This is a genomic window from Lunatibacter salilacus, assembly GCF_009797935.1.
Classification (GTDB): Bacteria; Bacteroidota; Bacteroidia; order Cytophagales; family Cyclobacteriaceae; genus Lunatibacter; species Lunatibacter salilacus.
This window is the reverse complement of the sequence record NZ_VOLC01000007.1, coordinates 57,672-113,842: the sequence shown is the minus strand read 5'-3', so window position 1 is coordinate 113,842 and position 56,171 is coordinate 57,672. Positions and strand designations below refer to the sequence as shown.

Here is a 56,171-nt window from a genome sequence, read left to right as displayed (position 1 = left end):
AACTACAGAACTTATAAGCCTGAAATGGGCGGTTTGTTCTGTGAGCGGATTTTCGGTCCGGTGAAGGACTGGGAATGTCATTGTGGTAAATATAAGCGCATTAGGTATAAAGGAATCATTTGTGACCGATGTGGGGTGGAAGTTACCGAAAAGAAAGTGCGAAGGGAGCGAATGGGCCATATTGAATTGGTCGTTCCTGTGGCGCATATTTGGTACTTCAAATCCCTTCCTAACAAAATAGGGTACCTCCTAGGGTTGCCTACCAAAAAACTGGATCAGATCGTTTATTATGAGCGATATGTTGTCGTCCAGGCCGGAGTCAAAGGGGAAGACGGGTTACAGTACCTGGACTTTTTGACTGAGGATGAGTATTTGGATATCATGGACAAGCTGCCCAAAGAGAACCAAATGCTTGATGATAATGACCCTACCAAATTTATCGCAAAAATGGGTGCCGAGGCACTTGAAATGTTGCTTGCAAGACTTGATTTGGATGATCTGTCTTATAGCTTAAGGCACCAGGCAGCTACCGATACGTCACAACAGCGTAAAGCAGAAGCTTTAAAGCGATTGAAAGTGGTAGAAGCGTTCCGTGACGCCCGTACCCGTATTGAAAACCGTCCCGAATGGATGGTCGTACGTATGGTGCCGGTCATCCCACCGGAATTAAGGCCATTGGTACCTTTGGACGGCGGTCGTTTTGCGACTTCTGATTTGAATGACCTCTACAGAAGGGTTATCATCCGAAATAACCGTTTGAAGAGACTAATAGATATCAAGGCTCCTGAAGTAATCCTCCGAAATGAAAAGCGGATGTTGCAGGAGGCTGTTGATTCTCTTTTTGACAATTCCAGAAAGGTAAATGCCGTACGTTCCGATGGAAATAGGGCATTGAAATCCTTATCGGATATGTTGAAAGGTAAGCAGGGACGTTTCCGTCAAAACTTGCTTGGTAAGCGGGTCGATTATTCAGGACGTTCAGTGATCGTGGTGGGGCCGGAATTAAAGCTCCACGAATGCGGACTTCCAAAAAATATGGCGGCGGAGCTCTTCAAACCTTTCATAATCCGAAAGTTGATAGAGAGAGGAATTGTCAAGACAGTAAAATCAGCCAAAAAGATAGTAGACAGAAAAGATCCTGTGGTATGGGATATCTTGGAAAATGTCCTTAAAGGACACCCGGTATTACTTAACCGTGCTCCAACACTTCACAGGTTGGGTATCCAAGCCTTTCAGCCCAAACTGATAGAAGGTAAGGCGATTCAGCTTCATCCGTTGGTATGTACTGCTTTTAACGCTGACTTTGACGGTGATCAGATGGCGGTTCACGTTCCTTTGGGTCATGAGGCCATACTGGAAGCAGGTACACTGATGCTTTCCTCACACAACATCCTAAACCCTGCCAACGGGGCACCAATCACGGTGCCTTCTCAAGACATGGTATTGGGCTTGTACTACGTGACCAAAGGGAAGCGATCTACCGAAGGTGAGATAGTGGCCGGAGAAGGGATGACTTTCTATGGTGAGGAAGAAGTTATCATCGCCCTTAACGAGGAGACAATCTCCCAACATGCCTTCATTAATTGCAAGGTGAGTGTTAGGGATGAAAACGGTGAACTTTCCGATAAAATTATTGAAACGGTAGCTGGAAGATTGATATTCAACCAGTTTGTGCCGCATGAGGTAGGATTTGTCAACGAATTATTGACTAAGAAGAAACTGCAGCAGATTATTGCTGAGGTTGTTAAGATATGTGGTATAGCACGTTCAGCCCAATTCTTGGATGATATCAAGCATCTGGGATTCCAAATGGCCTACAAAGGAGGTCTTTCCATGGGACTGGATGACGTAATTATTCCATTGGAAAAAGAACCACTGATCGACAAGGCTAAAGCCGAAGTAGACCAGGTTTGGAACAACTATCTGATGGGATTGATCACAGATAACGAACGATACAACCAAGTCATTGACATCTGGACTCGTACCAACTCCAACCTGACCAACATCTTGATGAAACAGATGGAGGAAGATAATCAGGGATTCAACGCCATCTACATGATGATGCACTCTGGAGCCAGGGGTTCTAGAGAGCAAATCAGACAGTTGGGGGGAATGAGAGGATTGATGGCTAAGCCACAGAAAAACCTTCAAGGTTCTGTGGGTGAGATCATTGAAAACCCGATTTTATCTAACTTTAAAGAAGGTTTGGATGTGTTGGAATACTTTATTTCTACACACGGTGCAAGAAAGGGATTGGCAGATACAGCGCTTAAAACGGCTGATGCTGGTTATTTGACCCGTAGACTTGTGGATGTGGCGCAGGATATGATCATTTCAGAGGAGGATTGCGGAACCTTGCGGGGTCTCGTGGTTCAAGCACTGAAAGACAATGATGAAATCGTTGAGCCTTTATCTGAGCGGGTTCTCGGAAGGATTGCCGTCCATGATGTAGTTGACCCCATTTCAGATGAAATTATCATCGTGTCCGGTGAAGAAATTTCGGATGATGTGGCCAAGCGAATAGATGAATCAGCTGTTGAGGAAATTGAGATCAGGTCCGTGCTTACCTGTGAAACTCGAAGGGGAGTGTGTGCCAAATGTTATGGTAGGAACCTTTCTACGGGTAATATTGTCCAAGTAGGTGAGTCAGTGGGTGTCATTGCGGCACAGTCCATCGGTGAACCTGGTACGCAGTTGACCTTACGTACCTTCCACGTGGGAGGTACAGCTTCCAACATTTCCGTAGAAGCGAGTATCAATGCCAAGTTTGAAGGTATTGTTGAATTTGAAGAGGAATTACGTTGGATCAACACAACCAACAAAGATGGGGAAGATGTCTCTATCGTGATGGGACGATCCGGTGAGATTAAGATCAATGATACCAAGTCCGGTAAAGTCCTTGTCTCTAATCACGTTCCTTATGGTGCCGTGTTGAACGTCAAAGACGGACAAAAAATAGCGAAAGGCGATTCTTTATGTACTTGGGATCCATACAATGCCGTGATTCTTTCGGAATTTGACGGTGTTGTTGAATTCGACTCCATCCTTGAAGGCATTACTTACAAGGAAGTGGCGGATGATCAGACTGGTTACAGGGAAAAAGTAATTATCGAAACTAAGGATAAGACTAAGAACCCAGCCGTGATGATCAATTACGGAGATGAATCCAAGTCTTATAACATACCAGTAGGCGCTCACCTTTCTGTAGAAGAAGGTGATAAGGTGAAGTCAGGCCAAATCTTGGTTAAGATTCCTCGATCTGTAGGTAAGACAAGGGATATTACCGGCGGTTTGCCACGGGTAACGGAATTGTTTGAGGCCAGAAACCCATCCAACCCGGCTGTGGTATCTGAGATTGATGGGGTGGTAAGTTACGGTGGTATCAAGCGGGGGAACCGGGAGATATTTATCGAGTCCAAGGATGGTGTGAAGAAGCGATACATGGTGTCTCTTTCCAAGCATATCCTGGTACAGGAAAATGACTTTATCCGCGCGGGTGAGCCGTTGTCAGATGGTGCCATTACTCCAAATGACATCCTATCTATCAAAGGTCCTACAGCTGTGCAGGAATACCTTGTAAATGAAATACAGGAAGTTTACAGACTTCAGGGTGTGAAAATAAATGACAAGCATATCGAAGTGATTGTGAGTCAGATGATGCAAAAAGTGGAAATTCTGGATGCTGGTGATACCGGATTTCTTCAAAACCAGATTGTCAATAAGTGGGCTTTCCGTGAGGAAAACGACATCATCCTTGACAAGAAGGTAGTGATGGAAGCAGGGGATTCTTCTACGCTGAAGCCAGGGATGATCATAAGCTCGCGTAGGTTGAGAGATGAGAATTCCAGCCTTAAGCGAAAAGATCTGAAGATCGTACAGGTAAGGGATGCGCAAGCAGCGGTTTCTCAGCCGACATTGCAGGGAATTACTGCATCTTCCTTGGGTACGGAGAGCTTTATTTCCGCCGCTTCCTTCCAGGAGACTACCAAGGTCTTGAGTGAAGCAGCTATCCGGGGTAAGCGTGACGAATTGTTGGGACTGAAGGAAAATGTTATCGTGGGCCACTTGATACCAGCAGGTACCGGTCAGCGTAGATTTAAAAACATGATCATCGGCTCCAAGGAAGAGTACGAACGCCTTACAGGCGCGGAGAAAGAAAAATCTTCAAGAAAGACAAAGGAAACAGTAAAGTAATTTATCGGAATTGTTAGATAAAAAGGGTCTGTCGCGTGCAGACCCTTTTTTATAAAGCGTGAGAAATCATGGAAGAAGACAACAAAGAAAAGAATAAAGGGCAACAAATTAACGTGGAACTATCCGATGATGTAGCTGAGGGAGTTTACTCCAACTTGGCAATGATCGCACATTCCCAGTCGGAGTTTGTGGTTGATTTTATCCGGCTCATGCCGGGTGTTCCAAAGGCGAAAGTCAAGGCGCGGATCATCATTACTCCTGATCACGCCAAAAGGTTGTTGGCCGCCTTGAAGGATAATATTGAGAAATACGAACAAAGTTTCGGAAAAATTGAACACGGTCAGGGCACACCCCAATTTCCGCTGAATTTCGGGGGCACTTTGGGAGAGGCTTAACGAAAATATAACTCCTTAATTTTGTTTGTTTTATTGATTTGTTTACCTTTGCAGTCCAAAAAATAAAAGTTTAAAGCTGAAAATTAATTTTATCTATTAATGCCTACTATACAACAGTTAGTAAGAAAAGGTAGAAATACCCTCGAGACAAAGTCCAAATCACGGGCTTTGGACGCCTGTCCGCAGCGCAGAGGGGTGTGTACCAGAGTGTACACAACTACCCCTAAGAAGCCTAACTCAGCGATGAGGAAAGTAGCTCGAGTAAGGTTAACCAACGGAAAAGAGGTCAATGCCTATATTCCAGGTGAAGGACACAATCTTCAGGAGCACTCTATTGTGCTTATCCGAGGAGGAAGAGTAAAAGATCTTCCGGGTGTAAGGTACCACATCATCCGTGGTGCGTTGGATACCGCAGGGGTAAAAGACAGAAAACAAGGCAGGTCCAAATATGGCGCAAAGCGTCCTAAGGCAGGCAAAGGAGCAGCTGCTCCTGCAAAGAAGAAATAATATATTATAAAGTATAGTAACATGAGAAAAGCAAAACCTAAAAAGAGGTATATTCTTCCTGATCCAAAGTTCAATGATACGTTGGTAACCAGGTTTGTAAACTGCCTGATGGTAGATGGGAAGAAAAGTATTGCTTACAGAATTTTCTACGATGCGGTAGCAAAGGTAGAGGACAAAGTAGGTGAGAATGGTCTTGAGGTTTGGAAAAAAGCACTTAACAATATCACTCCAGCTGTAGAAGTAAAGAGTCGTAGAGTTGGTGGAGCCACTTTCCAGGTACCAATGGAAGTTAGACCGGAAAGAAAAGTTTCCTTGGGTATCAAGTGGATGATTACGTTTGCAAGAAAGAGGGGAGAGAAAACCATGATGGACAGACTTGCAGGAGAAATCATCGCAGGAGCCAAAGGCGAAGGTGCTGCGGTCAAGAAAAAAGACGACACCCATAGAATGGCAGAAGCCAATAAAGCATTCTCTCATTTTAGATTTTAATAGATAATGGCAAGAGACTTAAAATTTACCAGAAACATTGGTATTGCAGCGCATATTGATGCCGGAAAGACGACAACGACGGAAAGGATCCTTTTTTATTCAGGGGTAAGCCATAAAATCGGAGAAGTTCATGACGGCGCTGCGACTATGGACTGGATGGAGCAGGAGCAGGAGAGGGGTATTACCATTACTTCCGCTGCAACTACTGTTTTTTGGAATTACAGAGATAACAAATATCAGATCAACATCATTGATACCCCAGGCCACGTGGATTTTACAGTGGAAGTTAACCGATCACTCCGTGTACTTGACGGATTGGTTTTTCTTTTTAGTGCGGTTGACGGTGTGGAACCTCAGTCGGAGACGAACTGGAGGCTTGCCGATAATTATAAGGTAGCCCGTATTGGTTTTGTCAACAAAATGGACCGTTCAGGTGCCGATTTTTTAGGGGTATGTAAGCAAGTAAAGGAAATGTTGGGCAGTCATGCTGTTCCATTGCAGCTTCCTATTGGTGCCGAAGATAAATTTAGGGGAGTGGTTGACTTGATCAACAACCGGGCAATCATTTGGAATGAGGACGATTTCGGGATGACCTTCCAGGAAATTCCGATTCCTGAGGATATGGAAGAGGAAGTTGCGGAATACAGGGAGCATCTTTTGGAGGCCGTCGCTGACTACGATGAGTCCTTGATGGAGAAGTTTTTCGAAGATCCGGATTCCATTACAGAAGCGGAGATCCTAGCTGCTTTGCGACAAGCTACCATAGATCTTAAAATCGTTCCTATGGTTTGTGGGTCATCTTTCAAGAACAAAGGGGTGCAGACGATGCTTGACTTGGTGATGGAACTGTTGCCATCTCCCATGGACAAGGACGATATTACTGCGCACGGAGTCGATTCAGAAGAAGAAGTCGTTATTAGACCAAATGAAAGTGAGCCTTTTGTAGGTCTTGCATTCAAAATTGCCACCGATCCATTCGTTGGAAGGCTATGCTTTGTCAGGGCATATTCAGGCGTTTTGGAATCAGGTTCTTACATTCACAATACCCGTTCTGGAAACAAGGAGAGGATCTCCCGTGTATTCCAGATGCATGCCAACAAACAGAATCAAATCGACAGCTTACGGGCTGGAGATATTGGAGCCGTAGTAGGTTTTAAGGATATTAAGACAGGAGATACCCTTTGCGATGAAAAGCGTAAAGTTGTGTTGGAATCGATGGTCTTCCCTGAGCCAGTTATCGGATACGCAATTGAGCCTAAAAAGCAGGCAGATGTCGACAAGCTGGGAATGGCTATTTCCAAATTGGTGGAAGAAGATCCTACGCTTCAGGTTAATACCGACCACGAAACAGGTCAGACTATCCTTAGAGGAATGGGTGAATTACACTTGGAGATCATTATCGACAGACTCAGAAGAGAATTTAAGGTAGAGATCAACCAAGGTGCTCCACAAGTTGCTTACAAAGAAGCACTTTTTGCTTCTACGGAGCATAAGGAAGTTTATAAGAAACAAACTGGTGGTAAAGGTAAATTTGCAGACATATCATTTGAATTAGGGCCAAAACCTGCGGATCCTGAAACTAACGAAATCAAGCCTGGATTGGAATTTGTGAACGGCATCGTCGGTGGTATTATTCCAAAGGAATTTATCCCTTCTATCCAAAAAGGATTTAACGAGTCCATGAAAAACGGACCTTTGGCTGGATATCCTATTGAGTCAATGAAAGTACGATTATTCCACGGTTCGTTCCACGATGTCGATTCCGATGCACTTTCTTTTGAACTTGCCGCCCGGATTGGTTTCAAAGAAGCAGCCAGAAAATGCAAGCCACAATTGTTGGAGCCAATCATGGCTGTCGAGGTTTTGACGCCTGAAGAATATACAGGTCCTATCACAGGCGACTTGAATAGAAGAAGGGGATTGATGAAGGGTATGGATACCCGAGGAACATCTACGGTAATCAAGTCTAACGTTCCTTTATCCGAGCTTTTCGGGTATGTAACGGATCTTAGGACGATTTCATCAGGTAGGGCAACTGCTTCGCTGACATTCGACCACTATGAGCCTGTGCCAAACAACATTGCTGAGGGAGTAATTGCCAAGGTTAAAGGAGAAAAGGCCTAAATATTTACAGAAAATGAATCAGAAGATAAGAATAAAACTAAAATCATACGATCACAGCCTGGTGGATAAGTCATCAGAGAAAATCGTTAAAGCTGTAAAATCTACAGGCGCTGTCGTCGTAGGTCCCATCCCACTTCCTACAAAAAAGGAGAAGTTTACGGTGTTGAGATCTCCTCACGTCAATAAGAAATCCCGTGAGCAGTTTCAGCTTTGCACCTACAAGCGTCTGGTGGATATCTATTCAAACAGTTCAAAGACAGTAGATGCGTTGATGAAAATTGAGCTTCCAAGTGGAGTTGATGTTGAAATTAAGGTCTGACCTTCTGCCAATATTCTAATGAAACCTGCGCGACATCGCGCAGGTTTTTTTTGTGAATAGGACTTTCCACATAAAGTGATTAACAGATGGATTTCGGTCTGTTCGTTTCCGCATAGCTGGGATATGTACGGTGATTAAAATGCAAAGAGGTGATATTGCCTGAAAAAGGTTCCTAAAGGCTAAATTAATTACCTAAATAATTGAAAATATTAAAGTTGGGATTTGTAAGGTGAGTATAAATTGCTAACTTTGCAGTCCTTTAAAAAAGCACAGGTGTGTAGATGCCTGTGTTTCATGGTTTATTATACTACAGAAGATGTCTGGAATAATAGGAAGAAAAGTTGGAATGACTAGTATTTTTAGTGCCGATGGACGTAATGTTGCATGCACGTTATTAGAAGCTGGTCCTTGCGTAGTTACGCAAGTAAAAAATGTTGAATCAGACGGGTACAACGCTGTTCAATTGGCATATGGTGAGCGTAAAGAAAAAAATACGCCCAAACCATTGGTTGGCCATTTCAAAAAGGCTGGCACTACGCCAAAGCAGAAGGTTGTTGAATTCAGAGATTTCCGCGTGGAGTTCGAAGGTCAGGTTGATCTTGGAAAGACTGTAATTGCGGATCAGGTATTTGTTGAAGGAGACTTCATCGATGCCATTGGTACCTCTAAGGGTAAAGGATTTCAAGGTGTTGTCAAGCGTCATGGTTTTGGCGGTGTTGGCGGGCAGACTCACGGTCAGCACAACAGAGCAAGACACCCTGGTTCTATCGGTGCCTGTTCATGGCCTTCAAGGGTTTTCAAGGGTATGCGAATGGCCGGAAGAATGGGTGGAGATCGAGTGAAAGTGGTTAACCTGCGGGTGCTCAAAATCTACACCGACAAGAATTTGATTCTTGTCAGTGGATCTGTTCCTGGCCCGAAAAATTCTTTTGTAATTCTAGAGAAGTAAGAAGATGGAATTAGCGATATTAAAACATAACGGTGAGGATACCGGCAGAAAAGTAACTCTTTCAGACGATATTTTCGGCATCAAGCCGAATGACCACGCAATCTATTTGGATGTGAAGCAGTACTTGGCCAACCAACGTCAGGGAACTCACAAGTCCAAGGAAAGAGCAGAAATAGCTGGATCTACCAAGAAAATCAAAAAGCAAAAAGGTACTGGCGGAGCCAGAGCCGGTTCTATCAAATCTCCTGTATTCAGGGGAGGTGGACGTGTATTCGGTCCTAGACCAAGAGACTACTCGTTCAAGTTGAACAAAAAGTTGAAGCAGTTGGCTAGAAAGTCAGCGTTTTCATATAAGGCAATCGATAACAGTGTATTCATTTTGGAAGACCTAACATTCGATGCTCCAAAGACCAAATCCTACATTGACTTGATGGCGAGTCTTTCTCTTAGTGGCAAGAAGACATTGCTTTTGATGCCAGATGTAAACAAAAATGTAGTTTTGTCAAGCAGAAACGTACCAAAAACGAAAGTGATGGTCGTGGAAGATGTAAACACATACGAGCTTTTGAATGCAGACAGCTTAGTTCTTTGTGAAGGCTCAGTTAGTAAGTTAGAAACCCTTTTATCAAAGTAAGAAGATGAACGTATTAAAAAAGCCTTTGATTACAGAGAAGATTTCAGCGATGAATGACCGCGGGGTGTATGGGTTTGTTGTAGAAAAGACAGCCAAGAAGCCTCAGATCAAGAAAGCCGTTGAAGATATGTACGGTGTGAAGGTGGTTGAGGTGCGCACGATGCGCTACGCAGCCAAAAAGAAAACCAGATACACCAAAGCAAAAATAGTATCCGGATACACCAACGCCTTCAAAAAGGCTATCATTCAGGTGGCTGAAGGCGAGATTATAGACTTTTACGGAGAAATTTAATTGAATCATAATCATGGCAGTTAAAAAACTAAAGCCCGTAACTCCCGGTACCAGATTCAGAGTAGCTCCTGCATTTACGGAGATTACCAAGTCAACACCGGAGAAGAGTTTGCTGGCGCCCTTGAAGAAATCAGGCGGTAGAAACAATTCTGGAAAAATGACCAACCGATATCTCGGTGGCGGACATAAAAAAAGATTGAGAGTCCTTGACTTTAAAAGAGACAAAGACGGAGTTCCTGCAGTGGTACATAGTATCGAATATGATCCTAACCGTTCTGCAAGGATAGCGCTTTTGTATTATGTTGATGGTGCAAAAACGTATATCGTGGCTCCTGAAGGCCTCAGTGTTGGTCAGCAAATAATTTCAGGGGAAAGTGTAGCTCCCGAGGTTGGTAACGCAATGGCAATTAACAATATTCCATTGGGTACCATTATCCATAACATTGAGTTGAAGCCTGGTAAGGGTGGAGCAATGGCAAGGAGTGCGGGCACATATGCGCAGATCGTAGCCCGAGAGGGTAAGTATGTTACAGTTAAGCTTCCTTCTGGAGAAATGCGGATGGTATTGGCTACCTGTAAAGCGACTGTCGGTACCGTGTCCAACGGAGATCACATGAACGTGGTGCTTGGTAAGGCGGGAAGAAACAGGTGGCTTGGTAGAAGGCCTCGTACAAGAGGTGTAGCGATGAACCCTGTCGATCACCCTATGGGTGGTGGTGAAGGAAGATCATCTGGAGGTCACCCTCGTTCGAGGAATGGTTTGCTTTCAAAAGGAAAGAAGACCAGGTCTCCAAAGAAATATTCCAATAAACTTATCATTAGCAGAAGATCTAAATAACTATGGCACGTTCATTAAAAAAAGGTCCGTATATAGAACACCATTTGGCCAAAAAAGTGGATACGATGAACGAATCCGGAAAAAAATCGGTGATCAAGACTTGGTCAAGAAGATCGATGATTTCCCCGGATTTTGTAGGCCATACCTTTGCGGTTCATAACGGAAATAAATTTATTCCGGTATTCGTAACTGACAACATGGTAGGTCACAAGTTGGGAGAATTTGCCCCAACCAGAAATTTCAGAGGACACATTGCCAAAAAAGATAAAGGAAAGAGATAATCATGGAAGCAATAGCAAGATTAAACGATGTTCCTACCTCTCCACGGAAAATGCGCCTAGTAGCGGATTTAATCCGAGGCAAAAAAGTTGGTCACGCCTTGAGTCTCCTCAAGTTTTCACCTAACCATGGTGCGATAAAATTGGAAAAGCTCGTGTTGTCCGCAGTGGCAAACTGGCAGGCGAAGAATCCGGATGAAAAACTGGAAGATGCTGATCTCTATGTGAAGACTATCATGGTAGATGGTGGGCGCATGTTGAAAAGACTTAGACCTGCACCACAGGGTAGGGCACACAGAATACGTAAAAGATCAAATCATGTAACCCTTGTCATTGATTCAGTCAGTGATTTAGTTACCGCTGATGTTGTGGAATCAAATGAAAAAGCAAACTAACATATGGGACAGAAAGTAAACCCTATTGGTTTTAGGCTTGGTATCATCAAGGGCTGGGACTCTAATTGGTACGGAGGCAGAGACTTTGCAGATAAACTTTATGAGGATCAGAAAATCCGAAATTACGTGTATGCAAGGATTCCAAAAGGAGGTATCTCCAAAGTAATCATAGAGCGTACGTTAAAGAGAATCACTCTTACCATCCAAACTGCCCGACCGGGCGTTGTCATTGGTAAAGGAGGCTCTGAAGTTGACAAGCTTAAGGAAGAATTGAAGAAATTGACCAACAAGGATGTTCAGATCAATATATTTGAGATCAAACGTCCCGAAATGGATGCTAAGCTAGTGGGTGAGTCTATCGCCCAGCAGTTGGAAGCAAGGATTTCTTTTAGAAGAGCAATGAAGCAGTCCATTGCGGCTACCATGCGGGTAGGCGCAGAGGGTATAAAGGTGAAGTTATCCGGTAGGTTGGGTGGCGCAGAAATGGCGAGATCCGAAATGTATAAGGAAGGAAGAATTCCCCTTCACACCATCAGAGCGGATGTTGACTATGCGATATCAGAGGCCAATACTGTCTACGGAATTATCGGCATCAAGGTATGGATATTCAAAGGTGAAGTATATGGTAAAAGAGACTTGTCTCCAAACCAGGCTTCTGCGGCGGATTCCAAAGCGAACAACGCGCCTGCTGGTAACAGAAGAAGAAGAGAGGGAGGACCGAAAAGAAGAAAGAAGAGTAACTAATTTTCACCCTAATTGACCAATCATGTTACAGCCAAGAAAAACGAAATATAGAAAAATGCATAAGGGGAGAGTGAAGGGTATTGCCCAGCGTGGCCATACACTTTCATTCGGAAACTTCGGCATTAAATCTTTGGAACCGGGATGGATTACATCCCGTCAGATAGAAGCCGCCCGTATTGCGATGACCAGGGCAATGAAGCGAGAGGGTCAGGTTTGGATCAGGATTTTCCCTGACAAGCCGATCACCAAGAAGCCGGCTGAGGTGCGTATGGGTAAAGGTAAAGGAGCTCCTGAATACTGGGTTGCGGTAATTAAGCCAGGAACAATCCTTTTTGAAGCAACCGGAGTGACAATGGAAGTAGCACAAGAGGCGTTAAGATTGGCTCAGCAAAAACTTCCAGTCAGTACAAAATTTGTGGTACGTAGAGAATACGTAGGATAATTATAGCGATGAAGAATACTGAAATCAACGCCCTCACGGAGAGCGAAATTAATGAGCGTATTGTAGCCGAGCAGGAAAATTTGACCAAGTTGAAGTTTGCTCATGCTATTTCTCCCATTGAGAATCCGAACAAGATCAAGGAAGCAAAAAGATTGGTCGCAAGATTGAAAACTTTTTTGCGGGAAAAACAACTGGCTAAATAATATATAATATGGCTACTATAGAAAGAAACCTGCGTAAAGAAAGAATAGGAAAGGTAGTAAGCAACAGTATGGATAAATCCATAACAGTTGCCGTAGAAAGAAAGGTGAAACACCCGATCTATGGCAAATTTGTTGCCAGGACTACCAAATTTATGGCTCATGACGAGACCAATGATTCCAAGCCAGGTGACCTGGTACGGATTAGCGAAACTCGTCCGCTGAGCAAGAGAAAGCGTTGGAGATTAGTAGAAATTATAGAAAGAGCTAAATAATCATGATACAACAAGAATCAAGATTGAGTGTCGCGGATAATTCAGGTGCTAAAGAAGTGCTTGTCATCCGTGTATTGGGCGGAACTGGAAGGAGATATGCTTCCATCGGTGACAAGGTTGTCGTCACTGTTAAGTCGGCTCTTTCATCCAGCAGCATGAAAAAAGGTACCGTTTCTAAAGCGGTTATCGTGAGAACCAAGAAAGAAGTGCGCAGAAAAGACGGATCTTATATCCGTTTTGAGGATAACGCCGCTGTACTTCTAAACAACAACGATGAGCCGAGAGGCACGCGTATATTTGGCCCTGTTGCGAGAGAGCTGCGTGAAAAGCAGTTTATGAAAATTGTATCATTGGCCCCTGAAGTACTTTAAAAATGGAAAAAAAATCAGATAAACAACCCAAGATGCACATCAAATCCGGAGATACCGTATTGGTAATCGCCGGTGATGACAAGGGCAAGAAAGGTAAAGTGCTTTCTGTAAACATCCAAAAAAGAAGAGTAATCGTGGAAGGATTGAACATGGTAACCAAACATGTAAAACCTACCGCAAATTCTCCTCAGGGTGGAATCGAAAAGAAGGAAGCTTCCATACACGCCAGCAACCTAATGTTGGTAGATCCTACAACAGGAGATGCTACTCGAATAGGTAGAAAAGCAGGCGATAATGGTAAATTAGTAAGGTATTCAAAGAAAACCGGGGAGGTAATCAATGGCTAATCCTAGATTAAAAGAAAAATTTGTTTCTGAAATTTCTGCCGGTCTTAAGGAGAAATTTCAATATAAGTCGGTCATGCAGGTCCCTAAGTTGACGAAAATTGTCATCAACAAAGGTATTGGAGCTGCTGTAGCCGACAAGAAGCTAGTGGACCAAGGAGTAGAAGAGCTTTCGCTCATTTCCGGTCAGCGTGCAGTTGCTACCAAAGCAAAAAATTCCATCTCCAACTTTAAACTTAGAGAAGGAATGCCAATTGGAGCCAAGGTCACCCTTCGGGGAAACCGGATGTTTGAATTTTTGGACAGGTTGGTAACTATCGCATTACCAAGGGTTCGTGATTTTAAAGGTATTTCAGACAAAGGATTTGACGGAAGAGGCAACTATACACTAGGTGTCACGGAGCAGATCATTTTCCCTGAAATCAGCATTGAAAAAGTCAACCGGATCTCCGGAATGGATATCACGCTGGTGACGACTGCGGAAACAGATGAAGAGGCTTTGGCTTTGCTTAAAGCATTGGGAATGCCATTCATAAACAACAATAAAGAAATCTAATCATGGCAAAAGAGTCGATCAAAGCTCGAGAGAGAAAAAGAGAACGCCTGGTAGCCAAATACGCTAAAAAAAGAGCAGACTTAAAGGCAGCCGGTGATTTTGAAGCGCTAGACAAACTACCTAAAAATGCATCGCCAGTAAGGTTACACAACCGATGCAAACTTACCGGACGTCCTAAAGGATATATGAGAAAGTTTGGCATAAACAGGGTAACTTTCAGGGAAATGGCCTCTGCGGGCAAGATACCTGGTATCACTAAATCGAGCTGGTAAAAATCAGACAAATGTTTTTATTCTTAGAATCATTGTGTAACTTTGCACGCCCATTGGGAGCGTGTAGTTAGACTATATTATAAATATGACTGATCCAATAGCTGATTATCTGACCAGGTTGAGAAACGCCATCAAGGCTTCTCACCGGATTGTGGAGATCCCTGCTTCCAATGTGAAGAAGGAGATGACCAAAGTGCTCTTTGACAAGGGGTATATTCAAAACTATAAATTTGATGAAAATGGTCCTCAGGGATCCATTAAGATCGCTTTGAAATATAACCCAACTACCAAAGAGAATGCAATAGTTAACCTGACTAGAATAAGTAAGCCAGGTTTGAGAAAGTATGTAAACAAAGATTCCCTTCCCCGGGTGATTAACGGTCTTGGCGTAGCCATCATCTCTACCTCAAAGGGAATCATGACTGACAAAGAAGCCCGCACTGAAGGTGTTGGCGGAGAAGTACTTTGCTACGTCTATTAATTCAATACGATGTCAAGAATAGGTAAAAAACCAATAGATATACCAGCGGGTGTTACTGTAGACGTGTCCAAACATAATCAGGTCACTGTTAAAGGTCCCAAAGGTACATTATATCAGGAAGTTAATCCGGATATAAAAGTAGAAGTTGCCGGAAGTCAGGTTGTTGTAGAACGGCCGACCGAATCCAAAAGGCATAAGTCACTCCACGGACTGTATCGTTCACTGATCAACAACATGGTGATCGGAGTAAACGAAGGATATAAGAGGGAGTTGGAATTGGTAGGTGTAGGTTATAAAGCTACCAACCAAGGACAATTGTTGGAACTGGCCTTAGGGTATTCCCACAATATCATCTTTGCGCTTCCCCAGGAAATTTCAATTAAGACCGAGACTCCTAAAGGCAAGAACCCTTTGATCACGCTGGAAGGTGTTGATAAGGAATTGATTGGTCAAATTGCTGCGAAGATTAAGTCTTTCAGGAAAGTTGAGCCGTTCAAAGGAAAAGGTGTTCGCTTTGTCGGAGAGAAAGTCCGAAGAAAAGCTGGTAAAACTTCTGCTAAAAAATAACTGAGACATGGCTTTTAATAAGAATAAAAGAAGACTGAGAATCAAAAAGAGTATTCGGAGGAAAATTTCCGGTACTGATTCTAGGCCTAGATTGGCGGTATTCAAAAGCAATACCGGTATATATGCCCAAATTATAAATGACCTCTTAGGTCACACCATTGCCGCGGCATCCTCAAAAGAGCTAGGAGAGAAGAGCAACACCAATATTCCCCTTTCTAAAGAGGTTGGTAAGAAGTTGGCTGAGAAGGCACTTGCAGGTGGAATCACCGAAGTGGTTTTTGATAGGAGCGGATATCTCTTTCATGGTAATGTTAAAGCTTTGGCCGACGGTGCCAGAGAAGCTGGCCTTAAATTTTAATAGATATTATGTCCCAGATAAGAAAGAAACCCATAAGGGCTACTGAAACTGAATTAAAAGAAAAAGTAGTGGCTATCAACCGTGTCGCTAAGGTTGTAAAGGGAGGTAGAAGATTCTCCTTCTCTGCAATTGTAGTGGTAGGTGATGGCAACGGAATCGTTGGTTATGGCTTAGGTAAAGCCAATGAGGTGACAGATGCTATTACAAAAGGTATAGAAGACGCTAAGAAGAACTTGATAAAAGTTCCTTTGTATAAAGGTACTGTTCCCCATGAGCAACTTGGGAAATTTGGAGGTGGATTCGTTTTGATTAAGCCAGCTGCTCCAGGTACGGGCGTATTGGCAGGCGGTGCAATGCGGGCGGTATTGGAAAGTGCCGGTTATTCTGATATCCTGGCCAAATCCAAAGGTTCCTCAAACCCGCACAATGTGGTGAAAGCTACCGTGGATGCGTTGGAGCATATGAGAGATGCTATTGCTGTATCTCAACAAAGAAGTGTTAAATTATCTAAGGTATTTAATGGGTAGGTAGATGGCAAAGTATAGAATTACACAAATAAAAAGTACCATCAAACGTCCAAAAGACCAAAAAGCTACTATTATCGCTCTTGGTCTTGGAAAGATCAATAAAAGCGTTGAAGTGGAAGGTACTCCTCAGATAATGGGGATGATCAATAAAGTAAGTCACCTTGTTAAATCGGAGGAAGCTTAATCGAACGTGAAACGTTCTTAAGGTTCATGCCCATTGTTAAAATTTACTTCAAATGAAACTACATACATTAACACCTGCTGAAGGTTCTACCAAGAACAGGAAAAGAATCGGCAGGGGCCAGGGATCCGGTAGAGGTGGTACTTCTACCCGGGGACACAAAGGTGCAAAGTCAAGATCTGGATATAAATCGAAATTAGGCTTTGAAGGTGGTCAGATGCCTCTTCAGCGAAGAGTGCCCAAATTCGGTTTTAAGAATGTTAACCGAATTGAATACCAAATTATAAATTTGGGTGATCTTCAGATTTTGGTTGATAAACTTAATACAGATACAATTTCATTGGAAACTTTCATTGAAAATGGATTGATGTCTAAAAAAGATGTTGTAAAAGTCCTAGGAACAGGCGAACTTACCAGTAAAATAAATGTAAGTGCCCACAAGTTCTCTGCTTCCGCCGAAGAGGCTATTCAAAAGGTCGGCGGAACTGTCAATAAGCTTTAAAAAATGAAAAAATTTATCACTACAGTTAAGAATATCTTTTCAATAGAAGATCTAAGGATTCGTATTCTGAATACACTGGGATTACTGGTAGTTTTTAGAATAGGTTCTTTTATCGTATTGCCAGGTGTTGACCCCAGTCTTTTGGGGGAATCCGCAGGCGGTATATTTGGATTGATTGACACCTTCCTTGGAGGATCTTTCAGTAGAGCCTCTATATTTGGATTAGGGATCATGCCCTATATATCTGCTTCTATCGTATTGCAGTTGTTAACTGTTGGTGTGCCTTATTTTCAAAAGCTTCAAAAGGAAGGCGAATCTGGACGGAAAAGAATCAATCAGATAACTCGGATACTGACTATATTGATTACTGTGGCCCAAGGTATTGGTTATATTACTGCTACCATTCCTAACGAAGCCATTGTAGTGAACAAGTCTCTTTTCATGGTTAGTTCACTAGTACTGCTAACTTCCGGAACGATGTTCTGTATGTGGATTGGTGAAAAAATTACAGAAAAAGGCATAGGCAATGGTATTTCCATGTTGATTATGATCGGGATTATTTCTGCCTTGCCGGGAGCTCTTATTGCGGAAAGTTTGTCTAAGGGTTCAGGTGGTATTCTATTGTTAATCATAGAAGCAGCTATTTTGTTCTTCGTAGTTGTAGGAACAGTTGCTCTCACGGAAGCAACAAGAAGAATTCCGGTACAATATGCCAAGCAAGTTGTCGGTGGGAAAGTGTATGGAGGCCAGCGACAATATATACCGATTAAGGTTAACGCATCTGGAGTAATGCCCATTATCTTTGCGCAATCACTGATGTTCTTACCTGCGCTTATAGCGCAAATATGGGCTGAGAGCAGTGACATAGCCGCATATATTGGGACTACCTTTAGTGATTTTACTTCTTGGCAATACAATCTTGTGTTTGCCCTGATGATTATCCTTTTCACGTTTTTCTACACAGCGATTACGGTTAATCCCGAGCAGATAGCTGAAGATATGAAACGTAACGGAGGATTTGTACCCGGAATTAAGCCTGGTGCTCCCACCGCTGAATTCATCGATAATATCATTTCCCGAATTACTTTACCAGGATCGATTTTGTTGGCATTGGTTGCGATAATGCCTGCATTTGCCATCCTCGCTGGAGTGAGTGGTGAATTTGCCCAGTTCTATGGCGGAACGTCACTACTGATTATGGTTGGTGTTATTTTAGATACACTTCGACAAATTGAAAGCTACTTGCTAATGCGTCATTACGAGGGTATGATGAAAAGTGGGAACATGAAAAATGATCCTTCTAGTTATGCTGTTGCCTAAATATGATACATTATAAGTCGAGGGAAGAAATTGACATAATAAAAGAAAGTGCTCAGATATTAGGCAAGGCTCATGGAGAGGTAGCCAAATATGTGAAAGAAGGGGTAAAGACCTCTTACTTAGATAAAATTGCTGAAGAATACATCAGAGATAATCAGGGAGTTCCTTCCTTCAAAGGGTACAATGGATTTCCTGCTTCCCTGTGTATTTCGGTTAATGAAGTTGTGGTCCATGGTTTTCCAGGTGACTATGTTTTGAAAGATGGCGATATAATCTCAATAGATTGTGGAGTCTTTCACCAAGGTTTTCATAGCGATTCCGCTTATACTTACCCTGTCGGTGAAGTCTCTTCTGCTGTATTGTCACTTTTAAAGGTCACCAAAGAATCACTTTATCTAGGAATAGAAAAGGCGATCATCAATAACCGCATGGGTGATATCGGTCATGCCATTCAAAAATTTGTCGAGTCAAAAGGATTTACCATTGTTCGTGAGCTGGTGGGTCATGGGTTAGGTAAAAGCCTTCACGAGGCTCCTGAGGTACCCAATTATGGAAAACGAGGGAGTGGTGAAAGGTTGAAAGAAGGCATGGTCCTAGCCATTGAGCCCATGGTAAACATGGGTACAAGAAACGTTGTTCAAGAGCGGGATGGGTGGACCATCCGCACTGCCGACAGGAAACCGTCTGCACATTTTGAGCATACGGTAGCGATCTTTGCGGACAAGACTGAAATACTAACAACGCATAAGTATATAGAAGAAAATTTTAAATATGGCTAAACAGGCATCAATCGAACAAGACGGAACCATTATCGAGGCGCTGTCAAATGCAATGTTTAAAGTGGAATTGGAAAACGGCCATCAACTGATAGCCCACATTTCCGGTAAAATGAGAATGAACTATATCAAGATCCTTCCAGGGGATAAAGTGAAATTGGAGATGTCTCCGTATGATCTTTCCAAAGGGAGAATTGTATATCGTTATAAATAAAGTCTATAAAATTGGGGCAAAGGTGTACGAGTCCCGTCAAATTGGATACAATCATGAAAGTAAAGGCATCTATTAAAAAGAGAAGCGTTGATTGCAAAGTGATCCGAAGAAAGGGAAAGCTTTACGTGATCAACAAAAAGAATCCTAAGTTTAAACAAAGACAAGGTTAATTACTATGGCAAGAATTGCAGGTGTTGACATTCCGGACAACAAGCGCGGTGAGATAGGCCTTACCTATATTTACGGTATCGGTAGGAGCGCTGCCAAGGCTATTTTGGCCAAGGCTGGTATCTCATATGACAAAAAAGCAGGTGAGTGGGATGACGATGAGTCTACCGCTATACGAAACATAATTGCTGAAGAATTTAAGACAGAAGGTGTTTTGAAGTCAGAGGTACAGTTGAGTATAAAAAGGTTAATGGATATTGGTTGTTACCGTGGGTTGAGACACAGAAAAGGTCTTCCCGTTCGCGGTCAAAAAACCAAGAATAACGCCAGAACCAGAAAAGGTAAGAGAAAGACTGTTGCTAACAAGAAAAAAGCAACTAAATAAATCTTGATTTAGATCATGGCTCAGAAAAGAAACGATAAGACAAAAAGTAAGAAAAGAGTTGTTAAGGTTGAAGCGGTAGGTCAAGCCCACATCAAAGCTTCATTCAATAACATCATCATTTCTATTACCAATAATTCAGGTCAGGTAATCTCTTGGGCATCTGCCGGAAAAATGGGATTTAGAGGTTCCAAGAAGAATACTCCCTATGCTGCACAAATGGCAGCCCAAAACTGCGGGCAGGTAGCATATGACCTTGGACTTAGAAAGGTAGAAGTATTTGTAAAAGGTCCCGGTGCGGGAAGGGAGTCTGCTATCAGAACTTTGCAAAATGTAGGAATTGACGTTACTACGATTGTTGATGTGACGCCGCTACCGCACAACGGTTGTCGTCCTCCAAAACGTAGAAGAGTTTAATTTAAAGAAGAATACATAGCATGGCTAGATATAGAGGTCCCAAAGCAAAAATTGCCAGGAAATTCGGCGAACCGATCGAAGGGCAAGGTAAAGTACTTCAGAAAAAGAATTACCCTCCGGGAATGCACGGAAGAGGTAGAAGGAAGAAACAGTCTGAATACGCCATCCAGTTGATGGAAAAACAAAAAGCGAAATACATCTACGGCATATTGGAAAGACAATTTGCAAAGATGTTTAATATCGCCTCAAGGAAAAAAGGGGTAACTGGTGAAAACCTGTTGCAACTGTTGGAAGCCAGATTAGACAACACCGTTTACAGGTTGGGTATTGCGCCTACCCGTAGAGGTGCCCGTCAGTTGGTCTCCCATAAGCATATTCTGGTAAACGGTGAGTTGGTAAACATTCCTTCTTATACCTTAAAACCAGGTGATGTTATAGCTGTTCGTGAGCGTTCAAAATCCTTGGAAGCCATCACGGAAAGTCTAAGAGGCCGCGCCGCCAACCGTTTTTCATGGTTGGAATGGGACGGTACTTCCTTTAGTGGAAAATTCGTAAGTATTCCTGTAAGAGAGGATATCCCTGAGAATATTAAAGAACAACTCATTGTTGAACTTTATTCAAAGTAAAATAAACTTCCCGACCTTAAAAGAACTAACGATATGTCCATATTAGCATTTCAAATGCCGGAAAAAGTGGTAATGGAAAAGGCAGACGATTTTCACGGTCTGTTTACTTTCAAGCCATTGGAAAAAGGTTACGGGGTTACTATTGGTAATGCACTAAGAAGAATTTTGCTTTCTTCCCTGGAAGGCTATGCCATTACTTCCGTCAAACTGCCGGGTGTAGTTCATGAGTTTTCCAGTATCGAAGGCGTTGTAGAAGATGTTACTGATATTATCCTAAACCTGAAACAAGTCAGGTTTAAAAAGTTGCATGATGCCACGGATAGTAAAATAACCGTCGAGGTGAAGAACAAAGCTGTCTTTACCGCCGGTGATATAGCAAAACATACCTCATCGTATGAAATACTAAATCCCGAATTGATCATCTGTCATTTAGACGATGTGAAAAGTCTGGAAGTGGAACTTGTGGTGGAAAAAGGCAGAGGGTACCTTCCTGCGGAAGAATCCAAGCCCAAGGAGCAGATATATGGAGTCATTCCAATAGATGCCATCTTTACTCCAATCAAAAATGTAAAATACAGGGTAGAAAATACCAGGGTAGAGCAGAAGACGGATTATGAGCAGCTGATTATGGAAGTTTCTACGGATGGATCAATTCATCCAGAGAAGGCTTTACAGGAATCTGCCAAGATTCTTATTCAGCATTTCATGTTGTTCTCTGACCAAACAATGGTGATCGATGCACCTGGAAGTGGTGCCATTGAGCCTATTGACGAGGAATACCTGCACATGAGGAAGTTGTTGAAGACTTCATTGAGTGATTTGGATCTCTCTGTACGGGCGTATAACTGCCTGAAAGCTGCTGATGTTAAAACTCTGGGAGATTTGGCCAGGTTGGAAATTTCCGATATGATGAAATTCCGGAATTTCGGAAAGAAATCATTGGCTGAATTGGAGCAGTTGATCCAAGAAAAGGGGTTGACCTTTGGAATGGATTTGTCTAAGTATAAACTTGATGAAGAATAAAATAAAATGAGACACGGCAAGAAATTTAACCACCTTGGAAGGACGGCGCCACACAGAAAAGCTATGCTTTCCAATATGGCTTGTTCGCTGTTCCTTCATAAGCGGATTTCCACAACAGTGGCCAAAGCTAAGGAACTGAGAAAATACGTTGAGCCCTTTATTACTAGAGCGAAAGAAGATACTACACACAACAGAAGGGTAGTATTCTCTTACCTACAGAATAAGGATGCCATCAAAATCCTTTTTGGAGAAGTGGTAGAGAAAGTAGGTAGCAGACCGGGAGGATATACAAGGATTATTAAAACTGGCTTTAGGCTGGGAGATAATGCCGAAATGAGTATCATCGAGCTTGTAGACTACAATGAGTTGATGCTTAAAGATGCCAAGCCGGCTAAAAAGTCAACTAGAAGAAGAAGTAGAAGAGGAGCGGGAGCAGCTGCTTCAACTGATGCGACGTCTACTGCTGAAGTAGTGGATGAGCCAACTGATAAGGCCTCTAAAGCCGATCAGCCTTCCGCTGAAGTGGTAGAAGATTCCACTGATGAGACTGCAAAAACTGATCAGCCTTCTGCTGAGGGAGAAGATCAGACAGATGCAAAAGATGAAAAGAAAGCTGAATAATTGATGCTGACGGATTCATCCATAGAATTTGAGGGATTGGACGTAGGTTCAATCCCTTTTTTGTATCCTTTCCAAAAATATTCGATCTCTTACTGATAAAATTCTTAAATTTGTTCATCCAAGTTTTACTATGAATAGAAAAAAAGCAACCCTTCTCTTGGCGGATGGTACCGTGTTTCACGGTACGCTAGTAGGAAAAGACGGTACAAATGGCGGTGAAATATGTTTTAATACTGGGATGACAGGATACCAGGAGATTTACACCGATCCCTCATACACAGGTCAAATCATCGTCAACACCACTCCGCATATTGGTAATTACGGCGTAATAGATGAAGATTCTGAGTCAAGCCATCCTCTGATTGCTGGCATCGTTGTCAATGACTTTTCAGATGTCTATAGCAGAATGGATTCCACACAATCCTTACAAAGTTATTTGGAAGAACATGGTGTTACAGGAATTGCTGATATCGATACCCGAATGTTGGTCAGGCATATCCGTTCCAAAGGCGCCATGAATGCCATCATCAGTTCAACCATCGATACCATCGAAGAGCTTCAAAGCGAACTCGATAAAGTTCCCGATATGAATGGACTGGAACTGTCTTCTCAAGTATCTACCAAAGAAAGCTATTACTTTGGAGATGAAAATGCCCCAATCAAAGTGGCATGTGTGGATTATGGAATAAAAAGAAACATTCTAAGGTGTCTATCTGAGCGAGGTATTTATTGCAAGGTTTTTCCTGCCAAAACCTCGTTGTCTGAGATGGAAGCTTGGAATCCGGACGCATATTTTTTATCTAATGGACCGGGAGATCCGGCCGTAATGGATTATGCGGTTGATACGATTAAGGAAATTTTGAATCTCAACAAGCCACTTTTTGGAATTTGCCTTGGGCACCAACTATTAGCCAGGGCCTGCAATGTTTCCACCTACAAAATGCACCACGGACACCGTGGCTTAAATCACCCCATCAAAAACCTAATTTCAGGTAAAAGTGAAATTACCTCTCAAAACCATGGCTTCTCAGTGACTAAGGAAGACATAGAAAAAAGTGAGGAGGTTGACATTACCCATATTCACTTAAATGACGGTACGGTAGCGGGAATAAAACTTAAAAACAAACCTGCCTTTTCCGTTCAATACCACCCTGAGTCAAGTCCTGGACCACACGATTCCAGGTATTTATTTGACCAATTCATTCAATTAATTCAGAACTAAATCATAAACCTTTATTATTATGTCAGTAATACAATCCATACATGCAAGACAAATTTTAGACTCACGAGGAAACCCTACCGTAGAGGTAGATGTGTTTACTGACGACGGGGCTTTCGGTAGGGCTGCGGTGCCCAGTGGTGCGTCTACCGGCGTACACGAGGCAGTAGAACTTCGGGATGAAGACAAAAATGTCTACATGGGAAAGGGCGTATTGAAAGCAGTTTCCAATGTCAATGATATCATCGCACCTGAATTGGTTGGATTTGATGTGTTCGAGCAGAACCAAATTGACAACTTGATGATCAGCCTTGACGGCACCAAAAATAAATCCAAGTTGGGAGCCAATGCGATTCTTGGGGTTTCTTTAGCAGTAGCCAAAGCAGCCGCCATGGAAGCAGGACAACCACTTTTCAGATATATCGGAGGCGTAAATGCACATACCCTTCCCGTTCCCATGATGAATATTCTTAACGGAGGCTCCCATGCGGATAATGCAATTGATTTTCAGGAATTCATGGTCATGCCTGTAGGCGCAGAGACCTTTGCGGAATCTCTTCGTATGGGTACCCAAATCTTCCATCACCTCAAGTCTGTGTTAAAATCCAAAGGATTGTCAACCAATGTAGGTGACGAAGGAGGCTTTGCCCCTAACTTGAGATCTAATGTAGAAGCTGTGGAAGTAGTCCTTCAGGCTATTGAAAAGGCTGGTTTTAGACCTGGCGAAGATGTCTTTATCGCCATGGATGCAGCTTCTTCTGAATTCTATGACGAAGAGCGTGGTTTGTATGTGTTCAAAAAATCAACTGGTGACGAACTTACTTCCCAGCAAATGTCCGACTACTGGAAGGACTGGGTAAGCAAATACCCGATCAATTCTATCGAAGATGGTATGCATGAAGACGACTGGAATGGCTGGAAAATGATGACTGACGCGGTTGGCGACAAAATTCAGATCGTAGGTGATGACCTTTTCGTAACAAATGTAGAGAGATTGCAGACAGGTATCGACAAGCAAATTGCCAATGCCTTGCTTGTGAAAGTAAATCAAATCGGTTCGTTGACAGAAACTATCAACGCTGTTGATCTTTGTCACCGAAACAAGTATAAGTCTGTAATGTCACACCGTTCCGGTGAAACTGAAGATTCAACAATCGCCGACCTTGCGGTAGCCTTGAACACCGGACAAATCAAAACCGGTTCTGCTTCCCGTTCTGACAGGATGGCCAAGTACAACCAATTGTTGAGAATCGAGGAATTACTAGGTGATTCTGCTTATTTCCCTGGAGCTAAATTTTAATGTATTTCTAACGTTAATTATTAAAGATTCCTGGTTTTTCCAGGAATCTTTTTTTTTAGTTTTGGTTGTTTTTAGAAATTCGCTGAAGTATTTTTATAACAAAAAGTAAGTGTCCAGCCTCAGGCTGCCACACAGTGTTGGGGGCCGCTTTGTGAAAGTAAAGCAGGCAGTTTGAGGCGACTGAAAATTGAAGTCATCCGTTTATTCTCTAATATCAACCATTTTTCAGGAACGCAAAGGCTGGCAGCAACGTCACAGAAAAACCATCTTTTTCAAAACTGTCTTCTTGTTCCAAAGTTACAATCACTCCTTCTTTTTTATCAAAAAAGCGCATTGTTTCGAGAAGACCGTTATATTCTCGGTCAAAATTCTCATCGTTAATATGATAGCAAACCTGTATGATTTCCCTAGGTTTTCCCTTTGAAAAAGCCACAAAATCACATTCTCCTTTTCCCTGGAAAAAGAAAAGATCGGTGTACTTTCTACGAAGATGCAAATATACAACGTTCTCCAGTTTCCTGCCCCTGTCTTCTGTGAAAGAAGTGGACAAGGCATTGATAAACCCCGTATCCATGGTGTATATTTTTCTAGGGTTCCTTGCCTGGGCTTTGAGCGAATAGCTGAACTGTGGCAAAAACTCAAGCAAGTACGAATCCCTGAAAAAAGAAAAGTATTCGAGCATGGTCGTTGTGGATTTTATGCCGAACATTCCCGATAGTTTGTTTGCCGAAACGGGCCGGGCTATATTGGTGATCAGGTAAACAGCTAGTTGCTTTAGTGCGGTAACATCTCTTATCCCATGGCGTACGGCAATATCCCTCACGATGATATCTTCAACCAGATTCGTTAAAATAAGTACCTGATTATTTTTGACATATTCGGGCATCCCCCCGGTTTGCAGATAATCGAGTAAGGTGTTTCTATCTGGTTTTGCCTGTTTTAATGAAAGATATTCCGAAAAAGAAAAGGGAAACAACTCTATCGAAAGATGCCTTCCTGTGAGGTGAGTTCCCAATTCCCTACTCAAAAGCGACGCATTTGAGCCTGTTATAAATACCGTATAGCTCTCACGAAGCAGTTGGTTAATGATTATTTCCCATTTTTCGACCAATTGAATTTCGTTAAAGAACAAAACCTTTTGCTGCCTCTGCTTTATTTCCTTTTGCAACCGAACAAAATCCGAAGATTCAAAACCGGCAAGACGTATGTCCTCAAAATTGAGGTACAATGCGTCATCATAATTTTTATTTAGTAATTGTAACAACAAGGTACTTTTGCCACAACGTCTTATTCCGGTGATGATGGTGGCGAAATTTTCCACTATTGGAACATCTGCCAATGCGTTTCTTGGTATTTCATTTCCTTTCTGCAAAAACGTTACTTTTTGGGCATCTATTACACCACTTATTTCTTCCTGTCTTAGCATGTCTCTTGTGCTTGATCCTACAAAGTTAACAATTATTCATTAGTAATGAATGACATCATCTATTACTAATGAATAAACTTATCCAATATAAATGGATAAAACATAAAAACCAGCATTCATGCTGAAGTGGCCTATTAAACCAAGAAGGAAGATTTTAACCGTTCAACGGGCAAACTACATCCTTCAACTTGACCATCCGTAAAGTAACGAAGGATGTTTTAGGTACCTTTTTTAAATCAGGTCATGTTCAAACAACTAATAGCAGTATCAATTGCTTTTTTTCTATTGATTGGTGGCAACTTCATCAATGCCCAGCAGGTATCCATTTCAGGCCGAATCGTTGACGGTTCTACCAAAGAGCCTCTTCCCTTTGCCTCTGTTTTTATCAACAACTCCATGCAGGGTACCGTATCAGCTGAAAACGGTCAATTTGAACTTATGGTCAATGATGGTTTTCATGAAATCGTTGTTTCCATAGTAGGGTTTGAAAGGTTGGTTTACCAAGCTGATTTTACCCCTAAATCTCCGAAATATCTGTTTGAGCTTGCTCCGCTTGTTGTTGAAATGAAAGAATTGGAAGTAAATGCGGTTAGAAGCAGCGAGTGGTACGAAAATGTGAGGATTTTTCAATATCATTTCCTTGGCAACAGTGAGAATGGCATCCGCAGTGAAATTCTAAACCCGGCGGTGCTCGTTATAGACGGGCAGGAAAGTTCGCTCAAAGTAAGGAGTGCGGATTTTATGGAAATAGAAAATCACGGCTTAGGACTGCGTATCAGATACTTGTTGTCATCTTTTGAATATGATATCGAAGAAGGACTCGTTCACTACATGGGATATCCCAGCTATGAGGAACTGGACGGCGGTAGGTCCAAGGTCAATCGATGGACAAAAGCAAGGGAAAGAGCTTACTTGGGATCTTGGATGCATTTTAAAAGAGCTCTCCGGGATGGAACGTTAAGCGAGGAGGGATTTGAAGTGAGAAGTGTGGAAATGATTCCAAATCCAGAGAGACCGGAAGATCATGTCATTGAAGAGGCAAAGGAGCGGTTAGAGGAGATACAAGGACTTTCCTATAGTTTGTTTAGAGATTCCCTTACTGCTTTGGTGGAAAAGGAAAAGCTACCCAGAAAAATCGAAAAAGTTGGCAAGGAGCCAATGGCAATAGGGTGGATGGGGCAATAGAGCTGGATTTCAAAAATTATCTTCAAATAACCTATGTAAACAGCAATCTCCCAAGAGAATATGTGCGAAGCTTTCGACGAGGCTATCGCCCATATGCTGACACTCCGGTATCAAACATTCGATTAATTTCTCCTATCACCATCTATCCATCGGGACTTGAATCAAATCCGCTCGATCTTCACTTATACGGATACTGGGCGTGGCAAAAGATGGCCGATTCGCTTCCTATGGACTATCCATTGGAAGAAAAATAGTAAATCCATATCTCTGGCTATCACGCATGCGTAGTGGGAATTGACGATATTATTCTCTCAATTTACCTTTAAGATTACTATGATTGCATATATTTGTGTAAACATATAGGAAGACGATGGGCAAATACCTTAAATACACCAAAAACTTCTACTTCATTTTTACCGTTTTATTTATCGGGTGGATGGTTTTTATTGACTCCAACGATATAGTAAGCCATTTTAAGTTGCGCGCAAAACTTCATGAATTGGAAAAGCAAAAGGAATTTTACCAAGAGCGGAAGGATAAGGTAAATGCCGAGCGCGAAGAATTGATGAGTAATTACGAACTTTTGGAGAAGTTTGCCCGTGAAAGGTATTTGATGAAAAGAAAAACGGAAGACCTTTATGTTATCATTGAAAAATAAAATTAAGAGGCTGAAGGGGGTCGCCCCGGTTCTATTATTCCTCGCATTCTCCACTTCCCTGAGCTATGGACAACGGGAATTTTACCCGGAGGAAACCCCCCCTCTTAAGGAGAGGATGTATTATGGCGGCAATTTCAGTGTTCAGTTTGGTACGATTACCTTTGTTGATGTGTCACCGTTGGCTGGGGTAATGCTGACAGAAAGGTATTCTGCTGGTGTGGGGGCAACCTATCAATATTTCAACAACAGGTTTTACCGAAATGCCCAAGCCCACATTTATGGAGGTAGACTTTTCAACCGATACCATGTCTTTCCCAAAATTTTTGCCCATGCGGAGTATGAGGCTCTTAATGTGGAAGTTGCCAACCCCATTCCGAATACCACTGAGGTGGTATTTACAAGGGATTGGGTTCCAGGGCTGATGGTGGGTGCTGGTTATTTCTCTCCATTTGGAAATAGAGGCGGCATGAATATTACCGTATTATATAACCTCACCTACGACAACAGAAGATCCCCATATAATGAACCATATGTAATCCGGGTGGGTTTCATATATTAAATAAAACCCACATCCTGCTGACTTTCCCCATGGACTCATTAATTGATCAGTTACATGCCGCCCATAACAAATGCCCAGAATGCCCATCCCCAAAAGTAATTAAGCGGTTTTTTGAGGAATTGTTGGGAGTATTGTTTCCAGAGCATGCCAACGAACCGCTTAAAGAGCGAGGAAACTTGGAGATGAAGTACTTTGATCTTTTGGTTCAGTTAAAGGGGATTTTGACCAAAAACCCCAATCTCATAACGGGTGATGGTGAAAAGCTAGCGGATAAATTTTTTTCCTCACTTGGGAATATCTATCAATTGTTACTTGAAGACTTGGATGCCATGTATGCTGGTGATCCTGCTGCCAAATCCAAGACAGAAATTGTTCGGTGCTATCCGGGATTCTATGCCGTATGTGCCTATCGCATCGCTCATCAGTTATATACGATGGGTATTTCTTTGATTCCACGTATGATTACTGAATATGCGCACAGCAAAACTGGAGTAGATATTCACCCTGGAGCAAAAATAGGGCGCTTTTTCTGCATCGATCACGCCACGGGTATTGTAATCGGAGAAACTACCGAGGTGGGAGATAATGTGAAAATCTATCAGGGGGTCACTTTGGGAGCTCTAAGTGTGAAAAAGGAGGATGCCGATAAAAAGCGCCATCCGACCATTGAAGATAACGTGGTCATATATGCAGGTGCTACGATCCTCGGAGGTAATACCGTAATAGGTAAAGATAGTGTAGTCGGAGGTAATGTGTGGTTAACCAAGAGTATTCCACCCAACAGCAAAATCTATTACCAAACAAAAATCTACGACGGATCTACCAACCTGACGGATTTTTACGTTTTGAAAAACGAAGCTTGAAAAAGGTCACACCCTCTTTTTTTAGCTAAGAACCATACCAATTATGAAGTTATTTGAATTGATAGGGAATACTCCCTTGATTGCTTTGCAGCATATATCTAACAATCCAAACGTGCAGATTTTTTGTAAGCTGGAAGGTCAAAATCCCGGTGGCTCTGTCAAGGATCGGGCTGCGTACAATATGATTCGATCTGCTCTTGATAGAGGAGACATAAAAAAGGGCTCAAAGCTCGTGGAAGCAACCAGCGGTAATACCGGCATTGCCTTGGCCATGGTGGCCTGTACACTGGGAGTGGAAATGACTTTGATTATGCCTGACAATTCTACAAAAGAAAGAGTCATATCCATGGAAGCCTATGGGGCCCGTGTTATTTTGACCCCTGCCGAGAAAACCATCGAATATTCAAGAACCTTGGCGGAGGAAATGGCAGCGAATGAGGGTTATTTCATGTTGAACCAGTTTTCCAATCCCGACAATTATTGGGCGCATTACCAAACCACCGGTCCTGAAATATACAAAGATACAAAGGGTAATGTGACCCATTTTGTCTCAGCCATGGGTACTACGGGAACGATCATGGGTGTATCCCGGTACCTCAAGGAGAAAAACCCAGCTATTCAGATCGTAGGGACTCAACCCACAGATGGGTCTAGTATTCCCGGGATCCGACGCTGGTCTCCGGAGTTTTTGCCCAAAATTTTTGAAGCAAAAAGAGTTGATCAGATTATTGATGTCAGTGAAAAACAAGCCACGGAAATGACACGCAGAATGGCGAAAGAGGAGGGTATCCTGGCGGGTATGAGTAGTGGCGGAGCGTTGCATGCTGCCCTAGAGCTCTCAAATACATTAGCCGAAGGAATAATTGTCTGCATTGCCTGTGATAGGGGAGATCGATATTTGAGTTCTGATCTTTTTGGCTAAAATTGCAGCGTATTGACAGCGCAAGTATTTAGATGCATGTCTAAGCATTTTACAGACTGTTTCCAAAATGATTTTATAATTGCAATAGAATCCGATTTAATGATCGTCCGAATACGGCCAAAAATGATCGGGATTCATGGGTGTTGTTTAGGCAAAGTCTATTTTTATAGCCATTTGGATGGTTTTTTATGGCATGCAGATAGTAGCTTATTCCTAAATATCTAAGGAAGGTTGCCATGTTGAAAAATTACCTGCTTATTGCATTTAGAAATATCAAGAGGAATCCCCTACGGACATTTGTCCACATATTCGGGCTTGCATTGGGAGTTGCCGTTTGCACCGTTGTATTTCATGTCGTTTATCATGAAAACTCTTTCGATACGTTTCATCAAGATTCGGACCGTATTTATCAGGTCAATACAACGACGAGCTTTCTCGGCGAAGCTGCAACCAATGGCGGCGTTCCTGTTCCGTTGGCACAGGTAATAGAAGATGAAGTTTCAGGGATTGAACAAAAAACCTTTTTTTATACATTGTGGGATGTAAATGTCCGCAATCCTGAAACCGACTACTGGTATCCCAATCATACGCAGGTAACCTATGCGGACCCGGCTTTGCTGCAAATGTTTCCACGAGAATGGTTGGCTGGTAATCCTAAGACTGCCCTTCAGGACTTAAATCAAGTGGTATTAACCGAGTCAGTAGCCAGTAAGTTCTTTCCGGAGCAATCCCCCAATCAAATCATTGGTAAATTTTTGGAGTATTTCTTTTTGGATACACTTACCGTACAGGTCGCTGGAGTGGTAGCGGACTTTGAAGAAAAATCAGACTTCGTGTTCACCGATTTTTTGTCAATTGGTAACTTTTACCAAGAAAGGAATATAGACTTTTATAATGTAGAACAATGGGATAATGTAAACTCCTCTTCGCAGCTTTTTTTGAAACTTTCAGAAGGAAAAACCCCAAAGGATTTAACACCGGATTTTGAACGGTTAATAGCTAAATATTTAGCATCGGAGGAAGGAATAGCCACCCAATTTTCCCTTTTGCCATTATCAGAGCTTCACTTCAACCAGAATTTTGACAGACCTGGAGCAAGTCGGGTCGTACTATATGGGTTGATAGTGATCGGCGGAATAATACTTCTGCTTGCTAGTTTGAATTTTATCAATTTGGAGACTGCTCAATCGATTCTACGGGCCAAGGAAGTGGGGATTAGAAAGACTCTTGGAAGTAGCAGAACCCAGTTAATCTTTCAATCGATTACAGAGACAGGCTTACTAGTGGTGCTTTCGATCGGGGCAGGAATTGCAGGGTGTGAATTTTTAACGGTTTATTTTCATGATTTTCTTCCATCGGATATGGTGATTAATTACAGCAGCTCGGAGAGTTTGATGTTCGTAACTGGTTTATTTTTAATATTGACTATTTTCTCCGGCATATTTCCCGCCCTGCTGTTATCAGCTTATTCACCTAAAAAAACGCTGAGTAGAGACTTGAAGGTACCACAGGGTTTTTCATTTGGATATTTCATTCAACGTAACCTCACGGTTGTACAATTTGCATTTTCTATCGCCTTTGTAGTTGCTGTATTAACCGTTTCCAGTCAGGTAGATTTTTTGACAAATAAGGAATTGGGGTTTGATAGAGAGCAAATACTCTATGTTAGGCTACCCTATTCTTCGGTGACACCCGAGGGAAAGCGGACTTTGCAAACAGCAATAAATCAGCAATCCTTCGTCCAACAGTCTAGTTTCGCAAGCGACATGTTGGCTTCCTCTGGGATCTGGACCTCGATAGTTGAAGTCCGAGCTTTATCGGATAAACCGCAGCTTTCTGTTCAGGTAAAGGCTATAGATGAAAATTTTATGGATTTGTTCGGTGTAGAGATAGTTCAAGGTCAAAATCTTAGTACACATTCCAAGCAGCTTCTGATCAATGAAACACTCTACCAACAACTGTCCAATATCCAAAAGACTGACATTATTGGAGGAATATTAAATTATGGTGAAGAGGAATATGAAGTGGCAGGTGTAGTCCCCAACGTTCATACCCGCACGCTTAGAGAATCTATACTCCCCATGATCTTCCACTATAGGCCAACTAACTCCAACACCCTAAATGTAAAGGTTAGTAAGGGGAAAAATCTGACCATCGCAAAATCGGAACTTGATGCCGTATTACAAACACACTTCCCTTTGGAAACAGAAGGATTCCGCTTTTTTGACAGGGAATTGGAATCGTTTTATGCAACGGATCTCAAATTGACCAAAATACTATCCATGGCTTCTTTTATGGCTATTGTGATTAGTTTGTTGGGATTGTTTGCATTGACATCCTTTACCATCGCCAAGAAAACCAAAGAAATCAGTATTAGAAAAGTATTGGGAGCTAGTGTGCTTCAACTTCTTGTTGGTATTACCAAATCCTATGTGATTTTGATTTCTATGGCTGTTTTGTTGGGAATTATTCCAGCCTGGCTATTGCTGGACCTGTGGTTGTCGGAGTTTGCGTACCGCATCCCCATGCCTTTTCACCTTTTTGCTATTGCCGGGATTTTTCTTTCACTTCTCGCATTGATGATTGTATCCATTCACGGTTTAAAGGTCGCCCATAAAAACCCTTCGGAGGTTTTAAAGATTGAATAATTCGCTTGCAACACAATACAATAACATCAGAGCAACATAATACAAAAATGTTCGCCAGCGACCAAAGTTGTACGGTACATTGGTGCTATCTTTTCCGAATATGTCCTTTTAGAGTTCAATTGGATATATGGGTTATGGCATGATACTGGGAATACAGGATTTAAAATATTAACGAAAAATGATCAAACTTGAAGAAGTAGACAAGTACGTTGAATCCCGATTTCAGCGGGTTTTTATTTTAAAAAACATCAATCTAACATTCAATCAAGGAGAGTTTATTACCCTAATGGGTCCCTCCGGGGTTGGTAAATCTACCTTGCTCAATATTATTGGTTTGTTAGATCAGGAATATGAAGGAAAGTACAGCTTCGATGGAAACTCAATCAGGGGGATGAAGGAAAAGCAACGATCGGCATTACACAAGGCCGAGTTTGGGTATATTTTTCAAGCCTACCACCTAATTGATGAGCTGACAGTGTATGAGAATATTGAGACGCCGTTGCTCTATAGAAATGTATCCTCTCAAGAACGTAAAAGCATAATTGCTGAACTGTTGGATCGGTTTCAGATGGTGGCAAAGAAGGATCTATTTCCAGAACAGCTATCCGGAGGACAGCAACAGCTTGTAGGAGTGGCCCGCGCAATTGCCGGAAAACCCAAGGTCTTGCTCGCCGATGAACCGACTGGAAATCTACATTCTGTACAAGCAAAAGAAATCATGGAGGTATTTCAGGAATTGAACAAGGAAGGCACCACCATCATCCAGGCAACCCATGCCAGGGAAAACGCCGATTTTGGAACCCGTTTGATTGAAATGCTTGACGGTAAAATTGCCAACGATATCCGAATTTAAACATGAAATCGAGCCTGCCTACCGGACAGGCAGGCATGAAGCAAGCGCCACCCACCGGGATGATTATCATGGCGAGATTCTCCCGAGAATCGGGACAGGCTACCCCGATAAACCGGGGCAAGTTATGGCCACTGAAGAACAATTATAAACATATGAAATCGAGCATGACGCAAGCGACGCACGGAGGGATGACTATTGTGGCGAGATTCCATGTGACAATTGAAAAACAATTATAAACACATGAAACCAATTCTTTGTACCCTTTTTATTTACGCGGCTGTTGTTACTCGTCTTGTAGCTCAGGACACTTTACTTCTCAATTTCAATGAAGCCGTACAGCTTGGGCTTAAACAAAATATCACCTTTCAAGCTCTCCAAAACGAACAGGAACAGCTTCGGTTGGAAAAAATTAACGCTAAATTGGGACACTTACCCAATCTGAATATTTCCAATTCCGCATTTCGCCAGATTGGACAGCAATTCCAGCAGGTGGAAGGACAGGTTATTGTTACCAATGAAATCAACAATATTCTTTCCTCCCGGGTATCAGCGCAAATGCCGATATATAATGGAGGCAGAAGAATCAACCGGACCCAAGCCTCCGTTTATTTTGAGGAAGCTGGTAAGCATGGGCTTGTGGCAGCTTCCCAGGAAGTGATTTTCACAATCTCTCAGCAATATTTGCAGGCGTTGTTGGATGGGGAACTGTATCAAATCTCGTTGGAAAACTTGAAAAATCAGCAAATGCTGTTGAGGCAGATTGATGGCTTTGTGGAAACAGGATTAAGAACCCAAGCTGACCTATATAACCAACAGGCGGAGGTCGCTAGGTTGGAGTCTGTAGCTGTTCAGGCTAAGATTCAATGGGAAAGTAGCCTTTGGATTCTGGCTGAAACCCTGCAGTTGGAGGAGGAAACCTTTCCTGTATTGAGTCCGGTTCCACTGAATGATACAACTGAAAACTATTTGAGGCTTCCCTTTCATGATCTTTATCAAGAAGCGCTTTTACAGCGACGGGATCTTAAGCAACAACAGGTTTTGGAGCAGGCAAACAGAAAGATGTTGGCGGTATCCAAGTCCGCCAGGTTTCCTCAACTAAATCTTTTCATGGAATACAGTTCATTCTATACCTCGTTGGACGAGAGGATGCTTAGGGAGCAGTTTATGCGGGTATATCCACAACGCAATATTGGTTTTTCATTTAATATTCCCCTGTTTAACAACTTTGACCAGGTAGCAAATATTGGAAGAAGCAGAGTTAACCTTCAAAATCAGCAATTGGAGTTGGGTGCTTTGGAACGCCGAATTTTTCAGGAGGTTAAATTAGCCTATGAGAACTATTCCGGGGCCATCAAGCGGGAAGAAGCGACTGACGTTCAATTGCAAGCCGCTACACTTGCCCAAGAAGCGATTTCAGAGCGTTTCCGGTTGGGAGTAAGCAATTTCGTGGACTTGGCGCAGGCCAACCAGCAATTGGTCACCGCCCAGTCGGATAATGCTCAGGCAAAATATTCGCTCTTTTTTCAGCAAATTATGTTGGCTTACGTACTTGGGGATATTCAAATTGAATAAAAGATTATCCGAAGCGGAGAAGGAAGGTAGTCTGTTTTCCCGGTGTGGATTGGACCTCCAGCGACCCTTGATGTAAATTCATGATCTGTCGGGAAATGGCCAGTCCAATTCCGCTTCCTGTCTTTTTGGTCGTGAAAAACGGGACGAATATTCTCTCCAGCGCTTCTGGTACTATCCCTTCTCCATGGTCCGTTACCCGAATGAAGGGAATAGATTGCACGTCTAATCCTGCTGTTAAGAGTATTTCTTTGTTTTCTGCCTGAGCCATGGCCTCCTTTGCATTTTTAATTAAATTAATAAGGATCATTTGGATTAATTCCTGGTCAGCTCTAATTTCTAACCCCGCGGGATTCATTTGAAGAGATAAGCTAATTCCAGATTTGGCAAGCTCTTCTTTCAGCAGAACATGGCAATTGTCAAATAATTGCTTTACCGATACATTGGTCAAAATGGGCTGGGGTATATTTGTGTAGTCGCGGTATGCATTTACAAAATTTACTAATCCAGTGCTACGTTTGGAAATGGTGCCAAGTCCTTCTGAAAGATCCATGTAACATTCACTGTCCAGTTCCAGCATTCCGTCATCTTTCTCCTGAATATCTTCTTCGAGGATAATTCCCAATGTATTGGCCAAGCTGGCTATGGGCGTCATGGAGTTCATGATTTCATGACGTAGGACTTTGGTTAAGTTTTGCCAGGCTTGGAGCTCATTTTTTTGCAATTCTGTTTTGATGTTTTGGAAGGAAATCAGTGTCCAACTGTTTCCGTCCATTTTGAATGCGGCAGACTGGACATTTAGGTGTAGGTCTGACCGTAAATTGATAGAAAACGATCCACCTGGCTTTAAATCCACCACCTTGGCCAAAAGGTCCGGTGATAATTTGCCCAGATCATAAATGTCTTTAAACTGATGGATTTGAAGCAGTTGCTTGGCAGCCCCGTTGATGACTCCAATCCTTCCTTTGCTATCAAAGGAGAGTATGCCCGTGTTGATATGCTGGATCATGATCTGCAAAAACAGCATTTGTTCCTCTTTTTCTGCTCTCGTTTTTTTAAAAGCGTCGATCACCTCATTGAAGGAGAGGTTCATCTCCCGAAACGATTTCCCCAATTTACTGTCTTTGGTAAATGTAGAGGAAAAGTCAGAATACCGAATCGATTCCAAAAATCGGGTGATTTTTCGGTTCGTGGTGTTTCCGTAAGAAATGAGATTCATCGTCATCCCAATCAAAAGCAATAAAAAAATAACCGACAATATCAAAGAATCTTCCTCAAGGAAAGTGTATACTAACCCGAACGTAAACAAAATCACGCTTAGCACCCTCCAGACAATTCCTGCGAAAAATGATTTAAAGCCCATATCTTTCCAACCTTCTGTATAGGGATGATCGTGTAAGTCCAAGTTCTTCAGCGGCTCGGGTAATATGTCCGTTATGCTTTTGCAGTGCTTTTCTGATCAGGATTTTTTCCACATCCTCTATATTGAGGTGGTCAAGACTTACTAGGTCTTCCTGCTTTTCTGGGCTGAGTTGTTTTTGAATAAAGAGATCCTCAGGTTGTAATACACCGTGATTTGTCATGATAACAGCCCGTTCTATACTGTGCTGCAATTCCCGGATATTTCCCGGCCAGTGATATTTTTGCATCCGTTTTATTAAGGCTTCTCCTGCTTTTCGGATATCTTTCCCATATTTCTTGGCATATACCTCTATAAAATGATTGGCCAGCAAGGGTATATCCTCCAAGCGGTCCCGGAGGGGGGGGAGAGTTATTTCAATGGTGTTTATTCGGTATAGCAAGTCTTGCCTAAAGGTATTGGAATAGACCATTGTATGGATAGCCATATTGGTTGCGGATATGAGTCGAATATTCACCGATATGGGCTTATTGGCTCCTACCCGGGTTACTTCCCTGTTTTGCAGGGCAGCAAGCAATTTGGCCTGGAGAGGAAGGGGTAGATTTCCTATCTCATCTAAAAACAAGGTGCCTTTGTTAGCTTGTTCAAACCTGCCTGCCCGGTCTTCCTTAGCATCGGTAAAGGATCCCTTTTTATGGCCAAAGAGTTCACTTTCAAAAAGTGTGGATGTAATCGCTCCCAGGTCTACCCCGACAAAAGCTTCCCGGTGCCTGCGGGAATGCCGGTGAATGGCCCTCGCTATTAATTCCTTTCCCGTTCCATTCTCTCCAAGAATTAGTACATTGGCATCGGTTGCGGCTACACGGTCTATCGTTTCAAACACTTTCACCATGAGGGGACTTTGGCCGATAATGTCTTTGAACTTACTGTCAATGTCCTTATAGAGCTGCTCCTGTTGGTTTTTGAGCTCGGAAATCTCTAGTTTGGACTGCCTGAGTTGTAGGGCTGCATGTAGGGTTGCCAGCAATTTCTCATTTTCCCAAGGTTTTAGGACAAAGTCAGTAGCACCTTCCTTTATTGCCTTTACGGCTGTATTTACGTCACCGTACGCCGTGATAAGGACAACCACTGCAGAAGAATCCAGTTCCAAAATCCTGTCTAGCCAATAAAACCCTTCCTGTCCACTACTGACATCTTTCGTGAAGTTCATATCTAATAGGATGACATCGTATGATTCATTCACGATCAATACAGGCAAAATTCCCGGGTTCGTTTCGGTGTCAACCTGGCCGAAATGCCTTTTTAGAAAAATTTTTGCTGCTTTTAATAAGTCTTCGTTATCATCAACAATTAGAATTTTTCCTAGTTTTTGATCTTTCATGTATAATTGGTAAAAATTAGGTGTCGAATATCTTATTTATAGCATGTAAAATAATGAATTGTGTATGATCCCTGTCCAAAACATGTACCGAATAGAAAGTTCATAGGAAATCTTCTCACAATCGTCCTATACCTGAAATTTACGGTATTTTTAACAAATTTAAAATGGTAATAGTAGAAGTTTGTAGTCCGATACGCTGCAATTTTGGTCGCTGACGGACGATTTTGTCCGAAATGAATGGTGGGGAAAATTTACAGATGCGTAATTGGTTGTTTTTAGGCTGTTTTTTTCATGGCATGTATATTGGCTTAGGAGGAATTACAAAAAGAATTTAGATTACCGAGATGGATCGAAAACTTGAGAAAAAGACGTGGACCCCCAAACTTATTGCTATGATATCAGGCGGCGCACTCCTAATGGGATTTGTCGTTTATCAACTGGCTTTTGCCGACAAAAGGTCCACGATGAATGTGTCCATCGAAAGGATTACGTTGGCAACAGTTAGGGAAGCTGAGTTTACTGACTATATTCCAGTAAGCGGAACCTTGGAACCAGGAGAGACTTTTTTTCTAGATGCATTGGAGGGTGGAAATATCCAACAGGTGGTAAGGGAATCCGGAGCCTTGGTAGAGGTAGGTGATACAATACTAATGCTTTCAAATTCCAAACTACAACTTGAGGTAATGGAACGCGAATCCGGGCTTTATTTTCAGATTAACAACTTAAGGCAAGTCAGGCTGCAATTGGACCAGAATGATCTGAGTCAGCAAGGGCAACTGGCTGAAATCGATTACCAGCTTAGTTTGCTCAAGCCTCAATATGAACGTTTCAAAGAGCTTTATGGGAAAAAACTGGTGTCCGAAAGGGAATTTGAAGAAGTGAGGGAGCAATATGACTACAATGTCAAACGCAGAAAACTGACTTATGAAGCCTATAGAAATGACTCGATTTCCCGGGTATCCCAAAAGCAGCAACTTCAGGATTCAGAAAGTAGGATGAACCAATCATTAGACGGTGTAGGACGAATTTTGGACAATTTGGCAGTACGAGCCCCTACTTCTGGGCAATTGTCTACCGAACAGCTTCAGGTTGGGCAGTCCATATCACCGGGTGAGCGCTATGGGCAGATAGACATTTTGGATAAGTTTAAAGTCAAAGTTCCGATAGATGAACTTTATCTTCCTAGAGTTTATACAGGACTTAACGGATCTTTTTCTTTGGCCGGGAATTCTTATGAACTAGAAATCAGTAAGATATATCCTAATGTAACGGGAGGTAGGTTTGAGGTTGATATGATATTTACAGATGAATTGCCTGAAGGTATCAGGCGTGGACAAACAGTCCGTATTCGCCTGGAACTGGGAGAGAGTGAGCAAGCAGTTTTGCTTCCTACCGGGGGATTTTATAAGGATACGGGTGGCAATTGGGTATTTGTCTTCAATCCCGCCACTGGCAAAGCAGAGAAGAGAAATATCCGCCTTGGACGAAAAAACCCTGAATTTTATGAGGTGCTGGAAGGACTTTCTCCTGATGAAAAAGTAATTGTAAGTGGATATGAGAATTTTGGTAAAAATGAGGTGTTGAATTTGAATTAGACGGAAGATGGAAGACGGAAGACAGAAGACGGAAGACGGGAGACGGGAGACGGGAGACGGCGGGACTTAGGGACGGAGAGACTGGAGAGAAGGTAGGAGGAAGACCGAAGTCTGAAGACGGGAGGTTTGGGACGGAGGGACTTAGAGATGGGAGATGGGGAGACGGCGGGACTTAGGGACGGAGAGATTGGAGAGAAGGTAGGAGGAAGACCGAAGTCGGGAGAAAGAAGATGGAAGGCAGAAGACCGGAGAGGGAAGAGGGGAGACGGCGGGGCTTAGGGACGGAGGGAGTGGAGAGTAGGTAGGAGGAAGACAAAAGACCGGAGACGGAGGATGCGAAGACCGGAGGAGGAAGACGGAAGATCGGAGAGGGAAGATCGGAGACGGAAGGAAGAGGGGTCGGAGGATTGAATTTTTCATTCTCATAGAAAGAACGGTTAAATTGAACAGGACATTTAAATTTTGATTTAACCTTTTACGAATATGACATTCAAATTTGAAAAACTAATTATATGGCAAAAGGCGATGGATTATGGAGAGGAGATACATTTAATGGTTTTGACGTTTCCAAATTATGAAATGTTCGGATTATCAACGCAATCGAGAAGGGCTGCTGATTCAATTGCGCTCAATATCGCAGAAGGCTCGATAGGCCAACCTAAACCTGAGCAAAAGAAATTTATGGGATATTCGATTAGGTCATTGGCAGAAGTGGTAACCTGTTTACATAAAGCAAAAAGGACGAATTATATAAAAGAAGAAGAATTTCAATTAAGATACGAAGAAGCCTTCAACCTAATGAATATGATGGTAGGATTTAAAAAAAGCATCAAATAATGTCAACTACCGTCCCCCATCTTCCAACGTCGGTCTCCGGTCTTCCGTCTCCAAACTTGGGTCTCCAGTCTCCGGTCTTCCGTCTTCCAACCTCGGTCTCCGGTCTTCGGACTTCTAACTACAATCTTAACAAAAACAATTACTCTAACAAACTACCCAACATGCACATCATCAAAACAGAAAATCTAAAAAAACTTTACACCACCGAAGAAGTGGAAACCACCGCATTGGACAGTATCAATATTGAAATCCAGAAGGGGGAATTTGTAGCCATCATGGGTCCGTCGGGATGCGGGAAGTCAACCTTGCTTAACATCATCGGCTTGCTTGACAATCCGGACGAAGGTGCATACCATTTTATTGATCAAGATGTGGCCAAGTATTCTGAGAGAAAGCGTTCACAACTTCGAAAGGGAAACATTGGCTTCGTTTTCCAAAGTTTCAACTTAATTGATGAACTTACCTGCTATGAAAACGTTGAATTGCCGCTTCTCTATTTGAAAACTCCTGCAGATGAGCGTAAACGAAGAGTGGAGGAAGTACTATCCCGTATGAACATCATGCATCGAAAAGACCATTTCCCACAGCAGCTATCAGGAGGACAGCAGCAGCGTGTAGCCATTGCCCGTGCGATTGTAGCAAAGCCGGCGGTAATCTTGGCCGATGAACCCACAGGTAACTTGGATTCTGCCAATGGTGAAGAAGTGATGAGGCTGTTGGAGGAACTAAATAATGAGGGTACTACGATCGTCATGGTTACCCACTCCCCGCACGACGCCAATTATGCCCACCGTATTATTAACCTCTTTGATGGCAAAGTGGTAACGGAAAATATAAGGGAGCAGTTTCATATTTAGGGAGATCGAAGACGGAAGACCGGAGAGGCTGTGTGAAAAGACTAATTATAAAAATTTTCAACGTACAATAATTTGTTTCAATAAATTATTTCAGTTATAATGAAATAAAATATCAATAAATCATTAAAATCCTCTGCGTAATTCTGCGAGATCAGCGGGAGATTTTGTTTTTACACAGTCTCCGGAGTCGGGACATGGGAGAGGGGAGGAGTTTAAATCACGCTAAGTTTTCAAAGGCGATTTGAATCATTTGGAAAAAAACGATCAATACTCTCAACAAAGCAACATTTTTTGCCGTCTAATATTCAGTTAATCGGTCGAGTCAATTTATTAGTCGAATCGAAGGTGTATTGTTTCGGGTTTGTTGTTTAATTTTGGACTTAATTTAGAGAGGAAAAATGATGCTAAGAGTAGTTTTATTTGGGATTTTGTTGATTTGTTTTCAGAGATTTTCTTTTGCGCAAGAGGTACCAAGCCAATCCATTTATGCCGAACTGGGAGGAGCAGGTTTGGCGTATTCCTTTAATTACGACTTTAGGTTTGACAAGTCGGACATCAATTCCTGGGGAATGAGGGTTGGTGCAGGAGGCTGGTCAAGAAACGACGGCAATTATTCCGAAGGGTTACTTACCGTGCCCGTTCAGTTTAATAGGCTGTTGGGAAAGAGCCGTCACTTTTTTGAATTTGGCGGCGGGGCTACATTCATTTATTATCGGGACCGAAACTCGTGGGGGAATAATGACTATGTTTACAAAAACTTCAACTTTATTCTTGATTCTGGAGATACGCCGGCCTTCATGGGTACCCTGAATATGGGATACCGGAAAATCCCAGAGGATGGTGGATTTACTTTTCGTGCAAACCTCACCCCATTGTTCAATCATACTGGATTTTGGCCTTTATTCGGTGCTGTTAGTTTTGGTTACGCCTTTTAAAAGTTAATTATGAAAAAGATTTTTGTTATTGCCCTAGCACTAATGCCATTGTTTGATGCCCATGCGCAAGATACGTCAAAAGTGCCATACCAAGCTGCCTATTTCGAGGTAGGCGGTGCTGGCTTGATTTACACGTTCAATTACGATTTTCGATTTGATAAAAGTCAGATGGATTCTTGGGGGATGAAGGTGGGTGCCGGGGGGTATTGGATCAACGACTCCGGGTTTTTCTCCGTGCCTTTCGAGATTAACAAATTATTTGGAAAGGGTCCGCATTACTTTGAAATAGGGGCCGGCATAACCTTCATGGCATTCAAGTCAAATTATTATGAATGGACCTGTAATGAAAATGGATGTTTCAGTACCTACTACCCACAGCGGACTGAAATTGTGCTTCCCATAAACGGTTCGCCAAACGGCATGGGAACAATGAATATTGGGTACCGAAGAATCCCTGTAGATGGTGGGATATCATGGAAAATTAACTTGACGCCACTTTACAACAGCAATGGTTTTTGGCCTTTATTTGCTGGGGCAGGTATCGGTTATGCCTTTTGATAAGAAATGATGGGAAGGGTTGGTTTGTGTATTATTGTGTTTCTTGGTTTTCAAGGAGGTGTGTTAGCCCAGAATTCGGCAACCAAGGCAGTTTACGCAGAACTCTATGGAGCAGGGTTAGCTTATTCAATCAATTATGATTTTAGGTTTGATAAGAATGACATCAATTCATGGGGCATGAGAGTTGGTGCAGGAGGCTATGCAACAGGAAATTCCAATAATTCTGAAAGGTTACTTACGGTACCTGTTCAGTTCAACAAGCTATTTGGAAAAAACCGTCATTTTTTTGAATTAGGCGGCGGAGGTACGCTAATTTATTTTAGGGATCGGAACTCTTCCGGAGGTATAGACTATGTGAATAAGAACTTCGACTTCTTCTTGGAATCTGGTGATACACCAGCTTTGATGGGTACGCTGAATTTTGGATACCGTAGAATCCCCGAGGACGGCGGATTTCTATTTCGAACAAATATTTCCCCTTTTTTCAACCATAACGGTTTTTGGCTGCTTTTTGGAGGGGTTAGCTTGGGGTACGCTTTTTAAAAATAGGTCAGATTAACGATCGCTTACCAGCTCACTCCGAATTTTTCACCTAAGGCCTTTAAGTCCGCTTCTACGGAAGGGAGTAGAGGGATACCTTTTTGCCTACGTTCGGCCTCAAGTTCCCGTTCTGGATCGCCTGGAATCAAAACCTTTTCCTGACCGTCAACTGGAGTTGCTTCTCTGAAGCGGGAGATCCACGTGTCCATATTTGCTTTAAATTCATCAGCGGGCCGAAAGGCATCCACGCGCATCGCGCCAAAGAAATGACCCAGACCCTCACCTACGGGATGGGGATGGGGTTCTAAAAAAGCTACAAAAGGAGGTACCCAGGGTCCGTAATTTGCACCGGAAAGTACGGCAGAGAATATATCCACCACAGCTCCCAAACCATATCCCTTATGAGATCCGTGTTCCCTGTCACCACCCAATGGTAGCAAGGCGCCACCGTCTCTTACTCCATTTGGACTGCTTGTAGGTTTTCCGTCTTTATCCTGTATCCAGCCGAATGGTGCCTCCTGTTGTTTACGTTGTAGGATCTCCAATTTTCCATTTGCCGCAGTCGTGGTAGCCATATCCAATACAAACGGAGGTTGCTCTTTCGCAGGGATGGCCACAGAAATGGGATTGGTACCAAGCAGTCTTTCCTTTGAAAAGGTTGGACTTACAAGAGGACTGGCATTGGTCAAAGAAATCCCAATCATGTCATGTTCCAACGCCTGCATGGCATGTATGCCAGCGATGCCGTAATGGTTGGAATTACGTACGGACACCCATCCCGTACCTGCGATTTTTGCTTTTTCTATCGCCACTTGCATGGCAAACGGAGCGACCACCAGCCCCAAACCTCCATCACCGTCTACAACCGCAGTACTGGGTGTTTCGTGCACGACCCTGATATCTGGTGTTGGGTTGATCCTATTCACCTCCCAAAGTCTGACATACCCTGATAGTCTTGCCACTCCATGGGAATCCACCCCGCGCAAATCTGCCGATAAAAGAACTTTAGTAGCGGTGATGGCATCATTTTCCGGGCAACCGATCTTTACTAATATGTTTTTGGTAAAGGTTTCTAAGTGTTGTAAGGAAAAGGTATGCATGGTGTGCGTAAGAAAAGGAATTATGTTCAAATAGGAAAACGGTGCGTCTAACCGATTGCTTTATTTAGCCGATCAACTCAATTGTTGGGCTAAGATCGGGGAATCTTTTGAAATGGATTTTTGCATCAATTCAGCTATGGCTCCTTCTTTCAAGGAGTATGTGGAGCAATACAACCTTGTGGGAGTAATATGCCGAAGTATAAAGGAAATTAAGCATGACGCCACTACAATCATATCCACGCGCATAGGAATCATGCCTTTTATCTCCAGCCTTTCAGTTTTATTTAAGGTCAGAAGTTGCCGGGCGATGGTGTGGAAATCGGAAACTGGGATGGAATAAACGTAGTGTTTTTTGTGTCTTGTTTCGTTGTCACTTGCGAGGTAGATGTCCGTCAAGGTGTCAAAGGTACCGGACGCTCCTACAAAGCGGGAAGGCTTATAACGTATAATTGCGCTAAGCAGTTGGGAGAGTTTGACCCCAAGATATTCATTAAGTTTGTCGACCTCATCCGGCAAGATGGGATCGTGGTAGTGAAATAGGTCCAACATTCGTTGCCCACCTATTTCGAAACTTTGTTTCCAAAAAATTTCTCTTTCGTTGCCTATTATGAATTCCACCGATCCGCCACCAATATCCACCATCAGCGAACATTCTTCGTTCAAACTTCCGCTAAGCTTGATGCCCTTATATATAAGTTCGGCTTCCCGATCGCCATCTATGACTTGAACGGGGAAGCCGAAACGTTGCTGGACAGCTTTGATAAATTCCAGGCCATTTGTCGCATTCCGGACCGCACTTGTGGCAAAAGCTGAGATCTGTTGTATTTGCTCACCTTGGATCAGGTTATGAAAATGGCCAAGGGTATGAAAGGCTCTTTTTTGGGCATCAGGCAGTATGGTGCGGTGGGAGATACCTCCCTCACCAATTTTCACAGGAATTTTTTCCTTGTAAATTGTTTCAAAAGAATCACCACAAAATTCCACCAATATCAAATGGAAAGTATTGGTGCCCATATCTATTACTGCTGCCTTTTTTTTCATTTTTCCAGCTGTGTTTTTGATGCTGCGAATATAGAAAGTTTATTTAAATCTGCCGGATGATTTCTACTTTACTACGCAATAAAATGCAGGTTATTTTTTATTTTACGGAACATGGTCTTTTTTGACTAAAATTTATTTGAATTTTTATATAGTTATTCACCGAAGGATTTAGGTAAATAATGGTGGGGGTTAGTTGATTGTCCCATCCAACGCGGTTTTGGGTATTTGAAAAAGGGTATAAAATTAGGCAATGATTTTTCTGCTAGCAGGGAGCTACTTATATTTGGTCAAACCTAAATATATGAAAAAGAACCAAACCCCAAACCCCCAACCCCAAAGTTCAAAGATTGGTATTCTTCAGCAAAAGAATAAAGAGGCTTTGCAGGGCGGAGGTCCCAAGCGGGTGGAGGCGCAACATGCCAAGGGAAAATTAACTTCCCGCGAGCGCGTGGGCTTTTTATTGGATCCGGGATCCTTCCAGGAGTTGGACAAATTTGTAGTTCATCGTGGTACTGATTTTGGTATAGATAAAGAGAAATACCTGGGAGATGGAGTTATTACCGGATTTGGGACAATCAACGGGAGATTGGTATATGTGTTTTCCCAAGATTTTACCGTGTTTGGCGGGTCACTTTCAGAAACCCACGCAGAAAAGATTTGCAAAATCATGGACATGGCTATGAAAAACGGAGCTCCCGTGATCGGCCTCAATGATTCAGGCGGGGCACGTATTCAAGAAGGAGTAAGTTCTTTGGGTGGTTATGCGGATATTTTTTATAGAAATACGCGGGCTTCGGGAGTGATCCCACAGTTGTCTGCCATCATGGGCCCCTGTGCGGGCGGAGCCGTTTATTCCCCAGCTATTACTGACTTTGTTTTGATGGTGGAGCATACTTCCTACATGTTTGTGACCGGTCCCAATGTGGTGAAAACCGTCACCCAGGAAAACGTCAGTGCCGAGGATCTAGGTGGGGCATCTGCCCACAGTACAAAAAGTGGTGTGACGCATTTCTCATGTGCCAATGAAATTGACTGCATAGATCATCTGAAAAAATTACTTAGTTATATCCCCCAAAACTGTGAAGAAGAAGCTCCGGCGTTGGCCTACACCCCTGCATCCAGTGAGGAAAGGGAGGAGTTGGATGACCTTGTGCCGGAAAACCCCAATCAGCCCTATGACATGAGGGAGGTTATTGAGGGCATTGCTGATGAGGGAAGTTTTTTTGAAGTGCACCGGGAATTTGCTGAAAATGTCGTGGTAGGATTTGCCCGGCTAGGTGGCAAGAGTATTGGAGTTGTGGGCAATCAGCCTGCGGTTATGGCAGGGGTGTTGGATATCCATTCTTCTGTCAAAGCAGCCCGCTTTGTCCGATTTTGCGACAGCTTCAATATTCCATTGCTTGTACTAGTGGATGTCCCGGGTTTCTTGCCGGGTACGGATCAGGAGTGGAACGGAATCATCACCAACGGAGCCAAGTTGCTGTATGCATTTTCAGAAGCTACCGTTCCTCGAATTACGGTTATCACCCGAAAGGCCTACGGTGGTGCTTATGATGTAATGAATTCCAAGCATATAGGTGCTGACCTGAATTTTGCCTGGCCTACTGCGGAAATTGCTGTGATGGGTGCAAAGGGTGCCGCGGAAATTATTTTTAAACGGGAAATAGCCGTTGCAGAAGATCCGGAGCTGAAGTTAAAGGAAAAGATAGATGAGTTTACCGAAAAATTCGCCAATCCATATTCTGCTGCGGAGCGTGGATTTATCGATGAAGTCATTCTTCCCCGGGAAACCCGTTCCCGCCTGCTGAGGGCGTTTCGGATGCTTGAAAATAAGGTTGATACACTCCCCCGGAAAAAGCATGGGAATATGCCGCTATAAGAAGGTTTTAAAGGCAATTGCAGGACAACTACAAGGCACCCCGGTTTCTACCTGAGAAAAACCAACAACACGGAGGTGTTTGACAAAGTTGGGAATGCCTGAATAGCAAAGCAACCTGAACGCTAAGATCTGGGAATTGGGGGTAATAGACTTTTAGAAAGGTTTGTAAGAAAAATAAAAGTTGGTGAAACCAGATCCAGATCAAGGCAGCCAATAGGGGATATAGAGATTGGAAAATTCAGGTCAATAAAAGTGTTGGCAATAATAATTATTCCAAAAATGTCTAACCTATAAGAAAAAACTATGAGAACGACACAATTATTTGTAGAAATATTAATAACCGGATTTGGAGGAATAGCTTGGATATTAATATTTATATGCTCTATTTGCGGAATTAACTTAGATCATATTTTAAACTATAATTATTCAACATTTTATATTATTCCAGTCACTGGTTTTGCTTATGTCCTTGGGATTTTAATTGATAGATTAGGATATCAGTTATTCGTTAAGTATGAAAAAAAGAATATTCCTATAGTTTTTAAGAATTGCGCAGATTATCCGAAAGATAAAAAAGGAATAACTTATGCAAAGCCAATAATTACTTATATAATGCACAAATCAAAGCATTTGAATGACCAGATGATTTATAATAGAACAAGACTTAGATTAACTCGTTCTTGGACACTAAATTTTTTCTTTATAGCCTTAAGTTTGTTAACCTATTATTTAACTCAAGATAATAGAAATAGTGAAATTTTCATGGTTTTATCGATATTAACAATTGTATTATGCATTTATTCTTTTTTTATTTGGAAGATATTAGCAAAAGATTATTATAAAAATATTAAATCTAGTTATGATTTATTGAAAGAAGGAAAATGGATAAGTAAAGAAGATATTGTGAACAATTAAAAATGACTATTGCTAACGGCGTATATAATTAATTGCGGTTTATGCTTTGAAATTAAGCACCATCACCCCACAAAAACCTCTGGAATAGCGAATAGCACTTCTTTAGAAAGCTCATCGAAGTTTTTAGGCGGAGTGAATGGAAAAATTAGCAAATAACGGTCCAAAGTTCGAAGATTTAGTCAAAAGCTTTTCCCCAAGCTCCAAAGTATCAGATAAAGAAAGTACAGAACTAGGAGGGCTTTTTGGAAATGATGTAGCTATGAAATCTTTTGGGGTTATGGACGCTTTGAAGGCTTACTACTAAAGAAGTATAACCGAACCCCAATCTTAACGTTCAGGTAGTCCCTTCATTTGAAACCTGTCTTTGTTAAACCATTTTGCTTTGCATATCATCCAGTAGTAGCTTTTTTAAGCTTTGACTGTAAAAAAAAATGGGTAATTTTGATCTTTACCCTAATATGATAATATAACTATTTCATGCAAAACAACGAAAAATTTCTATACAAGTATTTAAACAACGCATCTCCTACCGGATATGAGGCCTCGGGCCAGCAGATTTGGTTGGATTATTTGAAGCCTTTTGTGGATGATCATTTTACGGATGCCTATGGCTCCGCAGTCGGGGTGATCAATCCCAAATCGGATTTTAAGGTGGTTATAGAAGCCCATGCCGATGAGATCAGCTGGTTTGTAAACTATATAACGCCCGAAGGCTACATTTATGTGGCCCGAAACGGAGGCTCAGATCACCAAATCGCCCCGTCCATGCGGGTAAACATACATACTGATAACAAAATTATTCAAGGGGTATTTGGATGGCCAGCCATCCATGTACGGGATAAGGCCAAAGAAGAGCCTCCAAAAATGGACAATATTTTCCTCGACGTGGGGGCAAGATCTAAGGATGAAGTTCTCGAAATGGGAATTCACGTGGGATGCGTGGCTACCTTTCAGGATGAATTGACCGAATTGAACGGTAAGTTTTATACAGGCAGGGCACTGGATAACCGAATCGGCGGGTATATGATAGCGGAAGTAGCCCGAAAGTTGAAGGAGGAAAAGATAGACCTTCCTTTTGGACTGTATATCGTCAATGCTGTGCAGGAGGAAATCGGTCTGCGCGGGGCAGAAATGATTGCCGCCAATATCAAACCAAATGTAGCCATCATCACCGATGTATGTCATGACACAACCTCACCCATGTACAATAAGGTGGCAAGCGGCGATTATACCGCTGGCAATGGCCCCGTTCTTACAGTAGGTGCTGCTGTACACAAAAAATTGCTGGATCTGATTATTGCCTCAGCCAGAAAGCGGGAAATTCCTTTTCAGCGGTCTGCCTCATCACGCAGTACAGGAACCGATACCGATGCATTTGCCTATTCCAATGGGGGGGTTCCTTCAGCCCTAATATCCTTGCCAATCAAATACATGCACACTACGGTAGAGACTGCAAGTAAATCGGATATTAACCATGTCATTTCTTTAATGTGTGGCTTCCTTCAGGATTTCGATCAGAAATTTGATTTCAGGTACGTTAAATAGGTTAGGTTAATTGACGGTATCTTTTGAATCGGGATCAACTGATTTGATGGATACTGTCCAATATTAAATTTTAGTATGGAAAGAAAAAAGGTGTTTATCAACAAAATTATTCCTGAACTAGGCCTGAGGTTACTGGATGAGGCAGGCATTGACTATACCGTATGGAAGGAAAAGCCGGTATTGGACAGGGATCAGGCAATCTTGTTTTGCAAGGGACACGATGCCTTTATCAGTGCCGGACAAAGTGGCCTCGATGCGGATTTTTTCAAACAATGCAGTCATCTCAAGGTAGTCGCCCTTCATTCGGTAGGCTTTGATGGGGTAGATATTTCTGCTGCTACCGCTCAGGGGGTACCCATTGGCAATACCCCAAATGTTCTTAATCGTGCCACTGCGGAAACTGCTTTATTGCTTATGTTGACGGTAGCGAGAAAGGCTCTCTTTTTACATAAAAAAATCCAAAAAGGTGAATGGGCTATCAGCCAACCTACCCAGGATCTTGGCGTAGATATCGCCGGGAAGACTTTGGGGATAGTTGGTTTGGGAAGAATAGGGACTGAATTAGCTAGAATGTGTGCTAAGTCTTGGGGAATGAAGATTATTTACCACAACCGAAGTCAAAACGAGGAAGCGGAACAAGAACTTGGTGCTAAGTTGGTAAGCTTCGAGGAATTGCTCGCACAGAGTGATATAATTTCGGTACATACCGCACTCACCGAGGAAACAAAGGGTATGTTCGGTTACGAGCAGTTTAAAAAAATGAAATCCTCAGCGATATTTGTCAATACGGCAAGGGGTGGCGTTCATCGGGAGGAGGAGTTGATTCGGGCCCTCAATGAAAATGTTATTTGGGGAGCAGGGCTTGATGTCACCAATCCGGAACCAATGAACCCGGATAATCCGCTGCTGGAAATGGAAAATGCCGTTGTATTTCCCCATATAGGTTCTTCTACGTTTGAGACGAGAAATGAAATGGCCCGTTGTGCAGCAGAAAACATCATCGCGGGACTAAAAGGGGAACGGCTTCCGTACCCTGTGAATCCGGAAGTTTTCGGAAAATGAGGAATTTAGGTGGATCAAAGGTACAGTCCTTCACAAGATCCCTTGTTTGCCATTTTTGAGAATTCATCCAATGGTATGATTCAAATTTTGGGAAAAAGCACCACCTATGTCGGACTTTCTCCATGGGATTTTGGGTATCCGCTTGCGGAAAAGGAATATATTCAACCTGAAATTACTTTGAGGAAACTACAGTTTAATAATATCATATTAATTGGAAATCCGTAAAGTTATACCAAATATAAAAGACCTAAAAATAATTAAAAAGCGTTAAATGAGAGCATTAGTAATATCTGGAGGAGGAAGTAAGGGTGCATTTGCCGGTGGCATTGCGGAATTTTTAATAAAGGCTTGTGGCTATCAGTATGATTTGTTTCTGGGGACATCTACTGGGAGCTTATTGGTACCTTTACTCTCTATTGGCGAGATTGACAAAATCAAGGCGATCTATACTTCTGTTACGCAAAATCAGATATTCGATGTATCTCCTTTTTACATTACGGAGGAAGATGGTGTCAAACATATCAAAATCAATCACTTTAACACGGTGAAAATGTTTATCAGGGGAAGGAAAACATTTGGGGAAAGTATGGCGCTGTTGAAACTGATCAAAAAAATCATGACCCGTTATGATTTTGAGCGGATGCGGCAGGGGGATGCGGATGTTTACGTGACGGTTTCGAATTTGACCACCGGTGAAGTCGAATATAAGGCGCTAAAGTTGAGCACCTATGAGGATTTCTGTGAATGGATATGGGCTTCCGCGAACATGGTGCCTTTTATGAGTCTTTTGGAGAAAAACGGTTGCCAGTATGCTGATGGAGGCTTTGCCGATCTAGTCCCCATATCAGAGGCCATTTACCGTGGGGCTAGCGTTATTGATGTGATTGTATTGAAATCAAGCCAACCTAGGCAAAAAAAGGAAAACGTACGGAATGCATTGGAGCTTATGACCCGCACGTTTGATTTTATAATGAATCAGATAGCCAATGATGACATAAAAATCGGTAAGTTGGAAGGGGGACGGCGGAAGGTGGATTTGAATTTTTATTACCCGCCAGGCATATTGACAGAAAATTCGTTAATTTTTGACCCCGCAGAAATGAAACAATGGTGGAAGGATGGCTTTGCCTTTGCCAAAGAACAAAACCCGGTATGCAAATGCGTTGATGTAGGGGTGTAATTTTCTTTTGAATATATTTTGACATCCATGATTTTTTGAATTGCTTTTTAGGTGAAATCCAGTATCTTTCTTCATAGATCAGACCGCAAAACCAGCTATATGTATTTCCCTGTCCCTGAAAGAGTTTTCGTCATTTTCGGCATAACTTCAATGTTGATGGGTTCCTGCCGTCCGCAAATTGAAGAACAGCATGAAGCACAAATCCACATTCAGCCAATTAACCATGCAGAAATAGTCACAACTGAGGAAACCATTGCCATCCAATATGTCACTGTAATAGATGGTAGGGGAGGGGAAGCGTTGTCGGGATATACTGTAATTATTACCGATGGACTGATAACTGAGATAGGTCCTTCCAGCGAGGTCATGGTTCCGAATCAAGCGCATGTGATCGAGGGTTCTGGCAAGTTTTTGCTTCCGGGATTGATTGATGCCCATTTTCATCTGGACTTACTGAGGGGACTTCCCCATATGTTTCTTAAAAATGGAATCACATCCCTAAGGGATCCTGGGGCCTGGATAGAAGCCTATGGGAATGAACGGCGAAGAGGAAAAACCCTTCCCCGGCTCTTCCTTACAGGCCCTCACTTGGATATGTTTCCTCCTGCCCATCCACGGGATGCACTGATCGTAAGGGATGAGGAAGAGGTACGGCAACAAATCCGGAATTTGGCAGCAAAAGGAGCCTCAGCAATTAAAATCTATTACCGGATGTCGCTTGGGATGATACAAGCAGCGGCAGATGAATGCCGAAAATTGGGATTGCCTTCCACGGCCCATTTGGAAATTAGTGATGCGAGGGAGGTCATTCTGACTGGAGTGACGGGGATTGAACATGTTACATCATTTGGCCTTGCCCTAGTACCACCGTTTCAGGCAGAAGCCTACAAGCAGAAGGTGTTGGCAGATAACAATGCCCGCAGGGAAGGGCGATATGAGATGTGGAACCAGATGGACTTTGATACGGATCGGGAAAATGTAGTCCGTATATTTGAATTAATGGTGGAAAATAACGTTTTTCTCTGTCCTACCTTGGCAGTCTTTGAGCCTGAACCTGATTCAGAAGATTCAGTTCGGCGAGGTGGGTTTGCAAAAATGATGGAATTTACCCGACTAGCTCATAACCAAGGAGTAACGTTAGCCGTAGGATCGCATTCTTATGTACCCAATTCTGAATACGGTTGGGCGTATCACAGGGAGATGGAACTTCTTCAATCATGCGCAATGACTCCGTCAGAAATCATATATGCTGCTACGTATCAAAATGCCCGTTTCTTGAAAATAGAGGATCAAGTGGGTTCTATTGAGGTTGGTAAAAAGGCAGATCTACTGCTGCTCAATGCGGATCCCTATGCAGATATCAGCAATATGAAGGCCATAGATCGGGTAATGCTTAATGGTACCTGGGTAGAATAAACTCAATCTCAGAGAGATAAAAGAATGGAAAAATCAAGGGGTAATGTTTTTTTCCTTTTGCTTGTTAAGAACACATTATTTCCACATTTTTGGGGTAAATATGCGCACGTGGCGAAATTGGTAGACGCACTGTCTTCAGGTGGCAGCGCCTTCGGGTGTGAAGGTTCGAATCCTTTCGTGCGCACATATTTATTTTTTAAAGAGTTTCCGCTTAAATATTTTGAAAAAATTCTCCTGCTTTTCATGAATGGGAAAATCATCACCCAAAAGATATCCATACGGTCTAAATGTGGGAATCCTATCTAGGGTTATCTTTAGAATTCCCACCAAAGGTATCGATAAAACCATTCCCGATACCCCCCAAAGAGAACCGCCCAAAAGTATGGCAAGGATTACCGCCAATACATTTATTTGTACTTTTGAACCTACCACCACCGGGGTAATCAAATTATTTTCCACCAGTTGTATGCCCCAAAGAACTCCCAGCGTAAGAAGGGGGTAAAAAAGTGTGTCAGTTGTAAGAAAAACATACAAAATGACAAGCAATGAGCTAATGATGACCCCTATATAGGGGATTAGGTTCATAACAGCGATAAACAATGCAAAAAGCAGGTAATATTTTATATCCATGAAATAAAAGAAAGCTCCGGATAGTACCGTGACAATTCCGGTTACTTTAAACATTCCAATCAGGTATTGATGAATTATTTTCCCTGAATCTCCGACCCAGGTCAATATTTTTTCATTGCTCCGTTCAGATGCCTGTAGCAAGAAAGCAACAAAAAAATCCCGATAATAGAGCAACAGGAAAATAAACAAAGGGATAATTCCAATAAGGGTAATGGATTTCCCAGTATTGAATAGGGTCTGATTTATGTTTTCCCCGCTAATCCAATTGGAAAATAGGGAAGTCGGGTCGTCTTGTATTATCGCAATGCCTGTCATCTTCTCTATATCTACCAAGTATGATGAGAGTTTAGTTTGAAAGATCTCACCTATTTCGGGTATTTCTGCCAAGAGGTTGACCATTTGGTTGATCACCAAAAACAATACGCCAACAATGCTTACTGTGAAAATCACCAGCGTAGTAAATATGGCCAAACCTCTTGGAAATCGATTTTCCTCCAACCAATGGGATACAGGAAAAAGCGCAAACGCAAAAAATATTCCCCAAGTCAGGGGGATGAAAATAAAACTACCGTACCACAATATCAGATAGCTCAACGTAAAGGTAATCAATCCGTATGTGATCTGCTTCAGCCGATCAGGTGTATTCTCCATCAGAAATCTGGCGTAATGTTATATGTCTAAATTTATACATTTCTTTTGAAGAGACATGCCATTACCTGTTTTTTTGAGACTCAATAAAACTTTTTTTATTGTTCTACGGCCGATCAGCCTATTCGGATTGGTATCATTCACCTAAATGAGTATATTCACTTTTTACTTAATATTACCCATAAAACCGATTATGAAACTATTACTTATCTCTCTCACGCTCTTACTTTGCTTTTCTTTTCAATTTGCCGATGCACAGGATAAGCCATTGCGGATAATTATGATTGGTGCCCATCCGGATGACTGTGACATTAAAGGTGGTGGCACTGCCGCACTTTTTGTTTCCATGGGTCATGAGGTAAAGTTTGTTTCCGTGACCAACGGAGATGCGGGCCATATGGAAATGGGTGGTGGCATGTTGGCCAAAAGAAGAAAGGCGGAGACTGAAGAAGTAGCCCGTAGATTGGGAGTGACCTATGATGTGTTGGACAATCACGATGGAGAGCTGTTGGCCACTTTACCGATTCGAATGGATATCATAAGGCTGATCAGGGAATGGGATGCGGACGTTGTGATTTCCCATCGTACCAATGACTACCATCCCGATCACCGCTACACTGCCATTCTTGTACAGGATGCAGCCTACATGGTAGGAGTGCCCAATGTGGCAGCCGACGTTCCCCCACTGAAAAAAAATCCGGTTTTCCTC

The 56,171-nt window shown here is 42.5% G+C and carries 68 protein-coding genes and 1 tRNA gene (2 of these 69 cut by a window edge); 63 read left to right on the top strand and 6 right to left on the bottom strand.

Translation table 11 applies throughout. The features are described from left to right. The 37 genes from rpoC to eno all read left to right on the top strand — a co-directional run. Positions 1–4,194, top strand: partial view of a DNA-directed RNA polymerase subunit beta' gene (rpoC, locus tag FQ608_RS11335; protein WP_158858347.1) — the 3' portion only. 120 nt of this gene lie to the left of the window's left edge; 4,194 of the gene's 4,314 nt are visible here — the last part of the coding sequence; its start codon lies beyond the left edge, outside the window; it ends in the stop codon at positions 4,192–4,194. Between the two features lie 68 nt (positions 4,195–4,262). Beyond that, a complete protein-coding gene (locus tag FQ608_RS11330; RefSeq protein ID WP_158858346.1) occupies positions 4,263–4,589 on the top strand; it encodes a DUF3467 domain-containing protein in 327 nt (108 codons plus the stop codon). Between the two features lie 99 nt (positions 4,590–4,688). Then, positions 4,689–5,096: a 30S ribosomal protein S12 gene (rpsL, locus tag FQ608_RS11325; protein WP_158858345.1), complete on the top strand. Its 408-nt coding sequence runs from the start codon at positions 4,689–4,691 to the stop codon at positions 5,094–5,096. Between the two features lie 21 nt (positions 5,097–5,117). Then, positions 5,118–5,585 carry a 30S ribosomal protein S7 gene (gene rpsG, locus FQ608_RS11320; protein WP_158858344.1) on the top strand — a complete coding sequence of 156 codons (468 nt, stop codon included), beginning with the start codon at positions 5,118–5,120 and terminating at the stop codon, positions 5,583–5,585. 6 nt (positions 5,586–5,591) lie between these two features. Beyond that, the gene (gene fusA / locus FQ608_RS11315; RefSeq protein ID WP_158858343.1) at positions 5,592–7,709 is read left to right on the top strand and encodes an elongation factor G; all 2,118 of its coding nucleotides are present in this window, start codon (positions 5,592–5,594) and stop codon (positions 7,707–7,709) included. A gap of 13 nt (positions 7,710–7,722) precedes the next feature. Beyond that, positions 7,723–8,028: a 30S ribosomal protein S10 gene (gene rpsJ / locus FQ608_RS11310; RefSeq protein WP_010856297.1), complete on the top strand. Its 306-nt coding sequence runs from the start codon at positions 7,723–7,725 to the stop codon at positions 8,026–8,028. A 316-nt stretch (positions 8,029–8,344) separates the two neighbouring features. After that, the gene (rplC, locus tag FQ608_RS11305) at positions 8,345–8,977 is read left to right on the top strand and encodes a 50S ribosomal protein L3 (protein ID WP_158858342.1); all 633 of its coding nucleotides are present in this window, start codon (positions 8,345–8,347) and stop codon (positions 8,975–8,977) included. Positions 8,978–8,981: 4 nt separating this feature from the next. Further along, a complete protein-coding gene (rplD, locus tag FQ608_RS11300) occupies positions 8,982–9,611 on the top strand; it encodes a 50S ribosomal protein L4 (RefSeq protein ID WP_158858341.1) in 630 nt (209 codons plus the stop codon). Between the two features lie 4 nt (positions 9,612–9,615). Further along, a complete protein-coding gene (gene rplW / locus FQ608_RS11295) occupies positions 9,616–9,903 on the top strand; it encodes a 50S ribosomal protein L23 (RefSeq protein WP_158858340.1) in 288 nt (95 codons plus the stop codon). A 13-nt stretch (positions 9,904–9,916) separates the two neighbouring features. Continuing rightward, the gene (gene rplB / locus FQ608_RS11290) at positions 9,917–10,741 is read left to right on the top strand and encodes a 50S ribosomal protein L2 (RefSeq protein ID WP_158858339.1); all 825 of its coding nucleotides are present in this window, start codon (positions 9,917–9,919) and stop codon (positions 10,739–10,741) included. Positions 10,742–10,743: 2 nt separating this feature from the next. Then, positions 10,744–11,022 carry a 30S ribosomal protein S19 gene (gene rpsS, locus FQ608_RS11285; protein ID WP_158858338.1) on the top strand — a complete coding sequence of 93 codons (279 nt, stop codon included), beginning with the start codon at positions 10,744–10,746 and terminating at the stop codon, positions 11,020–11,022. Between the two features lie 2 nt (positions 11,023–11,024). After that, positions 11,025–11,414, top strand: coding sequence for a 50S ribosomal protein L22 (rplV, locus tag FQ608_RS11280; RefSeq protein WP_158858337.1), 390 nt, complete (start codon positions 11,025–11,027; stop codon positions 11,412–11,414). A 3-nt stretch (positions 11,415–11,417) separates the two neighbouring features. Beyond that, positions 11,418–12,158 (top strand): 30S ribosomal protein S3, encoded by a 741-nt coding sequence (gene rpsC, locus FQ608_RS11275; protein ID WP_158858336.1) that lies wholly within the window; start codon positions 11,418–11,420, stop codon positions 12,156–12,158. A 22-nt stretch (positions 12,159–12,180) separates the two neighbouring features. After that, positions 12,181–12,600, top strand: a complete 420-nt coding sequence (rplP, locus tag FQ608_RS11270; RefSeq protein ID WP_158858335.1) for a 50S ribosomal protein L16 — start codon at positions 12,181–12,183, stop codon at positions 12,598–12,600. 8 nt (positions 12,601–12,608) lie between these two features. Continuing rightward, a complete protein-coding gene (gene rpmC, locus FQ608_RS11265; RefSeq protein ID WP_158858334.1) occupies positions 12,609–12,803 on the top strand; it encodes a 50S ribosomal protein L29 in 195 nt (64 codons plus the stop codon). An 8-nt stretch (positions 12,804–12,811) separates the two neighbouring features. Beyond that, positions 12,812–13,075 (top strand): 30S ribosomal protein S17, encoded by a 264-nt coding sequence (rpsQ, locus tag FQ608_RS11260; RefSeq protein ID WP_158858333.1) that lies wholly within the window; start codon positions 12,812–12,814, stop codon positions 13,073–13,075. A 2-nt stretch (positions 13,076–13,077) separates the two neighbouring features. Then, on the top strand, positions 13,078–13,446 hold the full coding sequence (rplN, locus tag FQ608_RS11255) for a 50S ribosomal protein L14 (protein ID WP_158858332.1): 369 nt from the start codon (positions 13,078–13,080) through the stop codon (positions 13,444–13,446). Positions 13,447–13,448: 2 nt separating this feature from the next. Beyond that, positions 13,449–13,793 (top strand): 50S ribosomal protein L24, encoded by a 345-nt coding sequence (rplX, locus tag FQ608_RS11250; RefSeq protein WP_158858331.1) that lies wholly within the window; start codon positions 13,449–13,451, stop codon positions 13,791–13,793. Then, positions 13,786–14,346, top strand: a complete 561-nt coding sequence (gene rplE, locus FQ608_RS11245; protein WP_158858330.1) for a 50S ribosomal protein L5 — start codon at positions 13,786–13,788, stop codon at positions 14,344–14,346. Before rplX ends, rplE begins: the two co-directional genes overlap by 8 nt. Positions 14,347–14,348: 2 nt before the next feature. Further along, positions 14,349–14,618, top strand: coding sequence for a 30S ribosomal protein S14 (gene rpsN, locus FQ608_RS11240; RefSeq protein ID WP_158858329.1), 270 nt, complete (start codon positions 14,349–14,351; stop codon positions 14,616–14,618). An 85-nt stretch (positions 14,619–14,703) separates the two neighbouring features. Next, on the top strand, positions 14,704–15,099 hold the full coding sequence (rpsH, locus tag FQ608_RS11235; RefSeq protein ID WP_158858328.1) for a 30S ribosomal protein S8: 396 nt from the start codon (positions 14,704–14,706) through the stop codon (positions 15,097–15,099). Between the two features lie 9 nt (positions 15,100–15,108). Next, positions 15,109–15,666, top strand: a complete 558-nt coding sequence (rplF, locus tag FQ608_RS11230; protein WP_158858327.1) for a 50S ribosomal protein L6 — start codon at positions 15,109–15,111, stop codon at positions 15,664–15,666. A gap of 7 nt (positions 15,667–15,673) precedes the next feature. After that, on the top strand, positions 15,674–16,024 hold the full coding sequence (gene rplR, locus FQ608_RS11225; protein WP_158858326.1) for a 50S ribosomal protein L18: 351 nt from the start codon (positions 15,674–15,676) through the stop codon (positions 16,022–16,024). A gap of 8 nt (positions 16,025–16,032) precedes the next feature. Beyond that, complete coding sequence (gene rpsE, locus FQ608_RS11220; RefSeq protein WP_158858325.1) at positions 16,033–16,551, top strand: 30S ribosomal protein S5; 519 nt, start codon at positions 16,033–16,035, stop codon at positions 16,549–16,551. 4 nt (positions 16,552–16,555) lie between these two features. Beyond that, positions 16,556–16,735, top strand: coding sequence for a 50S ribosomal protein L30 (gene rpmD / locus FQ608_RS11215; protein WP_158858324.1), 180 nt, complete (start codon positions 16,556–16,558; stop codon positions 16,733–16,735). A 52-nt stretch (positions 16,736–16,787) separates the two neighbouring features. Further along, positions 16,788–17,234 (top strand): 50S ribosomal protein L15, encoded by a 447-nt coding sequence (rplO, locus tag FQ608_RS11210; protein ID WP_158858323.1) that lies wholly within the window; start codon positions 16,788–16,790, stop codon positions 17,232–17,234. Between the two features lie 3 nt (positions 17,235–17,237). Then, entirely contained in the window at positions 17,238–18,554 is a 1,317-nt protein-coding gene (gene secY / locus FQ608_RS11205) for a preprotein translocase subunit SecY (RefSeq protein ID WP_158858322.1), read from the top strand. A gap of 2 nt (positions 18,555–18,556) precedes the next feature. Next, positions 18,557–19,333, top strand: a complete 777-nt coding sequence (gene map / locus FQ608_RS11200; protein WP_158858321.1) for a type I methionyl aminopeptidase — start codon at positions 18,557–18,559, stop codon at positions 19,331–19,333. Next, on the top strand, positions 19,326–19,544 hold the full coding sequence (gene infA, locus FQ608_RS11195; RefSeq protein WP_015264095.1) for a translation initiation factor IF-1: 219 nt from the start codon (positions 19,326–19,328) through the stop codon (positions 19,542–19,544). Before map ends, infA begins: the two co-directional genes overlap by 8 nt. Before the next feature lie 53 nt (positions 19,545–19,597). Continuing rightward, positions 19,598–19,714: a 50S ribosomal protein L36 gene (gene rpmJ, locus FQ608_RS11190; RefSeq protein ID WP_009034194.1), complete on the top strand. Its 117-nt coding sequence runs from the start codon at positions 19,598–19,600 to the stop codon at positions 19,712–19,714. 5 nt (positions 19,715–19,719) lie between these two features. After that, positions 19,720–20,097 (top strand): 30S ribosomal protein S13, encoded by a 378-nt coding sequence (gene rpsM / locus FQ608_RS11185; protein ID WP_158858320.1) that lies wholly within the window; start codon positions 19,720–19,722, stop codon positions 20,095–20,097. Positions 20,098–20,112: 15 nt separating this feature from the next. Continuing rightward, positions 20,113–20,511 (top strand): 30S ribosomal protein S11, encoded by a 399-nt coding sequence (rpsK, locus tag FQ608_RS11180; RefSeq protein WP_158858319.1) that lies wholly within the window; start codon positions 20,113–20,115, stop codon positions 20,509–20,511. A gap of 20 nt (positions 20,512–20,531) precedes the next feature. Beyond that, positions 20,532–21,137 carry a 30S ribosomal protein S4 gene (gene rpsD, locus FQ608_RS11175; RefSeq protein ID WP_158858318.1) on the top strand — a complete coding sequence of 202 codons (606 nt, stop codon included), beginning with the start codon at positions 20,532–20,534 and terminating at the stop codon, positions 21,135–21,137. 33 nt (positions 21,138–21,170) lie between these two features. Continuing rightward, positions 21,171–22,160 (top strand): DNA-directed RNA polymerase subunit alpha, encoded by a 990-nt coding sequence (locus tag FQ608_RS11170; RefSeq protein WP_158858317.1) that lies wholly within the window; start codon positions 21,171–21,173, stop codon positions 22,158–22,160. Between the two features lie 6 nt (positions 22,161–22,166). After that, positions 22,167–22,781 carry a 50S ribosomal protein L17 gene (rplQ, locus tag FQ608_RS11165; RefSeq protein WP_158858316.1) on the top strand — a complete coding sequence of 205 codons (615 nt, stop codon included), beginning with the start codon at positions 22,167–22,169 and terminating at the stop codon, positions 22,779–22,781. Between the two features lie 130 nt (positions 22,782–22,911). Continuing rightward, positions 22,912–24,003 carry a glutamine-hydrolyzing carbamoyl-phosphate synthase small subunit gene (gene carA, locus FQ608_RS11160; protein ID WP_158858315.1) on the top strand — a complete coding sequence of 364 codons (1,092 nt, stop codon included), beginning with the start codon at positions 22,912–22,914 and terminating at the stop codon, positions 24,001–24,003. 19 nt (positions 24,004–24,022) lie between these two features. After that, positions 24,023–25,300 carry a phosphopyruvate hydratase gene (gene eno / locus FQ608_RS11155; protein ID WP_158858314.1) on the top strand — a complete coding sequence of 426 codons (1,278 nt, stop codon included), beginning with the start codon at positions 24,023–24,025 and terminating at the stop codon, positions 25,298–25,300. 214 nt (positions 25,301–25,514) lie between these two features. On the opposite strand, the gene FQ608_RS11150 is transcribed toward eno, so the two are convergent. After that, a complete protein-coding gene (locus tag FQ608_RS11150; protein WP_158858313.1) occupies positions 25,515–26,726 on the bottom strand; it encodes an ATP-binding protein in 1,212 nt (403 codons plus the stop codon). A 243-nt stretch (positions 26,727–26,969) separates the two neighbouring features. On the opposite strand from FQ608_RS11150, the gene FQ608_RS11145 reads away from it, so the two are divergent. From FQ608_RS11145 to FQ608_RS11105, 9 genes are all read left to right on the top strand, one after another. Next, entirely contained in the window at positions 26,970–27,911 is a 942-nt protein-coding gene (locus FQ608_RS11145; RefSeq protein WP_158858312.1) for a carboxypeptidase-like regulatory domain-containing protein, read from the top strand. 370 nt (positions 27,912–28,281) lie between these two features. Continuing rightward, positions 28,282–28,569 carry an FtsB family cell division protein gene (locus FQ608_RS11140; RefSeq protein ID WP_158858311.1) on the top strand — a complete coding sequence of 96 codons (288 nt, stop codon included), beginning with the start codon at positions 28,282–28,284 and terminating at the stop codon, positions 28,567–28,569. Next, a complete protein-coding gene (locus FQ608_RS11135) occupies positions 28,550–29,128 on the top strand; it encodes a hypothetical protein (protein ID WP_158858310.1) in 579 nt (192 codons plus the stop codon). The genes FQ608_RS11140 and FQ608_RS11135 overlap by 20 nt, the downstream gene beginning before the upstream one ends. A gap of 29 nt (positions 29,129–29,157) precedes the next feature. Then, on the top strand, positions 29,158–29,991 hold the full coding sequence (gene epsC / locus FQ608_RS11130) for a serine O-acetyltransferase EpsC (protein ID WP_158858309.1): 834 nt from the start codon (positions 29,158–29,160) through the stop codon (positions 29,989–29,991). Between the two features lie 43 nt (positions 29,992–30,034). Continuing rightward, positions 30,035–30,913 (top strand): cysteine synthase CysM, encoded by an 879-nt coding sequence (cysM, locus tag FQ608_RS11125; protein WP_158858308.1) that lies wholly within the window; start codon positions 30,035–30,037, stop codon positions 30,911–30,913. Between the two features lie 236 nt (positions 30,914–31,149). Next, the gene (locus tag FQ608_RS11120) at positions 31,150–33,561 is read left to right on the top strand and encodes an ABC transporter permease (RefSeq protein ID WP_158858307.1); all 2,412 of its coding nucleotides are present in this window, start codon (positions 31,150–31,152) and stop codon (positions 33,559–33,561) included. 178 nt (positions 33,562–33,739) lie between these two features. Beyond that, positions 33,740–34,414, top strand: a complete 675-nt coding sequence (locus tag FQ608_RS11115; protein WP_158858306.1) for an ABC transporter ATP-binding protein — start codon at positions 33,740–33,742, stop codon at positions 34,412–34,414. Continuing rightward, positions 34,392–34,562, top strand: a complete 171-nt coding sequence (locus FQ608_RS11110; protein ID WP_158858305.1) for a hypothetical protein — start codon at positions 34,392–34,394, stop codon at positions 34,560–34,562. Before FQ608_RS11115 ends, FQ608_RS11110 begins: the two co-directional genes overlap by 23 nt. A 92-nt stretch (positions 34,563–34,654) precedes the next feature. Beyond that, positions 34,655–35,986 carry a TolC family protein gene (locus tag FQ608_RS11105; protein ID WP_158858304.1) on the top strand — a complete coding sequence of 444 codons (1,332 nt, stop codon included), beginning with the start codon at positions 34,655–34,657 and terminating at the stop codon, positions 35,984–35,986. Positions 35,987–35,990: 4 nt separating this feature from the next. Here FQ608_RS11105 and FQ608_RS11100 read toward each other — a convergent pair whose 3' ends face one another. After that, on the bottom strand, positions 35,991–37,388 hold the full coding sequence (locus FQ608_RS11100) for a sensor histidine kinase (protein ID WP_234364175.1): 1,398 nt from the start codon (positions 37,386–37,388) through the stop codon (positions 35,991–35,993). Continuing rightward, positions 37,336–38,724, bottom strand: a complete 1,389-nt coding sequence (locus FQ608_RS11095) for a sigma-54-dependent transcriptional regulator (RefSeq protein ID WP_158858303.1) — start codon at positions 38,722–38,724, stop codon at positions 37,336–37,338. The genes FQ608_RS11100 and FQ608_RS11095 overlap by 53 nt, the downstream gene beginning before the upstream one ends. Positions 38,725–39,068: 344 nt before the next feature. On the opposite strand from FQ608_RS11095, the gene FQ608_RS11090 reads away from it, so the two are divergent. The 7 genes from FQ608_RS11090 to FQ608_RS11060 all read left to right on the top strand — a co-directional run bounded on the left by FQ608_RS11090 (position 39,069) and on the right by FQ608_RS11060 (position 44,049). Beyond that, entirely contained in the window at positions 39,069–40,319 is a 1,251-nt protein-coding gene (locus FQ608_RS11090) for an efflux RND transporter periplasmic adaptor subunit (protein WP_158858302.1), read from the top strand. A 126-nt stretch (positions 40,320–40,445) separates the two neighbouring features. Then, a complete protein-coding gene (locus tag FQ608_RS11085; protein ID WP_158858301.1) occupies positions 40,446–40,598 on the top strand; it encodes a hypothetical protein in 153 nt (50 codons plus the stop codon). Positions 40,599–40,802: 204 nt separating this feature from the next. Next, positions 40,803–41,156: a four helix bundle protein gene (locus FQ608_RS11080; RefSeq protein WP_158858300.1), complete on the top strand. Its 354-nt coding sequence runs from the start codon at positions 40,803–40,805 to the stop codon at positions 41,154–41,156. 161 nt (positions 41,157–41,317) lie between these two features. Beyond that, the gene (locus FQ608_RS11075) at positions 41,318–42,013 is read left to right on the top strand and encodes an ABC transporter ATP-binding protein (protein WP_158858492.1); all 696 of its coding nucleotides are present in this window, start codon (positions 41,318–41,320) and stop codon (positions 42,011–42,013) included. 398 nt (positions 42,014–42,411) lie between these two features. Continuing rightward, complete coding sequence (locus FQ608_RS11070; protein WP_234364174.1) at positions 42,412–42,948, top strand: hypothetical protein; 537 nt, start codon at positions 42,412–42,414, stop codon at positions 42,946–42,948. Between the two features lie 9 nt (positions 42,949–42,957). Continuing rightward, on the top strand, positions 42,958–43,506 hold the full coding sequence (locus tag FQ608_RS11065) for a hypothetical protein (protein WP_234364173.1): 549 nt from the start codon (positions 42,958–42,960) through the stop codon (positions 43,504–43,506). A gap of 6 nt (positions 43,507–43,512) precedes the next feature. After that, positions 43,513–44,049: a hypothetical protein gene (locus tag FQ608_RS11060; RefSeq protein WP_234364172.1), complete on the top strand. Its 537-nt coding sequence runs from the start codon at positions 43,513–43,515 to the stop codon at positions 44,047–44,049. A gap of 23 nt (positions 44,050–44,072) precedes the next feature. Here the strand turns inward: FQ608_RS11060 and FQ608_RS11055 are convergent, their stop codons facing one another. Both FQ608_RS11055 and FQ608_RS11050 read right to left on the bottom strand, forming a co-directional pair. After that, positions 44,073–45,146 (bottom strand): Ldh family oxidoreductase, encoded by a 1,074-nt coding sequence (locus FQ608_RS11055; RefSeq protein ID WP_158858299.1) that lies wholly within the window; start codon positions 45,144–45,146, stop codon positions 44,073–44,075. Positions 45,147–45,218: 72 nt separating this feature from the next. Beyond that, a complete protein-coding gene (locus FQ608_RS11050) occupies positions 45,219–46,187 on the bottom strand; it encodes a Ppx/GppA phosphatase family protein (protein WP_158858298.1) in 969 nt (322 codons plus the stop codon). Between the two features lie 301 nt (positions 46,188–46,488). On the opposite strand from FQ608_RS11050, the gene FQ608_RS11045 reads away from it, so the two are divergent. From FQ608_RS11045 to FQ608_RS11005, 9 genes are all read left to right on the top strand, one after another. Beyond that, positions 46,489–48,066 (top strand): acyl-CoA carboxylase subunit beta, encoded by a 1,578-nt coding sequence (locus FQ608_RS11045; protein ID WP_158858297.1) that lies wholly within the window; start codon positions 46,489–46,491, stop codon positions 48,064–48,066. Positions 48,067–48,369: 303 nt separating this feature from the next. Further along, positions 48,370–48,981 carry a hypothetical protein gene (locus FQ608_RS11040; RefSeq protein ID WP_158858296.1) on the top strand — a complete coding sequence of 204 codons (612 nt, stop codon included), beginning with the start codon at positions 48,370–48,372 and terminating at the stop codon, positions 48,979–48,981. 136 nt (positions 48,982–49,117) lie between these two features. Beyond that, complete coding sequence (locus FQ608_RS11035) at positions 49,118–49,285, top strand: hypothetical protein (protein ID WP_158858295.1); 168 nt, start codon at positions 49,118–49,120, stop codon at positions 49,283–49,285. A 173-nt stretch (positions 49,286–49,458) separates the two neighbouring features. Next, a complete protein-coding gene (locus FQ608_RS11030; protein WP_158858294.1) occupies positions 49,459–50,526 on the top strand; it encodes a M42 family metallopeptidase in 1,068 nt (355 codons plus the stop codon). Between the two features lie 75 nt (positions 50,527–50,601). After that, entirely contained in the window at positions 50,602–51,588 is a 987-nt protein-coding gene (locus FQ608_RS11025; RefSeq protein WP_158858293.1) for a 2-hydroxyacid dehydrogenase, read from the top strand. A 9-nt stretch (positions 51,589–51,597) separates the two neighbouring features. After that, complete coding sequence (locus FQ608_RS11020) at positions 51,598–51,813, top strand: hypothetical protein (protein WP_158858292.1); 216 nt, start codon at positions 51,598–51,600, stop codon at positions 51,811–51,813. 46 nt (positions 51,814–51,859) lie between these two features. After that, on the top strand, positions 51,860–52,768 hold the full coding sequence (locus FQ608_RS11015; protein WP_158858291.1) for a patatin-like phospholipase family protein: 909 nt from the start codon (positions 51,860–51,862) through the stop codon (positions 52,766–52,768). Between the two features lie 99 nt (positions 52,769–52,867). After that, entirely contained in the window at positions 52,868–54,184 is a 1,317-nt protein-coding gene (locus tag FQ608_RS11010) for an amidohydrolase family protein (RefSeq protein WP_158858290.1), read from the top strand. Between the two features lie 102 nt (positions 54,185–54,286). Next, a tRNA-Leu gene (locus FQ608_RS11005) sits at positions 54,287–54,368 on the top strand. 5 nt (positions 54,369–54,373) lie between these two features. On the opposite strand, the gene FQ608_RS11000 is transcribed toward FQ608_RS11005, so the two are convergent. Continuing rightward, positions 54,374–55,465, bottom strand: a complete 1,092-nt coding sequence (locus FQ608_RS11000) for an AI-2E family transporter (protein WP_158858289.1) — start codon at positions 55,463–55,465, stop codon at positions 54,374–54,376. A 190-nt stretch (positions 55,466–55,655) separates the two neighbouring features. Here FQ608_RS11000 and FQ608_RS10995 point away from each other — a divergent pair, with 190 nt between their 5' ends. Continuing rightward, positions 55,656–56,171 carry the 5' portion of a PIG-L deacetylase family protein gene (locus FQ608_RS10995; protein WP_158858288.1) on the top strand. Its footprint extends 363 nt past the window's final position, so only the first 516 of its 879 coding nucleotides appear in the window; it begins with the start codon at positions 55,656–55,658; its stop codon lies off the right edge, out of view.

Bases quoted from the DNA above. Each gene is read 5' to 3' on its own strand.
- FQ608_RS11330 (WP_158858346.1), top strand. From the start codon at position 4,263: ATGGAAGAAGACAACAAAGAAAAGAATAAAGGGCAACAAATTAACGTG.
- rpsL (WP_158858345.1), top strand. From the start codon at position 4,689: ATGCCTACTATACAACAGTTAGTAAGAAAAGGTAGAAATACCCTCGAG.
- rpsG (WP_158858344.1), top strand. From the start codon at position 5,118: ATGAGAAAAGCAAAACCTAAAAAGAGGTATATTCTTCCTGATCCAAAG.
- fusA (WP_158858343.1), top strand. From the start codon at position 5,592: ATGGCAAGAGACTTAAAATTTACCAGAAACATTGGTATTGCAGCGCAT.
- rpsJ (WP_010856297.1), top strand. From the start codon at position 7,723: ATGAATCAGAAGATAAGAATAAAACTAAAATCATACGATCACAGCCTG.
- rplC (WP_158858342.1), top strand. From the start codon at position 8,345: ATGTCTGGAATAATAGGAAGAAAAGTTGGAATGACTAGTATTTTTAGT.
- rplD (WP_158858341.1), top strand. From the start codon at position 8,982: ATGGAATTAGCGATATTAAAACATAACGGTGAGGATACCGGCAGAAAA.
- rplW (WP_158858340.1), top strand. From the start codon at position 9,616: ATGAACGTATTAAAAAAGCCTTTGATTACAGAGAAGATTTCAGCGATG.
- rplB (WP_158858339.1), top strand. From the start codon at position 9,917: ATGGCAGTTAAAAAACTAAAGCCCGTAACTCCCGGTACCAGATTCAGA.
- rpsS (WP_158858338.1), top strand. From the start codon at position 10,744: ATGGCACGTTCATTAAAAAAAGGTCCGTATATAGAACACCATTTGGCC.
- rplV (WP_158858337.1), top strand. From the start codon at position 11,025: ATGGAAGCAATAGCAAGATTAAACGATGTTCCTACCTCTCCACGGAAA.
- rpsC (WP_158858336.1), top strand. From the start codon at position 11,418: ATGGGACAGAAAGTAAACCCTATTGGTTTTAGGCTTGGTATCATCAAG.
- rplP (WP_158858335.1), top strand. From the start codon at position 12,181: ATGTTACAGCCAAGAAAAACGAAATATAGAAAAATGCATAAGGGGAGA.
- rpmC (WP_158858334.1), top strand. From the start codon at position 12,609: ATGAAGAATACTGAAATCAACGCCCTCACGGAGAGCGAAATTAATGAG.
- rpsQ (WP_158858333.1), top strand. From the start codon at position 12,812: ATGGCTACTATAGAAAGAAACCTGCGTAAAGAAAGAATAGGAAAGGTA.
- rplN (WP_158858332.1), top strand. From the start codon at position 13,078: ATGATACAACAAGAATCAAGATTGAGTGTCGCGGATAATTCAGGTGCT.
- rplX (WP_158858331.1), top strand. From the start codon at position 13,449: ATGGAAAAAAAATCAGATAAACAACCCAAGATGCACATCAAATCCGGA.
- rplE (WP_158858330.1), top strand. From the start codon at position 13,786: ATGGCTAATCCTAGATTAAAAGAAAAATTTGTTTCTGAAATTTCTGCC.
- rpsN (WP_158858329.1), top strand. From the start codon at position 14,349: ATGGCAAAAGAGTCGATCAAAGCTCGAGAGAGAAAAAGAGAACGCCTG.
- rpsH (WP_158858328.1), top strand. From the start codon at position 14,704: ATGACTGATCCAATAGCTGATTATCTGACCAGGTTGAGAAACGCCATC.
- rplF (WP_158858327.1), top strand. From the start codon at position 15,109: ATGTCAAGAATAGGTAAAAAACCAATAGATATACCAGCGGGTGTTACT.
- rplR (WP_158858326.1), top strand. From the start codon at position 15,674: ATGGCTTTTAATAAGAATAAAAGAAGACTGAGAATCAAAAAGAGTATT.
- rpsE (WP_158858325.1), top strand. From the start codon at position 16,033: ATGTCCCAGATAAGAAAGAAACCCATAAGGGCTACTGAAACTGAATTA.
- rpmD (WP_158858324.1), top strand. From the start codon at position 16,556: ATGGCAAAGTATAGAATTACACAAATAAAAAGTACCATCAAACGTCCA.
- rplO (WP_158858323.1), top strand. From the start codon at position 16,788: ATGAAACTACATACATTAACACCTGCTGAAGGTTCTACCAAGAACAGG.
- secY (WP_158858322.1), top strand. From the start codon at position 17,238: ATGAAAAAATTTATCACTACAGTTAAGAATATCTTTTCAATAGAAGAT.
- map (WP_158858321.1), top strand. From the start codon at position 18,557: ATGATACATTATAAGTCGAGGGAAGAAATTGACATAATAAAAGAAAGT.
- infA (WP_015264095.1), top strand. From the start codon at position 19,326: ATGGCTAAACAGGCATCAATCGAACAAGACGGAACCATTATCGAGGCG.
- rpmJ (WP_009034194.1), top strand. From the start codon at position 19,598: ATGAAAGTAAAGGCATCTATTAAAAAGAGAAGCGTTGATTGCAAAGTG.
- rpsM (WP_158858320.1), top strand. From the start codon at position 19,720: ATGGCAAGAATTGCAGGTGTTGACATTCCGGACAACAAGCGCGGTGAG.
- rpsK (WP_158858319.1), top strand. From the start codon at position 20,113: ATGGCTCAGAAAAGAAACGATAAGACAAAAAGTAAGAAAAGAGTTGTT.
- rpsD (WP_158858318.1), top strand. From the start codon at position 20,532: ATGGCTAGATATAGAGGTCCCAAAGCAAAAATTGCCAGGAAATTCGGC.
- FQ608_RS11170 (WP_158858317.1), top strand. From the start codon at position 21,171: ATGTCCATATTAGCATTTCAAATGCCGGAAAAAGTGGTAATGGAAAAG.
- rplQ (WP_158858316.1), top strand. From the start codon at position 22,167: ATGAGACACGGCAAGAAATTTAACCACCTTGGAAGGACGGCGCCACAC.
- carA (WP_158858315.1), top strand. From the start codon at position 22,912: ATGAATAGAAAAAAAGCAACCCTTCTCTTGGCGGATGGTACCGTGTTT.
- eno (WP_158858314.1), top strand. From the start codon at position 24,023: ATGTCAGTAATACAATCCATACATGCAAGACAAATTTTAGACTCACGA.
- FQ608_RS11150 (WP_158858313.1), bottom strand. From the start codon at position 26,726: ATGCTAAGACAGGAAGAAATAAGTGGTGTAATAGATGCCCAAAAAGTA.
- FQ608_RS11145 (WP_158858312.1), top strand. From the start codon at position 26,970: ATGTTCAAACAACTAATAGCAGTATCAATTGCTTTTTTTCTATTGATT.
- FQ608_RS11140 (WP_158858311.1), top strand. From the start codon at position 28,282: ATGGGCAAATACCTTAAATACACCAAAAACTTCTACTTCATTTTTACC.
- FQ608_RS11135 (WP_158858310.1), top strand. From the start codon at position 28,550: ATGTTATCATTGAAAAATAAAATTAAGAGGCTGAAGGGGGTCGCCCCG.
- epsC (WP_158858309.1), top strand. From the start codon at position 29,158: ATGGACTCATTAATTGATCAGTTACATGCCGCCCATAACAAATGCCCA.
- cysM (WP_158858308.1), top strand. From the start codon at position 30,035: ATGAAGTTATTTGAATTGATAGGGAATACTCCCTTGATTGCTTTGCAG.
- FQ608_RS11120 (WP_158858307.1), top strand. From the start codon at position 31,150: ATGTTGAAAAATTACCTGCTTATTGCATTTAGAAATATCAAGAGGAAT.
- FQ608_RS11115 (WP_158858306.1), top strand. From the start codon at position 33,740: ATGATCAAACTTGAAGAAGTAGACAAGTACGTTGAATCCCGATTTCAG.
- FQ608_RS11105 (WP_158858304.1), top strand. From the start codon at position 34,655: ATGAAACCAATTCTTTGTACCCTTTTTATTTACGCGGCTGTTGTTACT.
- FQ608_RS11095 (WP_158858303.1), bottom strand. From the start codon at position 38,724: ATGAAAGATCAAAAACTAGGAAAAATTCTAATTGTTGATGATAACGAA.
- FQ608_RS11090 (WP_158858302.1), top strand. From the start codon at position 39,069: ATGGATCGAAAACTTGAGAAAAAGACGTGGACCCCCAAACTTATTGCT.
- FQ608_RS11080 (WP_158858300.1), top strand. From the start codon at position 40,803: ATGACATTCAAATTTGAAAAACTAATTATATGGCAAAAGGCGATGGAT.
- FQ608_RS11075 (WP_158858492.1), top strand. From the start codon at position 41,318: ATGCACATCATCAAAACAGAAAATCTAAAAAAACTTTACACCACCGAA.
- FQ608_RS11070 (WP_234364174.1), top strand. From the start codon at position 42,412: ATGATGCTAAGAGTAGTTTTATTTGGGATTTTGTTGATTTGTTTTCAG.
- FQ608_RS11065 (WP_234364173.1), top strand. From the start codon at position 42,958: ATGAAAAAGATTTTTGTTATTGCCCTAGCACTAATGCCATTGTTTGAT.
- FQ608_RS11060 (WP_234364172.1), top strand. From the start codon at position 43,513: ATGATGGGAAGGGTTGGTTTGTGTATTATTGTGTTTCTTGGTTTTCAA.
- FQ608_RS11055 (WP_158858299.1), bottom strand. From the start codon at position 45,146: ATGCATACCTTTTCCTTACAACACTTAGAAACCTTTACCAAAAACATA.
- FQ608_RS11050 (WP_158858298.1), bottom strand. From the start codon at position 46,187: ATGAAAAAAAAGGCAGCAGTAATAGATATGGGCACCAATACTTTCCAT.
- FQ608_RS11045 (WP_158858297.1), top strand. From the start codon at position 46,489: ATGAAAAAGAACCAAACCCCAAACCCCCAACCCCAAAGTTCAAAGATT.
- FQ608_RS11040 (WP_158858296.1), top strand. From the start codon at position 48,370: ATGAGAACGACACAATTATTTGTAGAAATATTAATAACCGGATTTGGA.
- FQ608_RS11035 (WP_158858295.1), top strand. From the start codon at position 49,118: ATGGAAAAATTAGCAAATAACGGTCCAAAGTTCGAAGATTTAGTCAAA.
- FQ608_RS11030 (WP_158858294.1), top strand. From the start codon at position 49,459: ATGCAAAACAACGAAAAATTTCTATACAAGTATTTAAACAACGCATCT.
- FQ608_RS11025 (WP_158858293.1), top strand. From the start codon at position 50,602: ATGGAAAGAAAAAAGGTGTTTATCAACAAAATTATTCCTGAACTAGGC.
- FQ608_RS11015 (WP_158858291.1), top strand. From the start codon at position 51,860: ATGAGAGCATTAGTAATATCTGGAGGAGGAAGTAAGGGTGCATTTGCC.
- FQ608_RS11010 (WP_158858290.1), top strand. From the start codon at position 52,868: ATGTATTTCCCTGTCCCTGAAAGAGTTTTCGTCATTTTCGGCATAACT.
- FQ608_RS11000 (WP_158858289.1), bottom strand. From the start codon at position 55,465: ATGGAGAATACACCTGATCGGCTGAAGCAGATCACATACGGATTGATT.